Annotated in this window: 43 protein-coding genes; 31 read left to right on the top strand and 12 right to left on the bottom strand. The window is 71.6% G+C overall.

The genetic code is table 11. From position 1 onward, the window contains the following. Nucleotides 1-179 precede the first annotated feature (179 nt). Both ACZ4FV_RS39495 and ACZ4FV_RS39500 read left to right on the top strand, forming a co-directional pair. Nucleotides 180-1,073, top strand: coding sequence for a TIGR01777 family oxidoreductase (locus tag ACZ4FV_RS39495; protein WP_465325480.1), 894 nt, complete (start codon nt 180-182; stop codon nt 1,071-1,073). Between the two features lie 250 nt (nt 1,074-1,323). Next, nucleotides 1,324-2,568: an NAD(P)/FAD-dependent oxidoreductase gene (locus tag ACZ4FV_RS39500; protein ID WP_395862261.1), complete on the top strand. Its 1,245-nt coding sequence runs from the start codon at nt 1,324-1,326 to the stop codon at nt 2,566-2,568. A gap of 91 nt (nt 2,569-2,659) precedes the next feature. Here the strand turns inward: ACZ4FV_RS39500 and ACZ4FV_RS39505 are convergent, their stop codons facing one another. Then, nucleotides 2,660-4,030: a regulator gene (locus ACZ4FV_RS39505; RefSeq protein WP_395862260.1), complete on the bottom strand. Its 1,371-nt coding sequence runs from the start codon at nt 4,028-4,030 to the stop codon at nt 2,660-2,662. Nucleotides 4,031-4,457: 427 nt separating this feature from the next. Here ACZ4FV_RS39505 and ACZ4FV_RS39510 point away from each other — a divergent pair, with 427 nt between their 5' ends. From ACZ4FV_RS39510 to ACZ4FV_RS39530, 5 genes are all read left to right on the top strand, one after another. Continuing rightward, a complete protein-coding gene (locus ACZ4FV_RS39510; RefSeq protein WP_465325483.1) occupies nt 4,458-5,171 on the top strand; it encodes a hypothetical protein in 714 nt (237 codons plus the stop codon). A 28-nt stretch (nt 5,172-5,199) separates the two neighbouring features. Next, entirely contained in the window at nt 5,200-5,994 is a 795-nt protein-coding gene (gene lipB / locus ACZ4FV_RS39515) for a lipoyl(octanoyl) transferase LipB (RefSeq protein WP_395862257.1), read from the top strand. 289 nt (nt 5,995-6,283) lie between these two features. Continuing rightward, complete coding sequence (gene lipA, locus ACZ4FV_RS39520) at nt 6,284-7,255, top strand: lipoyl synthase (RefSeq protein ID WP_395862254.1); 972 nt, start codon at nt 6,284-6,286, stop codon at nt 7,253-7,255. Nucleotides 7,256-7,346: 91 nt separating this feature from the next. Continuing rightward, the gene (locus ACZ4FV_RS39525; protein ID WP_395862252.1) at nt 7,347-7,610 is read left to right on the top strand and encodes a hypothetical protein; all 264 of its coding nucleotides are present in this window, start codon (nt 7,347-7,349) and stop codon (nt 7,608-7,610) included. A 198-nt stretch (nt 7,611-7,808) separates the two neighbouring features. Next, nucleotides 7,809-8,495: a DUF4191 domain-containing protein gene (locus ACZ4FV_RS39530; protein WP_395862249.1), complete on the top strand. Its 687-nt coding sequence runs from the start codon at nt 7,809-7,811 to the stop codon at nt 8,493-8,495. A 219-nt stretch (nt 8,496-8,714) separates the two neighbouring features. On the opposite strand, the gene ACZ4FV_RS39535 is transcribed toward ACZ4FV_RS39530, so the two are convergent. Next, the gene (locus tag ACZ4FV_RS39535) at nt 8,715-9,173 is read right to left on the bottom strand and encodes an RDD family protein (RefSeq protein WP_465325486.1); all 459 of its coding nucleotides are present in this window, start codon (nt 9,171-9,173) and stop codon (nt 8,715-8,717) included. Between the two features lie 246 nt (nt 9,174-9,419). On the opposite strand from ACZ4FV_RS39535, the gene glnA (ACZ4FV_RS39540) reads away from it, so the two are divergent. From glnA (ACZ4FV_RS39540) to ACZ4FV_RS39550, 3 genes are all read left to right on the top strand, one after another. After that, nucleotides 9,420-10,829, top strand: coding sequence for a type I glutamate--ammonia ligase (glnA, locus tag ACZ4FV_RS39540; protein WP_395862245.1), 1,410 nt, complete (start codon nt 9,420-9,422; stop codon nt 10,827-10,829). Nucleotides 10,830-11,187: 358 nt separating this feature from the next. Continuing rightward, the gene (locus ACZ4FV_RS39545; protein ID WP_465325488.1) at nt 11,188-12,636 is read left to right on the top strand and encodes an MFS transporter; all 1,449 of its coding nucleotides are present in this window, start codon (nt 11,188-11,190) and stop codon (nt 12,634-12,636) included. A gap of 494 nt (nt 12,637-13,130) precedes the next feature. Continuing rightward, nucleotides 13,131-14,012: a phosphatase PAP2 family protein gene (locus ACZ4FV_RS39550; RefSeq protein ID WP_395862241.1), complete on the top strand. Its 882-nt coding sequence runs from the start codon at nt 13,131-13,133 to the stop codon at nt 14,010-14,012. On the opposite strand, the gene ACZ4FV_RS39555 is transcribed toward ACZ4FV_RS39550, so the two are convergent. Further along, nucleotides 13,976-16,993: a bifunctional [glutamine synthetase] adenylyltransferase/[glutamine synthetase]-adenylyl-L-tyrosine phosphorylase gene (locus ACZ4FV_RS39555; protein WP_465325490.1), complete on the bottom strand. Its 3,018-nt coding sequence runs from the start codon at nt 16,991-16,993 to the stop codon at nt 13,976-13,978. The genes ACZ4FV_RS39550 and ACZ4FV_RS39555 overlap by 37 nt on opposite strands. Nucleotides 16,994-17,235: 242 nt before the next feature. Here ACZ4FV_RS39555 and ACZ4FV_RS39560 point away from each other — a divergent pair, with 242 nt between their 5' ends. Then, on the top strand, nt 17,236-17,862 hold the full coding sequence (locus tag ACZ4FV_RS39560; protein WP_395862238.1) for a TetR/AcrR family transcriptional regulator: 627 nt from the start codon (nt 17,236-17,238) through the stop codon (nt 17,860-17,862). A 111-nt stretch (nt 17,863-17,973) separates the two neighbouring features. Here the strand turns inward: ACZ4FV_RS39560 and glnA (ACZ4FV_RS39565) are convergent, their stop codons facing one another. After that, on the bottom strand, nt 17,974-19,335 hold the full coding sequence (gene glnA / locus ACZ4FV_RS39565) for a type I glutamate--ammonia ligase (RefSeq protein WP_395862236.1): 1,362 nt from the start codon (nt 19,333-19,335) through the stop codon (nt 17,974-17,976). Between the two features lie 470 nt (nt 19,336-19,805). Here glnA (ACZ4FV_RS39565) and ACZ4FV_RS39570 point away from each other — a divergent pair, with 470 nt between their 5' ends. Beyond that, the gene (locus ACZ4FV_RS39570) at nt 19,806-21,572 is read left to right on the top strand and encodes an NAD+ synthase (protein WP_402231850.1); all 1,767 of its coding nucleotides are present in this window, start codon (nt 19,806-19,808) and stop codon (nt 21,570-21,572) included. Nucleotides 21,573-21,703: 131 nt separating this feature from the next. On the opposite strand, the gene ACZ4FV_RS39575 is transcribed toward ACZ4FV_RS39570, so the two are convergent. The 3 genes from ACZ4FV_RS39575 to ACZ4FV_RS39585 form a co-directional block, all read right to left on the bottom strand. Continuing rightward, complete coding sequence (locus tag ACZ4FV_RS39575) at nt 21,704-22,759, bottom strand: endonuclease/exonuclease/phosphatase family protein (RefSeq protein ID WP_395862232.1); 1,056 nt, start codon at nt 22,757-22,759, stop codon at nt 21,704-21,706. A gap of 115 nt (nt 22,760-22,874) precedes the next feature. After that, the gene (locus tag ACZ4FV_RS39580; RefSeq protein ID WP_395862230.1) at nt 22,875-23,531 is read right to left on the bottom strand and encodes a TetR/AcrR family transcriptional regulator; all 657 of its coding nucleotides are present in this window, start codon (nt 23,529-23,531) and stop codon (nt 22,875-22,877) included. 1 nt (nt 23,532) lies between these two features. Then, entirely contained in the window at nt 23,533-25,140 is a 1,608-nt protein-coding gene (locus ACZ4FV_RS39585) for an MFS transporter (protein WP_395862228.1), read from the bottom strand. Nucleotides 25,141-25,385: 245 nt separating this feature from the next. Here ACZ4FV_RS39585 and panB point away from each other — a divergent pair, with 245 nt between their 5' ends. Beyond that, nucleotides 25,386-26,267 (top strand): 3-methyl-2-oxobutanoate hydroxymethyltransferase, encoded by an 882-nt coding sequence (gene panB / locus ACZ4FV_RS39590; RefSeq protein ID WP_395862226.1) that lies wholly within the window; start codon nt 25,386-25,388, stop codon nt 26,265-26,267. Nucleotides 26,268-26,334: 67 nt separating this feature from the next. Continuing rightward, the gene (locus tag ACZ4FV_RS39595) at nt 26,335-27,141 is read left to right on the top strand and encodes a site-2 protease family protein (RefSeq protein WP_395862224.1); all 807 of its coding nucleotides are present in this window, start codon (nt 26,335-26,337) and stop codon (nt 27,139-27,141) included. Here the strand turns inward: ACZ4FV_RS39595 and ACZ4FV_RS39600 are convergent. Then, the gene (locus ACZ4FV_RS39600; RefSeq protein ID WP_395862222.1) at nt 27,114-28,319 is read right to left on the bottom strand and encodes an AI-2E family transporter; all 1,206 of its coding nucleotides are present in this window, start codon (nt 28,317-28,319) and stop codon (nt 27,114-27,116) included. The genes ACZ4FV_RS39595 and ACZ4FV_RS39600 overlap by 28 nt on opposite strands. Nucleotides 28,320-28,433: 114 nt before the next feature. Further along, nucleotides 28,434-28,631 carry a DUF3046 domain-containing protein gene (locus ACZ4FV_RS39605; RefSeq protein WP_360304842.1) on the bottom strand — a complete coding sequence of 66 codons (198 nt, stop codon included), beginning with the start codon at nt 28,629-28,631 and terminating at the stop codon, nt 28,434-28,436. An 89-nt stretch (nt 28,632-28,720) separates the two neighbouring features. On the opposite strand from ACZ4FV_RS39605, the gene ACZ4FV_RS39610 reads away from it, so the two are divergent. The 4 genes from ACZ4FV_RS39610 to ACZ4FV_RS39625 all read left to right on the top strand — a co-directional run bounded on the left by ACZ4FV_RS39610 (nt 28,721) and on the right by ACZ4FV_RS39625 (nt 35,875). After that, nucleotides 28,721-33,340, top strand: coding sequence for an ATP-dependent helicase (locus tag ACZ4FV_RS39610; protein WP_395862220.1), 4,620 nt, complete (start codon nt 28,721-28,723; stop codon nt 33,338-33,340). A gap of 334 nt (nt 33,341-33,674) precedes the next feature. Next, nucleotides 33,675-34,508 (top strand): Fpg/Nei family DNA glycosylase, encoded by an 834-nt coding sequence (locus ACZ4FV_RS39615; protein ID WP_395862218.1) that lies wholly within the window; start codon nt 33,675-33,677, stop codon nt 34,506-34,508. Then, nucleotides 34,505-34,984, top strand: coding sequence for a hypothetical protein (locus ACZ4FV_RS39620; RefSeq protein ID WP_465325496.1), 480 nt, complete (start codon nt 34,505-34,507; stop codon nt 34,982-34,984). The genes ACZ4FV_RS39615 and ACZ4FV_RS39620 overlap by 4 nt, the downstream gene beginning before the upstream one ends. Before the next feature lie 93 nt (nt 34,985-35,077). Beyond that, nucleotides 35,078-35,875: an SDR family NAD(P)-dependent oxidoreductase gene (locus ACZ4FV_RS39625; protein ID WP_465325498.1), complete on the top strand. Its 798-nt coding sequence runs from the start codon at nt 35,078-35,080 to the stop codon at nt 35,873-35,875. Between the two features lie 161 nt (nt 35,876-36,036). Here the strand turns inward: ACZ4FV_RS39625 and ACZ4FV_RS39630 are convergent, their stop codons facing one another. From ACZ4FV_RS39630 to ACZ4FV_RS39640, 3 genes are all read right to left on the bottom strand, one after another. Beyond that, nucleotides 36,037-37,203 carry a tyrosine-type recombinase/integrase gene (locus ACZ4FV_RS39630; RefSeq protein ID WP_465325499.1) on the bottom strand — a complete coding sequence of 389 codons (1,167 nt, stop codon included), beginning with the start codon at nt 37,201-37,203 and terminating at the stop codon, nt 36,037-36,039. Nucleotides 37,204-37,205: 2 nt separating this feature from the next. Continuing rightward, the gene (locus ACZ4FV_RS39635) at nt 37,206-37,679 is read right to left on the bottom strand and encodes an ImmA/IrrE family metallo-endopeptidase (protein WP_465325501.1); all 474 of its coding nucleotides are present in this window, start codon (nt 37,677-37,679) and stop codon (nt 37,206-37,208) included. Nucleotides 37,680-37,819: 140 nt separating this feature from the next. Continuing rightward, nucleotides 37,820-38,236 carry a helix-turn-helix domain-containing protein gene (locus tag ACZ4FV_RS39640; protein ID WP_465325503.1) on the bottom strand — a complete coding sequence of 139 codons (417 nt, stop codon included), beginning with the start codon at nt 38,234-38,236 and terminating at the stop codon, nt 37,820-37,822. A gap of 170 nt (nt 38,237-38,406) precedes the next feature. On the opposite strand from ACZ4FV_RS39640, the gene ACZ4FV_RS39645 reads away from it, so the two are divergent. The 13 genes from ACZ4FV_RS39645 (at nt 38,407) to ACZ4FV_RS39705 (ending at nt 45,049) form a co-directional block, all read left to right on the top strand. Next, nucleotides 38,407-38,655 carry a helix-turn-helix domain-containing protein gene (locus tag ACZ4FV_RS39645; protein WP_465325505.1) on the top strand — a complete coding sequence of 83 codons (249 nt, stop codon included), beginning with the start codon at nt 38,407-38,409 and terminating at the stop codon, nt 38,653-38,655. After that, complete coding sequence (locus tag ACZ4FV_RS39650; protein ID WP_465325507.1) at nt 38,652-38,870, top strand: helix-turn-helix transcriptional regulator; 219 nt, start codon at nt 38,652-38,654, stop codon at nt 38,868-38,870. Before ACZ4FV_RS39645 ends, ACZ4FV_RS39650 begins: the two co-directional genes overlap by 4 nt. A gap of 115 nt (nt 38,871-38,985) precedes the next feature. Continuing rightward, nucleotides 38,986-40,029, top strand: coding sequence for a hypothetical protein (locus tag ACZ4FV_RS39655; RefSeq protein ID WP_465325510.1), 1,044 nt, complete (start codon nt 38,986-38,988; stop codon nt 40,027-40,029). Further along, entirely contained in the window at nt 40,029-40,280 is a 252-nt protein-coding gene (locus ACZ4FV_RS39660; protein WP_465325513.1) for a hypothetical protein, read from the top strand. The genes ACZ4FV_RS39655 and ACZ4FV_RS39660 overlap by 1 nt, the downstream gene beginning before the upstream one ends. Continuing rightward, nucleotides 40,277-40,510 carry a hypothetical protein gene (locus ACZ4FV_RS39665; RefSeq protein ID WP_465325515.1) on the top strand — a complete coding sequence of 78 codons (234 nt, stop codon included), beginning with the start codon at nt 40,277-40,279 and terminating at the stop codon, nt 40,508-40,510. The genes ACZ4FV_RS39660 and ACZ4FV_RS39665 overlap by 4 nt, the downstream gene beginning before the upstream one ends. Further along, the gene (locus ACZ4FV_RS39670; protein WP_465325517.1) at nt 40,501-40,884 is read left to right on the top strand and encodes a hypothetical protein; all 384 of its coding nucleotides are present in this window, start codon (nt 40,501-40,503) and stop codon (nt 40,882-40,884) included. The genes ACZ4FV_RS39665 and ACZ4FV_RS39670 overlap by 10 nt, the downstream gene beginning before the upstream one ends. Before the next feature lie 6 nt (nt 40,885-40,890). Beyond that, entirely contained in the window at nt 40,891-41,097 is a 207-nt protein-coding gene (locus ACZ4FV_RS39675) for a hypothetical protein (protein WP_465325519.1), read from the top strand. 67 nt (nt 41,098-41,164) lie between these two features. Beyond that, nucleotides 41,165-42,232 carry a helix-turn-helix transcriptional regulator gene (locus ACZ4FV_RS39680; RefSeq protein WP_465325521.1) on the top strand — a complete coding sequence of 356 codons (1,068 nt, stop codon included), beginning with the start codon at nt 41,165-41,167 and terminating at the stop codon, nt 42,230-42,232. Further along, nucleotides 42,229-42,855, top strand: a complete 627-nt coding sequence (locus ACZ4FV_RS39685) for a zinc finger domain-containing protein (RefSeq protein WP_465325523.1) — start codon at nt 42,229-42,231, stop codon at nt 42,853-42,855. Before ACZ4FV_RS39680 ends, ACZ4FV_RS39685 begins: the two co-directional genes overlap by 4 nt. Nucleotides 42,856-42,893: 38 nt before the next feature. Further along, nucleotides 42,894-43,049 carry a zinc finger domain-containing protein gene (locus tag ACZ4FV_RS39690; RefSeq protein ID WP_465325525.1) on the top strand — a complete coding sequence of 52 codons (156 nt, stop codon included), beginning with the start codon at nt 42,894-42,896 and terminating at the stop codon, nt 43,047-43,049. Next, nucleotides 43,046-43,699, top strand: coding sequence for a hypothetical protein (locus tag ACZ4FV_RS39695; protein ID WP_465325526.1), 654 nt, complete (start codon nt 43,046-43,048; stop codon nt 43,697-43,699). Before ACZ4FV_RS39690 ends, ACZ4FV_RS39695 begins: the two co-directional genes overlap by 4 nt. A gap of 25 nt (nt 43,700-43,724) precedes the next feature. Beyond that, on the top strand, nt 43,725-44,531 hold the full coding sequence (locus ACZ4FV_RS39700; protein ID WP_465325527.1) for a hypothetical protein: 807 nt from the start codon (nt 43,725-43,727) through the stop codon (nt 44,529-44,531). Beyond that, nucleotides 44,531-45,049, top strand: coding sequence for a hypothetical protein (locus tag ACZ4FV_RS39705; RefSeq protein WP_465325528.1), 519 nt, complete (start codon nt 44,531-44,533; stop codon nt 45,047-45,049). Before ACZ4FV_RS39700 ends, ACZ4FV_RS39705 begins: the two co-directional genes overlap by 1 nt. Nucleotides 45,050-45,170: the final 121 nt, after the last annotated feature.

A 45,170-nucleotide genomic window follows, 5' to 3' on the forward strand; every position in this document is an offset into this window, starting at 1 on the left:
CCCTCCTCTCCCCCCCCCCCCCCCCCCCCCCCCCCCCCCCCCCCCCCCCCCCCCCCCCCCCCCCCCCCCCCCCCCCCCCCCCCCCCCCCCCCCCCGCCAGGCACGTCCCGAGGGCGGTCCGGACAGCGCGTCCGGGCCGCCTTCGGCATGTCCGGGGTCCGGTGGGCAAGGATGTTCCCATGCGCATCGCCGTCACCGGTTCGTCCGGCCTCGTGGGTTCCGCTCTCGTCCGCTCGCTGACCGCCGACGGCCACGACGTGGTCCGGCTGGTCCGCCGGCCTCCCGGCAGGCCGGACGAGGTGCGCTGGGACCCGCACGCGGGCACCGTGGACACCGCCTCGCTCGGTCCGGTGGACGCGGCAGTGCACCTGGCCGGCGCGGGCATCGGGGACAAGCGCTGGACGGCCGCGTACAAGCGCGAACTCCGCGACAGCCGGGTCCTGGGCACCGAGGCCGTCTCGCGCGCGCTGGCCGCCCTCGAGCCCGCCCCGCGCGTGCTCCTGGCCGGTTCCGCGATGGGCTATTACGGCGACACCGGCGATCGCGAGGTGGACGAATCGTCCCCGCCCGGCAGCGGCTTCCTCGCCGACCTGTGCACCGAGTGGGAGGCCGCCACCGCACCGGCCCTGGAGGCGGGCATCCGGGTCGCCCATCTGCGGACCGGCCTGGTGGTCTCCCGATCCGGCGGTGCGTGGGGCCGGATGTTCCCGCTGTTCAAGGCGGGTCTGGGCGGCCGGCTCGGCTCGGGCCGGCAGTACTGGAGCTTCATCTCACTGGTCGACGAGGTCGCCGCGATCCGCCACGTCCTGGACCGCGCCGACCTCGCCGGCCCGGTCAACCTGACCGCGCCGCACCCGGTCACCAACGCGGAGGCGACCAGGGCGATGGGCCGGGCCCTGCACCGCCCCACCGTCTTCGCGGTACCCCCCTTCGCCCTGCGCGCCGTCCTCGGCGACTTCGCCGACGAGATCCTCACCGGCCAACGTGTGCTCCCCAAGACCCTGCTCGACTCCGGCTTCACCTTCCGACACCCCACCATCGACACCGCGATCGCCGCGGCCCTGAACCGCTGACGAGACCGACGGCGACCCCCGCCCGGCCGCTGCCCCGGGCCGTAGGACGCGGCGTCGGCCGGGCGGATGCGATCGCCGGTCGGTAACGGGCACACCGGGTCGGCGGGTCGCACACCTGCCGAACCACACCAACTCCCGTGTACCGCAACGGTCTTTCGGCATTTCGCTGGGTATGACCAGTAGGCGATGAAACCGACTCCGCGGCGCCTGCGGCCGTGGGCAGGGGGACGGGAGGACGACCGTGGTCGACGTGCGTCGAACCGAGGTGATCGTGGTGGGAGCCGGCCTGGCCGGCTTGAGCGCGGCACGGACCATCGCCGCGGCGGGGGTTGCGGTGACGGTCCTGGAGGCCGCCGACCGACCCGGTGGGCGGGTGCGCACCGACCTCGTGGACGGCTTCCGGGTCGATCACGGCTTCCAGTCGCTGACCACCTCGTGGCCTCAGGTGGGCCGGCAACTGGACGTCCCCGCACTGGGGTTGCGCGCGTTCCAGCCCGGCGTGCTGCTCCACGAGGACGGCCGCACCCATCGGGTCGGCGACGTCCGCCGGGTCCGGGACGCGCTCGGCGGTCTGCGCAACGGCAACGGCACCGACCGCGCCCGACTCGCCGCGTTACTGGCCCGGACCGCGTCCTCTCCGGTCGCCCGGGTGATGAGCGCTCCCGAGACGGCCACCGTCGACGCCCAGACGATGCGCGCGCTGCCGCCGGACCTGACCCGCCGTACGCTGCGCCCGCTGCTGACCGCGCTGTTGCACGATCCCGCGCTGGGCACGTCGAGCCGGTTCGCCGAATTGACGCTGCGCTCGTTCCTGCGCGGCCGGGTGGCACTGCCCGCGCGCGGCATGGCCGCCGTACCCCGGCAACTCGCGGTCGGCCTGCCCGCCGGCGCGGTGCGCTACGGCGTGCGGGTGTTGTCCGTCTCGGCCGACCGCGTACTGACCGACGTGGCGGGCGAGATCCGCGCCGGCGCGGTGGTCGTGGCCACCGACCCGACCACGGCGGTGGCCCTGCTGCCGGGCCTGCGGATGCCCGAGTTCCACCCGGTGACCACGCTGTACCACGTGGCGCGCGCCGCTCCCCGGCCCGACGCGTCACTGCTCGTGGAGGCCGACCCCCGCAGCCCGTTCACGCACACCGCGGTGGTCAGCCAGGTCGCGCCCACGTACGCGCCCGACCGGCGCGCCCTGATCGCCACCACCGTGCTGGGCCACGACGGCTCGGAGCCGACCAAACTCGAACTACGGGTCCGCGAACGGCTGGCCGTCGTGTACGACACGCCCACCACCGAGTGGGCGCACCTGACCACCTGTCATATCCCGCGCGCCGTCCCGGTGGTCGAGCCCGGCCACAACTTCCGCCGCCCGGTCCGCATGATCGGCGGCCTGTACGTCTGCGGCGACCACCGCGACTCCAGCTCCATCCAGGGCGCCCTGGCCTCCGGCTGCCGAGCCGCCAGATCCGCCCTCGCCGACCTGGGGGTACCGGCGGCCTGAAGAAGGCCCACCGACCCGTCACGCCCACCCGAGGCCCGAAATCCACCACCCTCGGGCCATACGCAACGGGTGGGCGGATGGGCGGAAACCCTCAAGCCGTGCGCACGAAACACCCCGACCGCGCCTCGAACTCCCGTACCGCCGGCACGTCCCGGTACGGCGCCAGCCGATGCGTGAACTCGCGCACGTAGTCCACCGCCCGCGACGACCGCAGACCCTCCGCCTGCTCGGTCGCCTCCGCCTCCACCCGGCACGCCTGCTCCACCTCGCCCAGCTCCAACAACGCGGTGGCCAGGATGGTCTGGCAGAACAGCCGGCTGCGGGCGTACTCGCTCCCGCGCAGCCGCAACGACCGCTCCGCGTACTCGCGAGCCTTGTCGTAGTCCTCCAAGTCCCGGTAGCAGTGCGCGTGGTCGTCGGTGAGCTGCGCCTCGTTCATGAACGCGACCCACTCCGGCTCGTCGTCCCCCTCCGCGACGCACTCCAACGCCTGCTCCGCGCGCAGCAGCGCCGCCCCGCACGCCCGCGCGTCCCCCAACAGCCCGTGCCCGCGCGCCTCGACCGCGTGGAACAGCGCCCTGACCCGGGGCGTGGCCACCGCCGAGGCGCCCTGCTGGGCGACTCGCGCCAGTTGTACCGCCTCGCGCCCGTGCCCGAGGTAGACCGCCTGCCGGCTCATCGTCGACAACACGAATCCGCCCAGCGCCCGATCCCCCGACGCCTGGGCCAACCGCAGCGCCTGGACGAAGTAGCGCTGCGCCATCCCGTGCACGCCCACGTCGTACGCCATCCAGCCGACCAGCCGGGTGAGCGTGGCCGCCGCGCCGAACAACGCGCTGCCGGTGCGCGAGTCGTAGGTCCCGCGCAGTATCGCGGTCACCTCGGTGTCGAGGTAGCGCACCAGCGCCTGTCTGCCGTGACCCCCGCCGAACGAGTTGTCCAACCGCCGAAACGCCTCGCCGACGGCGCGCACCGCGGCCACGTCGCCGAGCCCGACCCGATCGCCGTCCTGCCGGGCGGGCCGCTCGTCGCCGGCGCCGATCAGCCAGTCCCGGCTGGGCACCACCAGCGCCCCGGGCGTGAACGCGGCCTCCACCAGCGCGGATCGCTGCGCCGAGTCGGCCTGCCACATGCCGGTGACGATCTCGACCGCCTCGGGCGGACCGGACGCGTATTCGAGCCCGGCATAGTCCGGTCGGCAACCGGCCATGCCCAGATCCTCGGCGCTGAGCTTGCGGCCGAGCCGCTGGGTGAAGACCTCGGCAAGCAGTATCGGCACGATCCCGCGCGGATGTTGGCCACGCAGCCAGCGCGCCACGGAGGTCTTGTCGTACCGGAGATCGATGCCTTGTTCCGCACCGAGTTGGTCAACGCGTCGGGCCAGACCGGCATGTGAGAAGCCGGCTTCCTCGACAAGCGCCGCCAGCCGGTGATTGGGGCGCCGCTCGACCCTGGCTGCCATGGAGATGAACGCCTCCCGCTGGTGCGGTGGTTCGGTGTGGGTGGGTGATCGCGCGAGAATCTAGCGATTTCTGGAGCGCTACAACCCGAACGCTCGCAACAATGACCCTTTCGAGTTACCGGGATCGGCCCGGCGATCGGGGCACGAATCGGGCCCGACGGCGCCTCGACGGCGGCCCGGCGCGGCCGAGTTCGGCAGAACCTGCCGAACCCCGCGGACGGATCCGATGTGCCGTCACCAGCCCTGGGCCGCTTGCGGTGCGCGGACCCGTGGTGGAACATGCGCGGGGCAGTTCACCCGATGGGATGATCGACACCCACGCGGAGACGAACCACGTAACCGCCCCCGACCGAAGCTCGCGACCGACCACCCCGGTGCCGACGGCCTCGCGCCGACCGCCCGACATCGATTCGAAGGAAGCGCACGCGTGACCCGGCAGCCCGACGACACCGCTCGCGGGATCGTGATCCCGCTGGCCGCGGTCGCGCTCGTGTGCCTGCTGCTCACCAGCGGGGTCTTCCTGTTCGCCGGCTCGGATCGGGACAAGGGCCGCGGCCGCCCGGTCTCGCGCGACGTGAACATGCCGCTGCCGGCGCCCGCTCCGGCGTTTCCCGACGCCGGTTCGCCGAGCCCGGGCGCGACCACCACGACGACCGCGAGCCCGACCGGATCGGCGACCCGGACCCCGTCCGCCTCGGCGAGCGCGAGCACGAGCCCGACCGCGAGCACGAGCCCGACCGCGACCCGCTCGAGCCCGCCGCCCATGTCGGCCGCCCCACCCGTCCCGCGCCCGCCCGCCACCACCGGCCCGAAGGACATCACCGTCGACGCCACGGTGAGCGACTCCGGTTGGGGCGCCGACGGCACGGTGGTCATCACCAACCGCACCGCCCACCCGCTCCCCGCGTGGGACCTCACCCTCACCGCGACGGGTCGGCAGAGCGGCTTCACCATGCTCTACGGCGAGGACATGCGCACCAGCACCGACCGCGGCACCGCGACCGCGCGCGGCCGGGGCCCGTTGGCCCCCGGAGCCAGCGCGGTGATCGAGTTCGGCCTGTACGGGCACGTCGAGTCGATCGGCTGCACGTTCACCGGTGTCACCTGCCACGTACGCGGGCTCGACGCCGGCCACGGGTGAGATCCGGCCCCGTCGTACGCTGGTGGACGTGACCAGCTTCTTGCGATTCGTGCACTTGGGCATCGGCGCCGACGCCGTTCCGTACGAGGCCGCGTGGGAGGAACAACGCCGCGTCCACGAGCAGGTGGTGAGCGGTGCCGCCGCCGACACGTGTCTGCTCCTCGAGCACCCCGCGGTGTACACGGCGGGCCGCCGTACCGACCCCTCCGAGCGCCCGATGGACGGCACGCCCGTGGTCGACGTGGACCGGGGCGGCAAGATCACCTGGCACGGCCCCGGCCAACTCGTCGGCTACCCGATCGTGCGACTGCCCGAGCCGGTGGACGTGGTCGCGCACGTGCGCCGGATGGAGGAGGCGCTGATCCGGGTCTGCGCCGACCTGGGCCTGGAGACCACCCGGATCGAGGGCCGCAGCGGCGTCTGGGTCCTGGGCGACGCGGTTCCCGAGCGGCCCGCCCCGACCGGCGGTCTCGACCTGCGGCTGGACAGCCGACTCGCGGCCGGGCCCGACCCGCGCCTGCACCCCGAGTTCGACCCGCGTCTGGCCGGCCCGGAGTACGCGCCCTCCAACGCGGGCCAGCGCGGCGACGACCGCAAGCTCGCCGCGATCGGCGTCCGGGTCTCGCGCAAGGTGACCATGCACGGCTTCGCGATCAACTGCGACGCCGACATGACGTACTACGACCGGATCGTGCCGTGCGGCATCAAGGACGCCGGCGTCACCTCGCTGAGCCGCGAACTGGGCCGCGAGGTCACCGTCACCGAGGTACTGCCACTGGCCGAGAAACACCTCGCCGACGTGTTCGCGCACGTGCCGGCGTGACGCCCGCCCGAACGCCCGCGCGAGGCACGCCCGGACGCTCGCGGCACGCGCGCCGGGTCACCCGCGTGACGCACGCCTCACGGTCCGCGTGACGCACGCCTCGTACCGAATCCGGCATCCGGGGAATCCACCCCGGTTCGTCCGGGTTGCCACCTGACGGGCCGTCCGAACGCCCGTTTCGCTCGGCGTACTCTGGACGTACCGCCCCACCACGGGCCCGGACCATCCTGTCGGGGCCCATCGCAGTCTGTCCCGCCCCGCAGGCTGCCCCGAGAAGAGGGAGTCGCGCGTGTCCGCTGTCGCACCCGACGGCCGCAAGCTGCTTCGCCTGGAAGTCCGCAACGCCGAGACTCCCATCGAGCGCAAGCCTTCGTGGATCAAGACCCGGGCGAAGATGGGCCCCGAGTACACCGAGCTCAAGCAACTCGTGAAGCGCGAGGGGCTGCACACGGTGTGCGAGGAGGCCGGCTGCCCCAACATCTACGAATGTTGGGAAGACCGCGAGGCGACCTTCCTGATCGGCGGCGACCAGTGCACCCGGCGCTGCGACTTCTGCCAGATCGACACCGGCAAGCCGGCCGAGCTGGACCGGGACGAACCGCGCCGCGTCGCGGAGTCGGTCCAGGCGATGGGCCTGAAGTACGCGACCATCACCGGCGTCGCCCGCGACGACCTGCCCGACGGCGGCGCGTGGCTGTACGCGGAGACCGTCCGCCAGATCAAGGAGCTGAACCCGGGGACCGGGGTGGAGCTGCTGATCCCGGACTTCACCGCCCAGCCGGACCAACTGGCCGAGGTGTTCTCCTCCCGTCCCGAGGTGCTCGCGCACAACATCGAGACGGTGCCGCGGATCTTCAAGCGCATCCGGCCGGGCTTCCGCTACGAGCGCTCGCTCGACGTGATCACCCAGGCCCGGGCCGACGGCCTGGTCACCAAGTCCAACCTGATCCTGGGCATGGGCGAGGAACGCGCCGAGATCAGCCAGGCCATGCAGGACCTGTACGACGCCGGCTGCGAGCTGCTGACCATCACGCAGTACCTGCGGCCGAGCGTGCGACACCACCCCGTGGAGCGCTGGGTGCGCCCGGAGGAGTTCGTCGAGCTGAACGAGGAGGCCGAGGAGATCGGCTTCGCGGGCGTGCTCTCCGGCCCCCTGGTCCGCTCGTCGTACCGCGCGGGCCGGCTCTACCGCCAGGCCCTCGAAGTACGCGAAACCCGCTCCGCTTCGGGCGAAGGTGTGCAGACCTTCACGTCGGTTTGACCCTGACGTCATCGTTTGGTAACACATTGTTGCGAGAGTCGACCGCAGTGCGGTGAGCCTTCGCACCGAGAACAGGTAGGGGGACGACGTTATGCAGGACACGCAGCAGGACAACGCCTCGGTTCTGTGGGGCGCGTTCGACCGCGGCGCCGCGGCCCGGCGGGCGACCGTCGGCCGGGTCTTCCGAGCGGTCGAGACCGTGCTGATGTTCGAGGGTGGCCAGCGCACCGCACGGCGCAACGCGTGGGCCGCGGTGTGCGCCGACCGCAACCGTGCCCGCGCCCGCGCCGAGGCCTCCGACATCCTGGCCCGGCTCGCCCCGGTCAACCCGACACCGGGCGCCGGCTCGCACTGACCCGCGACACGTGTGGCATCGCGTGACGCGGGTGTGGACACAGGTGTCCGCGCCCGGCCGCCCGCGACACCGTTCGGCCGTTCGCCGGGGGCTCGTCTCCCGTCGGACGGCCGCGGCGCTGCGCCGGTCGCATGAAGGTTCGGACAAGCTGTCGGCAGCCATTGTCCCGGGTGGATGGCACGCCAGTATCCTTTTCACATGGCGAGCAAGGAACCATCCGAGAAGAGCGGCCGGCTGAAGCAGATCCGGCTCGCCTACCAGCAGACGAAGAAGGCCGATCCGTGGGTCGGCTTGATTGTGGCGGCCTGGGGCCTGGGCGTATTCGCAGTACTCCTGGCCATCGGCTTCTGGTGGGGACATCCGATCTACCTGGGCATCTTCGGTGCCCTCGTGGGTCTGCTCGCGGCGGCCTTCATCTTCGGACGACGGGCCGAGAAGTCGGTGCTCGGCCAGATGGAGGGCCAGCCCGGCGCGGCGTTGGCGGTCATGCAGTCACTCAAGCGTGGCTGGGTCGTGACCCCCACCGTGGCCATCACCCGCCAGCAGGATGTCGTGCACCGCGCCGTGGGTCGCCCCGGCATCATCCTGGTGGGCGAGGGCCAGCCCGGTCGCGTGACGCGACTGCTGGCCGATGAGAAGAAGCGCATGTCCCGCCTGGCTGCGAGCACCGTGGTGCACACGATCATCGTCGGCAACGACGAGGGCCAGGTCCCGCTGCGCAAGCTGCAACGGCACATCATGAAGTTGAGCCCGACCATGGCCAAGCCCGAGGTCGCGGTGGTCAACGACCGCCTGCGCGCGGTCGGCGACCTGATGAAGAACATGCCGGTGCCCAAGGGCCCGATGCCGAAGGGCGCGCGCATGCCGCGCGGCCCGCGCGGCTGACCCCTCGACGGCCACCGCGCCACGCAGCAGCACCCCGTCCCCGCCCGATCGCGAGAGCGGCGGCGATCCGCATCGGATCGCCGCCGCTCTTTTGCCGTACCGGGTCCGGGTGGTCGTAACCCGAGTCCGTCGCGCCGGTTCGTACGCGTCGCGTCCGCGGGGTCGTGCCCGCACGCGTCGTGCCCGCGGGCGCCGTATCGGCACGCGTCGTGTTACGAACTACGCACGCACCACCGCGGTGCCGACCGCCTTGTCGTGGAACCCGCGCCCGTCCCGGTCGTAGATCGCCGGCGGGATCACCAGGCACAGCAGGAACGTACGTACCACGACCGCGAGCGGCAGCAGCGTGTCGCGGGTGACCGACACCACCCGGATGCCCATGATCCGCTTGCCGAAGGTCCAGCCGATCGTGCTCACCAGGAGCAGGTTCTCGGCGGCGAACACGGCCAGGGTGCCCCAGCTCGTCCCGGGATCGTTGAGGTCGCCGCCGCCTATGAAGGACAGCGCGATGATGTAGCAGATGCTCCAGTCGATGAGCAGGGCGATCAACCTGCGCCCGGTGGGCGCGAGCGAGTTGGGTCCGCCCTCGGGCAGCCCGAGACGCTTGCCGCGGTAGCCGAAGTCTTCGCCCGCCGCCCCGGGGGCCTGGTTCCGCGATGCGGTCGTGTTCTCGTCCACCCATCCAAAGTAGACGAGCCGGGCCGATTCACCCGCCCCGGGGTGTGTGTGCGCGAGATGATCATGGGCATGCATCCGGGCAAAGACGGGCCGCCCCGTACGGGTGGGTGCGTAACATCCCGGAAACACGAGGGACACCGACGGGAAACCGCTCGCGCCTACCTTCGAGGCCTAGTGGCCACCGGGGAGGAGGCCGCTCCCCGCGAACGCAATTACCCGCGCCTGGCGCCGGGTCGAGGAGGATTGATGTTCAACAACGCCGAAGAGGTGTCGCGATACATCGCCGACAACGACGTCAAGTTCGTCGACGTTCGTTTTTGCGACCTGCCTGGCGTGATGCAGCACTTCACGGTCCCGGCGAAGACGTTCGACCCGAGTGAGACGCTGGCGTTCGACGGATCCTCGATCCGCGGCTTCCAGGCGATCCACGAGTCGGACATGGCGCTTCGCCCCGACCTGTCCACGGCGCGGCTCGACCCGTTCCGCAAGGACAAGACGCTCAACATCAACTTCTTCATCCACGACCCGCTGACGGATGAGGAGTACAGCCGCGACCCGCGCAACGTCGCGAAGAAGGCCGAGCGCTACCTCGCCGGCACCGGCATCGCCGACACGGCGTACTTCGGCCCCGAGGCCGAGTTCTACGTGTTCGACAGCGTGCGCTTCGCGACCGGCGCGAACGAGTCCTTCTACCACATCGACTCCGAGGCGGGGGCCTGGAACACGGGCCAGGAGGAGAACAACCGCGGCTACAAGGTCCGGTACAAGGGCGGCTACTTCCCGACCCCGCCGGTCGACCACTTCGCCGACCTGCGCGCGGAGATCTCCCTCGAGCTCGAGGCCGCGGGCCTGGAGATCGAGCGCCAGCACCACGAGGTGGGCACCGCCGGCCAGGCCGAGATCAACTACAAGTTCAACACGCTGCTGGCCGCGGCCGACGACCTGATGCTGTTCAAGTACATCGTCAAGAACGTCGCGTGGCGCAACGGCAAGACCGCGACCTTCATGCCGAAGCCGATCTTCGGCGACAACGGCTCGGGCATGCACTGTCACATGTCGCTGTGGACCGACGGCTCGCCGCTGTTCTACGACGAGCAGGGCTACGCGGGTCTGTCCGACACGGCCCGCTACTTCATCGGCGGTCTGCTCAAGCACGCCCCGTCGCTGCTTGCCTTCACGAACCCGACGGTGAACTCCTACCACCGCCTGGTCCCGGGCTTCGAGGCGCCGGTCAACCTGGTCTACTCGCAGCGCAACCGCTCGGCCTGCATCCGCATCCCGATCACGGGCAGCAACCCCAAGGCCAAGCGCGTCGAGTTCCGCGTCCCGGACCCGTCGGCCAACCCGTACCTGGCCTTCGCCGCCCAGTTGATGGCCGGCCTCGACGGCATCAAGAACAAGATCGAGCCGCTCGAGCCCGTCGACAAGGACCTGTACGAGCTGGCTCCCGACGAGCACCAGGCCGTCCCCCAGGTCCCCGGCACCCTCGCCGAGGTCCTCGACGCCCTCGAAGCCGACCACGAGTACCTCCTCGAAGGCGGCGTGTTCACCCAGGACCTGATCGACACCTGGATCGAATACAAGCGCACCAAGGAAATCGACCCGGTCCGCCTGCGCCCGCACCCCCACGAGTTCGAGCTCTACTTCGACATCTAAGCCGAAGTAGCCGGGCGCTCCCGCCCCCGAAGACAAGGCCGTCGACCGCTGCCCATAGCGCGGTCGACGGCCTTCTTCGTGTGCGGCCGGCGGGCTCGGGGTGGGTGTCGCGCCCACGCGCCCACGCGCCCACGACGGAACGGCCCTGCCTCCGCGCTCATCCGCGGGCGCAGGGCCGTTTCGTCGTGCGGCCCGAGACGGCGGCGAGGGTGGCGGTCCCGGGGAATTCGAGGTGCCGAGGGCTGCTGTTCGCATACCCCCATGAGGTATTTCCACCCTACCCCTGGTCATTGATACCCCCCTAGGGTATGTTCCTGATCGCTCGATACCCCCCACGTGTATCTACGGAGTGATCACGATGTCTCAACCCCAGCCGAATCCGCGTCGCTGGGCGGCGCTTGCGCTGATTGCGCTGGCTCAGTTCATGGTCATCATGGACACGTCGATCATCGGTGTGGCTCTGCCCGAAATGCGCACCGATCTCGGGTTCTCGCAGGAGAATCTGTCCTGGGTGTTCAACGCCTACGTCGTCGCGTTCGGCGGGCTGCTCCTGCTCGGCGGGCGGCTGTCGGACCTCTTCGGGGCCAAGCGCATGTTCTCCACCGGGTGGGCGATCCTGGGGGTCGGCTCGCTCGGGGCGGGCCTCGCGAACGAGGTCTGGGTCGAGCTCGCCGGACGTGCCGTCCAGGGCGTCGGCGCCGCGCTGATCGCGCCCTCGGCACTGACCCTGCTGATGATGCTCTTCGGTGGCAACCCCAAGGAGCTCACCAAGGCGTTCGCGCTGTACGGCGCGGCGGCACCGGCCGGTGGCACGGCCGGCGTCTTCCTCGGCGGTCTGATCACCGAATACGCGAGCTGGCCCTGGGTCTTCTACGTCAACATCCCCGTCGCGATCCTCGCCCTCGTCGCGACCCCGGCGCTGATGCCCGATGCCCCCGCCCGCCGCGGCGGCATCGACCTCCTCGGCGCGGTCACCGTCACCGCCGGCCTCGGCGCCGCCGTGTACGCCGTCGTCCGCGCCCCGGAGACCGGCTGGGGCTCCGCCGAGACCCTGCTCGTCCTCGCCGCCGGCATCGCGCTGGTCGCGCTGTTCCTGCTCCTCCAGGCCAAGCGGGCCGAGCCGCTGATGCCACTGCGCATCCTGCGCACGCCGGGCCTGGCCGCCGCCAACCTCGCCCAGTTGTTGATGGCCGGCGCCTGGATCCCGATGTGGTTCTTCCTCAACCTCTACCTGCAGCAGGTGCTCGGTCTGGGCGCCTTCGCCTCCGGATCCGCGCTGCTGCCGATGACCGTGGCCATCATGGTGATGATGATCGTGCTCGCCCCACGCCTGATCGCCCGCTTCGGCCCCAACCCGCTCGTGGTCACCGGCCTCGCCGCGCTCGCCGGCGGCATGTTGTGGCTGTCCTTCGCCCGGTCCGACGGCTCGTACTGGGTCGACGTCCTGCCCGCCTCGCTGCTCGCCGCCGCGGGCATGGCCCTCGCCTTCATCCCCTCTCTCGGCACCGCGATCTCCAGCGCGCGGCCCGAGGAGGGCGGGCTCGCCTCCGGCATCGTCAACACCAGCTACCAGATCGGCTCGGCCCTCGGCCTGGCCGCGATGACCGCCGTCGCCGCCGCGCACGGCGCCCGGGAGGTCGGCAACGCCGACGCGCTCACCAACGGCTTCTCCGCCGCCTTCCTCGGCGCCGCCGCGATCGCCGCCGCCGGCGCCCTGATCGCCGCCGCCACCCTCCGCAAGCCGGCCACCACGACTGCGGGAAGCACCCCCGCCGACAATCCCCCCGAGTCCGTCCCGACCCACTGATCACATCCCGGCCCACCGTCCCGGCCGGGGCCGCCCATCCCACCCGGACCAAAGACCCCACGAGGACTCACGCCGACCGTTCGAAGAGCGCGCCAAGAGCGCATAAAGAGCACACAAATAACACACGAAGGGCACACGAAGAGCAATCAAACGACCACACAGCGACCGCACACCGCGTGCCGCCCTCCACGAACCGGAGGGCGGCACGCGCACGTGCGAACCTCCACCGCTCCGCCCCCGAAACCCCCGAAGCCGACCGCGGCCCTCGCCGCCGGGCGCCGAACACCCCCGGAGATCTCCCCCATTACGCCCCGATTCCTCCCACCCGAGAAGGAGAGGATCGCCCTCGGATGGCCCTACAGGGTGATCGGCGAAAGGATGGGCTCTGGCAGACTTGAGCCATGGGGGGCAATCCGAGCCGAGAGACCATGCCGCCGTCGGGGCGACGGGTGACCGACGAAGCCGGACGGACAATCATGCAGCCGATCCCCACGATGACCCGATTGCGTGTCTATCTGAGCACGCCGCGTCGTCCGCGATTCGTGGTCGAACTGGCGCTGATCGCGTTGAGTTACTGGGTCTATTCGCTGGTCCGCAACGCGGTACCGGAGCGCCAACACGTCGCCGTGGAGCGCGCCTGGCAACTGCTCGATTTCGAGAAGACGCTGCACATCGACATCGAACACAGCGTCAACCACGCCGTGAACGGCGTCACATGGTTGATCGTGTCGATGAACTACTACTACGCGACGCTGCACTTCGTGGTGACCATCGGTGTCCTGGTGTGGCTCTTCCACAGACACCCCGGCCGATACCGGGCCGTGCGCACGGTGTTGTTCCTGACCACCGGCCTGGCCCTGTTCGGATACTTCTTCTACGCCCTGGCCCCGCCCCGACTACTGCCGGGCGCCGGCTACATCGACACCGTCCTGGTCCACCACACGTGGGGCTCGATGGCGTCCGGCGACATGAAGAACGTCTCCAACCAGTACGCCGCGATGCCGTCGATGCACATCGGCTGGTCGACGTGGTGCGCGATGGCCATCGTGATGTTCGCCCGGCCGATGTGGGTCAAGGTGCTCGGTGTGTTGTACCCGATCACCACGCTGTTCGTGATCGTGGCCACCGGCAACCACTTCGTGCTGGACGCGGTCGGCGGCTGGATCACCCTCGCCGCCGCCTTCGGCCTGCAGTGCCTGCTCAACGGGCGCTCCGCGTACCGCTTCCCGCAGTACCCGCCGGACGACCCACGCTCCGCGCCCGAGCCCCACGGGCGGCCGGTACGCCCGCGCGCGGGCACGCGCGACGAGGGGCGCGGCGACGGAGCCGGCGAGCGGCCTCAACGCGAGCCGGTCGAAGTCTCGTCCTCACCGTAGAACACCCGGTCCACCACGGCCCGGGCGAGCCGCGTCATGCGTCGATAGTCCTCGATCAGGCTGCCGGTCTCCTCCGGCCGGTGGCCGAGCAGCCGGGCCACCCCGCCCAGCTCGCGCACATCGGACGGGAAGCTGTCCGAGGACCGGCCGCGCACGATCATCACCGCGTTGCGCACCCGGGTGGCCACGACCCAGGCGTCGTCCAGGATCCGGGCGTCGTGCGGGTCGAGCAGGCCCGCGTCCCGGGCCGCCGCGAGTCCCTGTCGGGTGCCGGTCACCCGCAACGCGGGCACCGCGTGCGCGTGCCGGAGTTGCAGGAGTTGCACCACCCATTCCACGTCGGCCAGCCCGCCGCGCCCGAGCTTGGTGTGCGTGGTCGGATCGGCGCCGCGGGGCAGCCGCTCGGACTCGATCCGGGCCTTCATCCGCCGGATCTCCCGCACCTGCGTGTCGTCGATCCCGCCCTCCGGATAACGCAGCGGATCGACCATCTCCAGGAACCGCCGGCCCAGGTCCGCGTCCCCCGAGGTGAAGTCGGCCCGCAGCAGCGCCTGGCTCTCCCACAGCTTGGACCAGCGCTCGTAGTAGGCGCGATACGACGCGAGCGTGCGCACCAGCGGCCCCTGCCGCCCCTCGGGCCGCAGGTCGGCGTCGATCAGCAGCGGCGGATCCGTGGACGGGATCTGCAGCAGCCGGCGCACCTCGTTGCACACGAACTGCGCGGCCCGGGACGCGGACTCCTCCTCGGCGCCCTCGATCGGCTCGTGTACGAACATCACGTCCGCGTCGCTGCCGTAGCCCTGCTCGTAGCCGCCGAACCGCCCCATCGCGATGATCGCGAGCCGGGTCGGGATCGGCCCCCGGGTGCGCTCGCACGCGTCTATGGCGGCCCGAAGCGCGCCGGTCAGCGTCGCCGCGTTGACATCGGTGAGCGCCTTGCCGGTGGCGTCCACGTCCAGCCGGCCCAGCACATCGGTGGCGACGATCCGGAACAGTTCGCGCCGACGCACGCTGCGCGCCGCCTGCACCGCGCTCTCCGGACCCGGCGCCCGCCCCACCGCGGCCAGGATCTCGGTCTCCAGGGCCGCCCGCGAGCGTGGCCGCAGCCCGTCCCCGTCGCCGAGCATCGCGACCGCCTCGGGCGCACGCAGCACCAGGTCCGGCGCGAGCCGCCCGGACGCGAGCACACGGGCCATGTTCTCCGCCGCCGCCCCCGACGAGCCCGCCCCGGAGTCGCGCAGCAGGCGCAGATACCAGTGCGTGTTGCCGAGCGCGTCGGAGACCTGCCGGAAGGCGAGCAGCCCGGCGTCCGGATCCGCCGAGTCGGCGAACCAGCTCAGCATCACCGGCAGCAGCGTGCGCTGGATCGAGGCACGCCGGCTGACTCCGGAGGCGAGCGCCTCCAGGTGGCGCATCGCGGCGGCCGGGTCGGCGTACCCCAGTGCCTCGAAGCGGGCCCGCGCGGCCTCGGGGGTGAGCCGCTGCTCGCCCGCCTTGAGCCGGGCGACCGCGTCCAGCAGCGGCCGGTAGAACAACTTCTCGTGCAGCCGGCGCACCTCCACCGTCTGCTGTCTCCAGGCCTTCTCCAGTTCGCCCACCGGGTTCGAGCGCATGCCCATCGAGCGGCCGATCCGGCGCAGTTCGCCGGGGTCGGTCGGCATCAGGTGGGTACGGCGCAGCCGGAAGAGTTGGATCCGGTGCTCGAGCGTGCGCAGGAAGCGGTACGCGGCGTCCAGCGCGGCGCCGTCGTCGCGGCCCACATAGCCCGCCGCGGACAGCGCGGCGAGCGCGTCCAGCGTCGAGCCGCTGCGCAGCGTCCGGTCGGACTTGCCGTGCACCAACTGCAGGAGCTGGACCGCGAATTCGATGTCGCGCAGGCCGCCGGGGCCGAGCTTGACCTCGCGCTCCACCTCGCGCGCCGGAATGCTGTCCACCACCCGGCGGCGCATCGCCTGCACGTCGGCGACGAAGTTCTCCCGGCGGGCGGCGGTCCACACCAACGGGGACACGCTGTCCAGGTACTTCTTGCCCAGTGCCGGGTCGCCGGCCACCGGGCGGGCCTTGAGCAGGGCCTGGAACTCCCAGGTCTTGGCCCAGCGTTCGTAGTAGGCGAGGTGGCTGGCCAGGGTGCGGGTGAGCGGGCCGTTGCGGCCCTCCGGGCGCAGGTTGGCGTCCACCTCCCAGATCGAGCCCTCGATGGTGGTCGCCGAGCAGGTCCGCATCAGCGCGCCGGCCAGCCGATTGGCGGCGGCGACCGCCACCCCCTCGGGCACGCCGGGTGGGGCCTCGGCGACGAAGACCACGTCCACGTCGCTGATGTAGTTGAGTTCGCGCCCGCCGCACTTGCCCATGCCGATCACCGCGAGCCGGCACTGCTCGGCCTCGACCGGGTGTTCGCGCCGGACCAGGTCGAGCGCGGCGTCCAGGGTGGCGCCGGCCAGGTCGGCGAGTTCGGTGGCCACGGTCGGCTCGTCGGCACTGCCGCACACGTCGCGGGCGGCGATCGAGAGCAGGCAGCGGCGATAGCCGATCCGCAGCGCGTCCAGTGCCGGGTCGCCGCGCAGGCCGGCGGTGGCGGTGGTGAGCACGGCGTGGAAGTAGGCGGGGGTGGGTCGGGCGTCCTGGACGTCGTAGGTGACCAGGGAGCGCCAGTCCTCGGGGTGCCGCGCGAGGTGGTCGCCCAGTGCCGCGCTCACTCCCAGAACGCCCAGTATGCGATCGCGGAAGGGCTTCGCGGACGCGAGGGTGGAGAGCAGAACGGGGGCGTCGTCGGCGGCTTCGGCGAGGCGCACCAGGCCGAGCAGCGCGAGGTCGGGGTCGGCGGTGGCGGCGAGGGCGTCCAGGAAGAGCGAGTCGTCCCCGGCGCCGAGCAGGGCCGGATCGCGCAGATTGCGTGCGGCGCCCGCGATGTCGGTGAAGCCGAGCCGGACCAGGCGCCCGTCGGTGGCCGCCGGTTCGCGAGGCTGATCCACAGAGGTCACCGGCCGAGCGTATCCGGTGAAACGGCTGATCGATCAAGAACGGAACTGGGAATGTGGACGCGCCGCACGGGGCTCGCCGAGCCCCCCGACCGCGGCGAACTTGAATGCGGCGCGTCCTCGCCCGGCGGCGGACGACAGTTCCACTCTGCGAGCCGTCCGTCCCACGGCCCGAAGAGGCCTCCGTAGCGACGAGCTGCCATACGCCACCGTACGGAACGTCACCCTACGTTAGCGTAGGTGCCATGCGCAACGGTGTTCCCTCGGAGAGGGTTCAATCAGACGACGATCCGGACCGGCCCGCTCGCCCCGGCCGCCGCACCCTCAGCCGAGAGGACTGGGCTCGGGCGGCCCTGGAGGCGATGCGAGAGGGCGGCTTGGGCGCCGTCGCGGTGGAACCCCTCGCGGAACGCCTCGGCACCACCAAGGGCAGCTTCTACTGGCACTTCAAGGACCGCGACTCGCTCATCCAGGCCGCGCTGGAACGCTGGGTGGCCGAGTCCGAGGAACTGATGGCCGCCGCCGAACGCATCGAGGATCCGGTGGAGCGCGGACGCCGACTCACCGAGTACGCGTTCACCGCGCCCAGCGGCGCGGACATCACCACCACGCTGCTGATCCACGCCCAGCACCCGGTGGTGGGCCCGATCCTGGAGCAGGTCACCCGTCGCCGCCTGGAGTTCGGCGCCCGGCTCACCGAGGAGCTCGGCCTGCCCGCCGACGCCGCCTACCGACACGCGCTGACCGCGCTGACGATGACCGTCGGCATCGCGCTGATCCGCCGGGGCGCGCCGCAGCTGTTGCCCCAGGGCGAGGACAAGGACGCCTACGTCCGCTACATCCTCGAACTCCTCGGCCCGCCGATGACCTGAGCACCCGCGCGCCGCTCCACGAGCAACGGCCCGACCCCCGACACATCGGGGGTCGGGCCGTTCGCGTCGCGCGCTCGGAGCACCGGAAACACCGGCACCACGGCACCGGCGTCAGAGCACCGGCAGGTACCGCTTCAGCTCGAAGGGCGTCACCTGCTGGCGGTACTCCTCCCACTCGTGCCGCTTGTTGCGCAGGAAGAACTCGAAGACGTGCTCGCCGAGGATCTCCGGCAGCAGGTCGCTGCGCTCCATCAGCGCGATCGCCTCGGCCAGGTTCTGCGGCAGCGGCGCGATGCCCAGCGCGCGGCGCTCGGCGTCGGTCAGCGCCCACACGTCGTCCTCGGCACCGGCGGGCAGTTCGTAGCCCTCCTCGACGCCCTTGAGCCCGGCGCCGAGTAGCACGGCATAGGCCAGGTACGGGTTGCACGCCGAGTCGATCTGGCGCACCTCGATCCGGGTGGACTGGCCCTTGGTCGGCTTGTACATCGGCACCCGCACCAGCGCGGAGCGGTTGTTGTGCCCCCAGCAGATGTACGAGGGGGCCTCGCCACCCATCCCCGCGGTGCGCGCCGACGCGCCCCACAGCCGCTTGTACGAGTTGACCCACTGGTTCGTGATCGCGGCCATCTCGCCGGCGTGCTTGAGCAGGCCCGCGATGAACGAGCGGCCGACCTTGGAGAGCTGGTACTCGGCGCCGGCCTCGTAGAACGCGTTGCGGTCGCCCTCGAACAGGGACAGGTGGGTGTGCATGCCCGAGCCCGGGTGCTCGGAGAACGGCTTGGGCATGAAGGACGCGTGCACGCCCTGCTCCAGCGCGACCTCCTTGACCACCAGGCGGAAGGTCATGATGTTGTCGGCCGTGCTCAGCGCGTCCGCGTAGCGCAGGTCGATCTCCTGCTGACCCGGCGCACCCTCGTGGTGGCTGAACTCGACCGAGATGCCCATGTTCTCGAGCATCGTGATCGCCTGGCGGCGGAAGTCCTGGCCGACCGGCTGCGGCGTGTGGTCGAAGTAGCCGCTGTGGTCCACCGGGGTCGGCGGCCGGCCGTCGACGGGCTTCTCCTTGAACAGGAAGAACTCGATCTCGGGGTGCGTGTAGAAGGTGAAACCCTTCTCCGAGGCCCGCTCCAGGGTGCGCTTGAGCACGTAGCGCGGGTCCGCGAAGGACGGCGAGCCGTCGGGCATCAGGATGTCGCAGAACATCCGCGCGGTGCCGGGTGCCTCGGCCCGCCACGGCAGGATCTGGAACGTGGCCGGATCCGGCTTCGCCAGCATGTCGGACTCGTGCACCCGGGCGAAGCCCTCGATCGCCGACCCGTCGAAGCCGATGCCCTCGGCGAACGCCTGCTCCAATTCGGCCGGAGCCACCGCGACCGACTTCAGGAACCCGAGCACGTCGGTGAACCACAGTCGCACGAACCGGATGTCGCGCTCCTCCAGGGTGCGAAGCACGAACTCCTGCTGCTTATCCATAATTCCCTATCCTTGCAGGTCGGACGGCCTGTGAGCGATCGGCAGGGCACTGCGGGGCACACGAGTATCCCGCTTCAGGGTTTCCAGCACATTACGTGCCCTTTGCGTTGTGCCCTTGCTCGCGCACAGGTACCGCCGTGCGCGCGTACGTCCCGTGGTCCTGTACCCCGAGAACCGCTCGTGGGCGACCTGCGGGATACCTTCTTCGCGCGGCATCGCACCCGCCGGGAATCCGGTCGGGCGAGCCGTCGGGGCCCGGTGCTGAACTGCGCCAAGGGTATCTCCCGGGTGCTCGGGCGCCGAGCCCCGGGTTCGCTCGGGCGTACGCCTTTCGCCCGCCGTTCGCCTGCGGTTTTCCGGCCGGCCGAGCGCCCGCCATCGACCCCGCGAGCGCGGTGCGCACGGCGCGTCGCCGCACCCGGGACCACTATTCGTCACTTTGACGCCAAGGGTCGGGTACATTGGATCGTGTGACCCGGATTCGCATCGCCCTCAGCCAGATCAACCCCACGGTCGGCGACCTCGACGGCAACGCCGAACTGGTCGTGGGGCGCACCCGGAAGGCCGCCGAGCGCGGCGCGTCGCTCGTGGCCTTCCCGGAGATGGCGCTCACCGGATATCCCGTCGAGGACCTGGCCCTGCGCTCGTCCTTCGTCGAGGCCTCCCGCCGCGCGCTGGAGGCGCTCGCCGCCCGGCTCGCCGCCGAGGGACTGGGCGAGGTCGCGGTCGTGGTCGGCTATCTGGACCGGTGCGGGGTGTCCACGCCGCGACTGGGCCGCCCGGCCGGCGCCCCGCAGAACGCGGTCGCGGTGCTGCACGGCGGCCGGGTCGCGGCCCGCTCGGCCAAGCACCACCTGCCCAACTACGGCGTGTTCGACGAGTACCGCTATTTCGTCCCGGGCGATCGGCTCCTGGTCACCCGGGTCGGCGGCGTCGACATCGCGATCGCCGTCTGCGAGGACCTGTGGCAGGAGGGCGGCCCGGTGGCCGCCGCGCGCGCCGCGCGGGTCGGCCTGTTGTTGTCGATCAACGCGTCGCCGTACGAGGTGAGCAAGGACGACTCGCGGCTGGAACTGGTCCGCCGCCGCGCCGGCGAGGCGAATTGCGCGCTCGCCTACGTCAACGCCTTCGGCGGCCAGGACGAGTTGGTCTTCGACGGCGACTCGCTGATCGTGGACGCCGAGGGGACGGTGCTCTCGCGCGCGGCGCAGTTCCGCGAGGAACTGTTGATCGCCGACCTGGACCTGCCCGAGCGCACCGTGGACGACAGCGTGTACAGCGCGGGCGACGTGGTGGCCGACGGCCTGACCATCCACCAGGTGATCCTCACCGAGGAGGCCGCGCCGGTGCCCGCGCCCGCCGCCGCGCACTCGATCGCGCCGGCCCTGTCCGACGACGCGGAGGTCTACCGCGCGCTGGTCACCGGGCTGCGCGACTACGTGGCCAAGAACGGGTTCAAGTCGGTGCTGCTGGGCCTGTCCGGCGGGATCGACTCGGCCCTGGTCGCGGCGATCGCGGCGGACGCGGTGGGCGGCGGCAACGTGTACGGCGTCTCGATGCCCAGCGGCTACTCCTCCGAACACTCCAAGGACGACGCGGCCGACACCGCCGTGCGGATCGGGCTCAACTACCGCCAGGTGCCGATCGCCCCGATGGTGGACGCCTACCTGGGCGCGCTCGGGCTGACCGGCCTGGCCGAGGAGAACCTCCAGGCCCGGGTGCGCGGCACCACCTTGATGGGGCTGTCCAACCAGGAGGGCCACCTGGTCCTGGCCACCGGCAACAAGAGCGAGCTGGCCTGCGGCTACTCCACGCTGTACGGCGACGCGGTCGGCGGCTTCGCGCCGATCAAGGACGTGCCCAAGACCGCGGTATGGCGGCTGGCGCGCTGGCGCAACGCGGAGGCCGAGCGACTCGGCGAGCCGGCCCCGATCCCGGAGAACTCGATCACCAAGCCGCCGAGCGCCGAGTTGCGGCCGGGGCAGGTCGACACCGACTCGCTGCCGCCGTACGAACTGCTCGACGCCATCCTGGACGACTACGTCGAGCGGGACATGGGCCGCGACGCGATCGTGGCGGCGGGTTTCGAGCCGGAGTTGGTGGACCGGATCCTCAAGCTGGTGGACACGGCCGAATACAAGCGCCGGCAGTACCCGCCGGGCACCAAGATCTCGCTCAAGGCGTTCGGCCGGGACCGGCGACTGCCGATCACCAGCCGGTGGCGCGAGAGCGGCTGAGCACGACCCGAGAGCACCCGAGCACGCCGCGAAGACAGACCCGAAGAGCACGACACGGACACGACGAAGGGCCCGACCGCTGCGGTCGGGCCCTTCGTGGTGGATTCGGCTCGGCTCGGCCGCGGATCCGTTCAGCTCAGCCGCAGGTCCGCCAGGATCGGCATGTGGTCGCTCGGCGTGCCGCCCAGCACCTTCGCGTCGGCGGCGGCCATGCCCCGGTACATGATGTGGTCGATCGCGGCCATCGGGAACGACTCGGGCCAGGTGAAGCCCATCCCGGTGCCGGCCGCGTCCTGCGCGTCCGCCAGGTAGCGGGTGACCGGGCGCAGCGCCCGGTCGTCGGTGGTGCCGTTGAGGTCACCGGCCAGCACCACGTGCGGCGCGGTCTCGACCGCGAGCGACCGGGACAGTCGATCGATCGTGTCGTTGCGGTCGCCGACCGTGAAGCCGCTCGGGCCGAAGCGCACCGACGCGAGGTGCACGGCGTAGAAGGCCACGTCGCCCTTGGGCGTCTTGATCACCGTGCGCAGCGCGCGGGTGAAGCCCATCCCGACGTCGACCGCCTCGGCCTTGCTCATCGAGAAGTCCGCCGTGGTCCAGACCGCGACCGTGCCCTCGTGCTGCACGTTCGGGTACCGGCTCTTGAGCACCGCGTCGTACAGCTTCCACGCGCCCTCCGGCAGTTCCTCCAGGGCGATCACGTCGGCGTTCGCGCCGAGCAGCGAGCGGGCGGTGCCGGCCGGGTCGGGATTGCTCGCGTTCACGTTGTGGCTGAGCACCCGCAGGTCGTGCGGGCCGCCGCCGCGGCCGGGCATGAAGAAGCCGCCGAACATGGTCACCCACACCAGGATCGGCAGCATGGTCGCGGCCACCGCGGTCCACGAGCGACGGATCGCCGCGCAGGTCAGCAGCACCGGAACGACCAGGCCCGCCCAGGGCAGGAAGGTCTCCACGAAGCTGCCCCAGTTGCCCGGGGTGTTGGGCACCATCCGGTGGAACGCGAGCGGGAGGGTGGCCAGCACCGCGAACACGGCGATCACTCGGCCGCGGCGCCACGGCGGGGTGCGCCATGTGGCGACCGCACCATCCCGTACGCCCTGCCACGACCACCGTGACCCTCGCCGAGGACCTCCGTCGCCGGCCGGCTGCGGCTCGGCTCCGGTGTCCGTCGTGGTGGGCCACGTCATGCTGCCTCCTGAAGTCCCAGACTCGAGTCCCGACTGTGTCCGCGTCAACGTACGAACAAAACGTCCCCTACGTCGAAACGGACGCCGGAAAGCGGTCGATAGGTTCCCTATGGGCTCAGGAGCGAGCGCGAATCCCGCCGAGCAGCGCGTCCGCGATCTGGCCCGGCAGCTCCGGTTCCAGACTTGCGTTCTCCCGTACCAGCTTGCGTACCAGTATGGGGCCCGTGACCAGGTCCATCAGGACCTCCATCGGCAGGTCGGCACGCAGCTCGCCGGAATCCACCCCGCGTTGCAACAGGCCGCGCAGGATCGCCCGGCGTTTCTCCACGACCACCTCGTGATAGCGCCGGTGCAGCTCGGGATGGCTGCGGATCTCGCCGGAGAGCATCCCCATCAGCCCGTCGCCGCGCTTGTCCACCGCCTGGAGGCGCATGTGCTCCAGGACCAGGATCAGATCCTCGCGCAGCGACCGGCCCTTGAGCACCGCCGGCATCGCCTCGGCGGCCTCGACCGCCGCCACGATCAACGCCTCCTTGCCGGGCCAGCGGCGGTAGATGGTGGCCTTGCCCACACCCGCCTCCTGGGCCACCGCCTCGACGGAGATCGCGGCGATGCTGCGGTGCGCGTCGAGCAGGCGCAAGGTGGCGCCCAGGATCGCCCGTTCGGCTTCCTCGCTGCGCGGCCGACCCCGGCGGGGCTTGTCCGCCCCGCCGGGCTCGGTCGTGGTGTCGGCCAGGGGTTCGGCCGCTGATGCGGATGTCGCAGGCTGCATGTCAGACCTTCGCGGAGCGCGGTTCCTCGGCGGACCGTTCGATTCGGTCCGCTTCGGGGGCAGTCTGCCCGGACTCGCGGCGCGGCATCCACAGGAACACCACGACCGCGCCGATCAGCGCGACCACGGCGGAGCCGACGGAGGCGGCGTGCATGGCGTCGATGAAGCCGTCCTTGGCCGGGTCCACGAGCGCCGCGCCCTTGTCGCCGAGTCGGCCGGCCACCGCGAGCGTCGCCTCGACCGAGTCGCCGGCCGCGCCCTTGGGCACGTCCGGCGGGAGCTTGTCCAGGTCGCCGGAGATCCGGTCCCGATAGACCGACGAAAGCACCGAGCCCAGGATCGCCACGCCCAGCGCGCCGCCGACCTGACGCACGGTGTTGCTGACCGCGGAGCCGGCCCCGGCCTTCTCCCGCGGCAGCGAGGACATGATCGAGTTGGTGGCCGGCGGCATCACGTGCGCCATGCCCGCGCCCTGGACGAAGAACACCACGCACAGGATCCAGATCGGCGAGGTGCGATCCATGCCCAGGAAGGCCAGGAAGCTCAGGCCGACCAGGAGCATGCCGCCGGTGGTGACGGCGCGTACGCCGAACCGCTTGACCATCACCGAGCTGCGGGCCGAGAACATCAGTTGCGCGATCGCCAGCGGGAGCAGCAGCAGGCCGGTCTGCAGCGGGGTGTAGCCGCGCACGCTCTGCAGGTAGAAGGCCATGAAGAAGGTCACGCCCATGAGCGCGAAGAACACCAGGCCGATCGCGCCGGCCGCGGCGGAGAAGGCCGGGTCGCGGAAGAACTTGACGTCCAGCGCGGGATGGTCGCTGCGCTTCTCGAACCACACGAAGAAGGCGAGGACGACCAGGCCGAGCACGATCGTGCCGATCACCTCGACGCTGCCCCAACCCGCGTCGCCGCCTCGGATGATGCCGTAGACCAGCGAGACCAGTCCCGCGATGGACAGCGCGACCCCGATCGGGTCGAGCCGGCCGGGCCGGGGGTCGCGCGAGTCGGGCACCAGGAGCAACATCGCGACGATGCCGACCAGCACGATCGGGACGTTGATCAGGAAGACCGAGCCCCACCAGAAGTGGTCGAGCAGCACGCCGCCGGTGATCGGGCCGATCGCGATCGCCAGACCGACCGCGCCGGACCAGATGCCGATCGCCTTGGGTCGCTCGTGCGGCTCGAAGACGTTGCTGATGATGGACAGTGTGGCCGGCATCACGAACGCGCCGCCGAAGCCCATCACCGCGCGCGCGGTGATCAGTTGCCCGGGGCTTTGCGAGTAGGCGGAGAGCAGCGACGCGAGGCCGAAGATCACCATGCCGAACAACAGGGTGCGCTTGCGACCGAAGCGGTCGCCCAGGATGCCCGCGGTGAACAGCAGGCCGGCGAAGACCAGGGTGTAGGAGTTGATCGCCCACTGGAGCTCGCTCTGGGTGGCGCCCAGGCCCTTCTCCGGGTCGGCGATGGTCTTGATCGCGACGTTGAGGATCGAGTTGTCCAGGACGACGACCAGCAGGCTGATCACCAGGACGCCGAGGATGGCCCAGCGGCGGCGATGGATGTGCTCGTCGACCGTGCGTATGGGAGGAACGTGCGCTGAAGTCACGGGGGAAGCTCGATTCGTCGAACATGTGGGACCGGTTCGGGTTGCCTCACAGGCTAGGGCACTTTACGAAACGAGAACGTCTCGTATTGCAAAGCCTCGGCAAATGCCGGGCCGATGACCACTCGGCGAGCACCCGGCGGTCACCCGGAATCCGGCGTCCGACTCCCCTGTTGTCCTGTTACGGCGCGTGTCACCATGGCGTTGTCCGGGGACGCCGTCCGAGCGCCTCGAGTCGGGAGAACACCATGTCCAGCAACACATCCGCGCAGCCGATAGCCGCTTCGGGCGAGGGTCCGGGACTGACCCTGTACGGCGGCGAGGGAACCGGGCGCCGGGTCACCGTGCGCGACCTCGCCCGCGCCAAGCGAGCCGGCGAGCGCTGGCCGATGCTCACCGCGTACGACGCGATGATCGCCTCCGTATTCGACGACGCGGGCATTCCGGTGCTCCTGGTCGGCGATTCGGCGGGCAACAACCACCTCGGCTACGAGAACACCGTGCCGGTCACCATGGACCAGTTGGTGATGCTCACCGGCGCGGTCGTGCGCGGCACCAAGCGCGCGCTGATCGTGGCCGACCTGCCGTTCGGCTCGTACCAGGAGTCGCCCGAGCAGGCCCTGCGCAACGGCGTGCGACTGCTCAAGGAGGCCGGTGCCGGCGCGGTCAAGCTCGAGGGCGGACAGCGCTCGGCCCGTCAGGTCGAGGCGCTGGTCGCGGCGGGCGTGCCGGTGATGGCCCACCTCGGGCTCACCCCGCAGTCGGTGCACGCCTTCGGCGGCTACCGCGTGCAGGGCCGGGACGCGGAGAGCGCCGAGCAGTTGCTCGCGGACGCCAAGACGATGCAGGCCGCAGGCGCGTTCGCGGTGGTCCTGGAGTGTGTGCCGGAGGACCTGGCCGCGCGCGTGACCGAACAGTTGGAGATCCCCACCATCGGCATCGGCGCGGGTGTGCGCTGTGACGCCCAGGTGCTGGTGTGGACCGACATGGCCGGCATGACCACCGGCCACACCGCCAAGTTCGTCAAGCAGTACGTCGACCTGCGCGCCGTGCTCGGCGACGCGGCCAAGGCGTTCGCGGGCGACGTGGTCGGCGGCGCCTACCCGGGTCCGGAGCACACCTTCCACTGAGTGTCGGGTGGGGCCGTACGATCGAATTCCCGGTCGTACGGCCCCTTTCCCGCACCTGGAGCAGTTCGTGACGCACCCCTACGGAGACTACGGCCGCCGCCCCGCGGCCGGCTCGCTGCGCCACGTGCGACCGAGCCCGATCTTCCTCGCGATAGTCGCGGTCTGCGCCGCCTCGACCTGGTACACCTGGCACGACGACGGCTCCTCCGAGGCGGCCACCCGCACCGGGGTGTTCCTGCTGGTGATGTCCGGCTGGCTGGTGTCGTTGTGCCTGCACGAGTTCGCGCACGCGTTCGCCGCGCTGCGCTCGGGCGACGACAGCGTGGTGGGCAAGGGCTATCTGACCCTGGACCCGCTCAAGTACAGCGATCCGCTGTTGTCCTTCATCCTGCCGACGATCTTCGTGCTGCTCGGCGGCATCCCGCTCAGCGGCGGCGCGGTCTACCTGGACCGCTCGGCGATCCGCGGCCGGGTGCGCAACAGCATGGTGTCGGCGGTCGGACCGCTGACCAACGCGGTGCTGGCGATCGTGCTCGCACTGGTGTTGTCCTCCGGCGCGGTGGACGGCGCGAGCCCGACCTTCGTCGCCGCGTTCTCGTTCCTGATCCAGCTCCAGGTGATCGCGGCGGTGCTCAACCTGCTGCCGGTGCCGGGCCTGGACGGCTACGGCGTGATCGAGCCCTGGCTGCCGTACGACTTCCGGCGGGCCATCGCGCCGTACGCGCCGTACGCGATCCTGTTCCTGTTCGCGCTGTTGTGGTCGCCGTCGGTCAACGGCTGGTTCTACGACGTGATCGACCACGTCACCGACGCGCTGGACGTGTCGCCGTACCTGGCGAGCGACGGCTATCGGTTGTTCCGCTTCTGGTCCTGAGGATCCCCCGGACCCTGCCGGTCCCGGGCGCGCCGCCACCATCGGGTGAGTGGACCCGGGCCCCGGCGGGGCCGGGTCTCGTCCGGCGTCAGGTGGTGCTCGGGGATCTCGTAGCGGTGCAGGTAGCCGCCGACGAAGGCCTGTCCGGTGGCCGCGATCGGGATCGCGATCAGCGCGCCCACCACGCCCAGCAGCGCGGCCCCGGCGATCACCGCGCCGAACGCGACCGCCGGGTGGATCTCCACCGTGCGCGCGGTGATCCTCGGGTGCAGCAGGTAGTTCTCGAGTTGCTGGTACGCGGTGGCGAACGCCACCACCCACACGGCGGTCAACGGGCTCACCGTCAGCGCGATCAGCGCGGGGAGCACGATCGCGATGTAGGTGCCCACGGTCGGCACGAACTGCGAGATCAAGCCGACCCACAGCGCGAGCGGCACCGCGTACGGCAGGTCGAGCAGGAAGAAGACGAGATAGTGCGCGAACGCCGAGATCAGCGCGAGCGCGGCCCGCGAGTACAGATAGCCGCCGGTCTTGTCGATCGCGATCTCCCACCCGCGCAGCACCTCGGCCTGCCTCTCCGGCGGCAGCAGCGAGCACACCGCGCGGCGCATCCGCGGGCCCTCGGCGGTGAAGTAGAAGGTGAACAGCGCGATGGTGAACAACTCGAACAGGCCGGCCACGATCTTGGCGGACAGACCGAGCGCGTTGTTCGCCACCCGCTCGGCATAGCCCTGGACGGTGTCGGAGTCCTTGAAGATGTCGCCCTGGATCTTTTCCACGGTCAGGTCGGTGCCGAAGGTGCGGTTCACCCACGCCACCAGGTCGTCGAGGTAGTCGGGCAGGTGCCGCGCGAACGCGACCACCTGGTCCACCAGCAGCGAGCCCACCACCGTCAGGAAGCCGGCGCAAGCCAGGAAAACCACCACGAACGCGATGCCGGTGGCCGCGCCGCGCCGCATCCCGCGCCGGGCCATCCGGTCCACCGCCGGCTCGAAGGCGAGCGCGAGGAAGAACGCGAGCAGCAGGTCGATCAGCAGCGAGCGCAGGTGGGCCAGCGTCCAGCCGAGCAGCCGGAAGCCCGCGATCATCGCCAGGATCATGAACACGGCCCGCGGCAACCACGGCGGCATGCGATCGCGCGACCCGACCCGTGTGGTGGGGGTGTCGGGTGTGCTCACATGGGCTCCCTGTGCTCTTCCGCACCACTGTGTCGCGATGCGTATCCGATGACAGGAAGAGACTAGAGCGTCACGTTATGTCCATTTGGGCATGTCGCGGAGCCGCCCGGCGGTTCAGGCCCGTTTGGTCGTCGGCAGGTCCATCGAGACGCACACGCCACGCCAGACGTCCTTGGCCTCGATGCCCGCGGCCAGCGCCTCGTGTACGGTCCGCCCACCCAGCTCGGACATCACGTGGTCGCGGGCGAAGGACTCGGCGTACGAGTCGCCGAAGTGGGCGCGCATGCGTCGCCAGAAGTCGGTGAGTCCCATGCGACCAGTATCGCGGTCGCGCCGCGTCCCCCTGTCGCCCGCTTGTCGTCCGCCGCGAATGTCGGAGCCACGCGGCACCATGGGGAGTTATGCCACACGACGATCCCGCCTCGGCCCTGGCCGGCTTCTCCCTCGCCACTCGGGAGTGGTTCACCGGCGCCTTCCACGCGCCGACCCGGGCCCAGGAGGGCGCCTGGCGCGCCATCGCCGAGGACAAGGACGCGTTGGTGGTCGCGCCCACCGGATCCGGCAAGACCCTCGCGGCGTTCCTGTCCGCGCTGGATCGGCTCGCCGCCGAGCCGGTGCCGGCCGACCCGCGCCGGCGCTGTCGGGTGTTGTACATCTCGCCGCTCAAGGCGCTCGCGGTCGACGTCGAGCGCAACCTGCGCAGCCCGCTCACCGGCATCCGCCAGGCGTGCGTACGCCTGGGCCTGCCCGAGCCCGAGGTCACCGTGGGAGTGCGCTCCGGCGACACCCCGGCAGCCGATCGACGCCGGTTCGCGACCAAGCCGCCGGACATCCTGATCACCACGCCCGAGTCGCTGTTCCTGATCCTCACCTCGCAGGCCCGCGAAGCGCTGCGCGGGGTGGACACGGTGATCGTGGACGAGGTGCACGCGGTCGCGGGCACCAAGCGCGGCGCGCACCTGGCGCTGAGCCTGGAGCGGCTGGACGAACTCCTGGAGCGGCCCGCGCGCCGGATCGGCCTGTCCGCGACCGTGCGCCCGGTCGACGAGGTGGCCCGCTGGCTGCGCTCGACCGGCGACGTGCGTGTGGTCCAACCACCGGCCGCCAAGACGTTCGAGCTCTCGGTCGTGGTCCCGGTCGAGGACATGAGCGAGCTCGGCGGCGGCACCGGCGAGTTCGACGAGGCCGGCAACGAGCGCAAGGCCTCGGTGTGGCCGCACGTCGAGGAACGCATCGTCGACCTGATCCAGGCGCACCGCTCGACCATCGTGTTCGCCAACTCGCGCCGGCTGGCCGAGCGACTGTGCGGCCGCCTGAACGAGATCGCCTACGAGCGCGCCACCGGCGAGAAGCTGCCCGAGGACGCGTCGCCGGCCGAGCTGATGGCGCAGGCGGGCAGCAACCGCGGCGCGCCCGCGCTGCTGGCGCGCGCCCACCACGGCTCGGTGTCCAAGGAGCAGCGGGCCCAGGTCGAGGAGGACCTCAAGGCCGGCAGGCTGCCCGCCGTGGTGGCCACCTCGAGCCTGGAGCTGGGCATCGACATGGGCGCGGTGGACCTGGTCGTCCAGGTCGAGTCGCCGCCCTCGGTGGCCTCCGGCCTGCAGCGGGTGGGGCGGGCCGGCCACCAGGTGGGCGCGATCTCCCGAGGCGTGATCTTTCCGAAATTCCGCGGCGACCTGGTGCAGACCGCGGTGGTCACCGAGCGCATGCGCGAGGGCGCGATCGAGTCGGTGCGCGGGCCGCGCAATCCGCTGGACGTGCTCGCGCAGCAGATCGTCTCGATGGTGTCGATCGAGGACCGGGACGTGGACGCGCTGCTCGCGCTGATTCGCCGGGCCGCCCCGTTCACCGCCCTGCCCGCGTCGGCCTACGAGGCGACGCTGGACATGCTCGCCGGCCGCTACCCCTCGGACGCGTTCGCCGAACTGCGCCCGCGCATCGTGTGGGACCGGGTGGGCGGGGTGCTGTCCGCCCGCCCGGGCGCGCAGCGGCTCGCCGTCACCTCGGGTGGCACCATCCCCGACCGGGGCCTGTTCGGCGTGTTCCTGGTCGCCGGCGACGCGAAGTCGCGGGTCGGCGAGCTGGACGAGGAAATGGTCTACGAGTCGCGCGTGGGCGACGTGTTCACGCTGGGCACGTCGTCGTGGCGGATCGAGGACATCACCCACGACAAGGTGCTGGTCTCGCCCGCCCCCGGGGTGCCGGGCAAACTGCCGTTCTGGCACGGCGACGCGCTCGGACGGCCGGTGGAACTGGGTCGGGCGCTGGGCGCGTTCGTCCGCGAGGTGGGCGCGCTGCCGGCGGACCGGGCCCGCGAACGGGTGGCCGCCGCGGGCCTGGACCCGTGGGCGGTGGACAACCTGCTCGGCTACCTGGGCGAGCAGCGCGAGGCGTGCGGCCACATCCCGGACGACCGCACCATCGTGGTCGAGCGCTTCCGCGACGAGTTGGGCGACTGGCGGGTGGTGGTGCACTCGCCGTTCGGCGCCCAGGTGCACGCGCCCTGGGCGCTGGCCATCTCGGCCCGGCTGCGCGAGCGCACCGGTCTGGACGTGCAGACCATGCACGGCGACGACGGGATCGTGCTGCGGCTGCCGGACACCGGCATGCCCTTCGGTGAGCAGTCCTTCGGCGAGGAGCCCGACGATCTCGCGGCGGGTGCCCTGCCGCCGGACTTCGCGCTCTTCGAGGAGGCCGAGGTGGAGCCGCTGGTGACCGCCGAGGTCGGCGGCTCGGCGCTGTTCGCGTCCCGCTTTCGCGAGTGCGCGGCCCGCGCGCTGCTGCTGCCGCGGCGCATGCCGGGCCGGCGCACCCCCCTGTGGCAGCAGCGCCAACGCTCGGCCCAACTGCTCGCGGTGGCCAGTGAGTACGGCTCGTTCCCGATCGTCCTGGAAACGATGCGCGAGTGCCTCCAGGACGTGTTCGACGTGCCCGGCCTGACCGGCCTGATGCGCGACATCGCCACCCGCGCCGTGCGCATTGTCGAGGTCACCACCACCGAGCCCTCGCCGTTCGCCCGCTCGCTGCTGTTCGGCTACGTCGCGCAGTTCATGTACGAGGGCGACTCGCCGCTCGCCGAACGGCGGGCGGCGGCGCTCGCGCTCGACTCGCGGCTGTTGGCCGAGCTGCTCGGCCAGGCCGAGTTGCGCGAACTGCTCGACCCACAGGTGCTGGCCCGCACCGAGGCCGAGTTGCAACGACTGGCCGAGGATCGCCGGGTGCGCGACGCCGAGGGCGTCGCCGATCTGCTGCGGCTGCTCGGGCCGCTGACCACCGCCGAGGTCGCGGCGCGCGCCACGGGCGCCTTCGAGAGCGACTGGCTGACCGGCCTGGAGGATGCGCGTCGGGTGATCCGGGTGCGGATCGCGGGCGAGGAGCGCTGGGCCGGCATCGAGGACGCGGGCCGACTGCGGGACGCGCTGGGCACTCCCCTGCCGGTCGGCGTCCCCGAGGCGTTCACCGAGCCGGTCAAGGATCCGCTGGGCGACCTGCTGGCCCGGCACGCGCGCACGCACGGCCCGTTCCGGGCGGGCGAGGCCGCCGCCCGCTTCGGTCTGGGCGTCGCGGTGACCACGGGCACGCTGGAGCGGCTGGCCGCGGGCGGGCAGGTGGTCTCCGGCGAGTTCCGCCCCGGTGGATCCGGCCTGGAGTGGTGCGGCGCGGAGGTGCTGCGGATGTTGCGCCGGCGCTCGCTGGCGGCGCTGCGGCACGAGGTCGAACCGGTGCCGCCGGTCGCACTGGCCCGGTTCCTGACCGCGTGGCAGGGCGTCGGCGCGAGCGGGGTGCGCGGCCCGGACGGCCTGGTCCGGGTGATCGAGCAGCTCCAGGGCGCGAGCGTGCCGGCTTCGGCGCTGGAGAAGCTGGTGCTGCCCTCGCGCGTGGTCGACTACCACCCGGCGATGCTGGACGAGTTGTGCGCGGCCGGCGAGGTGGTGTGGGCCGGACACGGCGCGCTGCCCGGCAAGGACGGTTGGCTCTCGCTCTGCCTCGCGGACGCCGCGCCATACCTGTTCCCGCCGCCGGTGCCGCTGGAGACGACATCACTGCACACCGCGATCCTGGCCGCGCTGTCCGGCGGCTACGCGCTGTTCTTCCGGCAGTTGACCGAGCGGCTGGAACTGCCGGCTCCGGCGTCCGAGGCGGCGATCGCCGACGCGCTGTGGGACCTGGTGTGGTCCGGGCGGGTCACCGGTGACACGCTCACCCCGCTGCGCGCGCTGCTCGGCTCCGGGCGCACGTCCGGCTCCACCGCGCATCGCGCCCGGCGGGCGACCCCGCGCGGGCGGTACGCGGGACTGAGTCGGGGTCGTCCGGTCGCGTCCGGGCGCACCGGCCCGCCCACCGTGGCCGGCCGCTGGTCGCTGGCCCCCGCACCCGAGCCCGACCCGACCCGGCGCGCCCACGCGCTGGCCGAGACGCTGCTCGACCGGCACGGCGTGGTCACCCGCGGCGCGGTGGTCGCCGAGGGCAGCCCCGGCGGGTTCGCCGCCGCCTACAAGGTGCTGAGCGTGTTCGAGGACGGCGGCCGGGTCCGCCGGGGCTACTTCGTGGAGGGGCTGGGCGCCGCCCAGTTCGCCGCCGACGGCGCGGTGGACCGGCTGCGCGCGCTCCAGGGCGCGAGCGAGCGCCGCGAGCCGCACGAGGTGCCCGGCGCGGTGGTGCTGGCCGCCGCCGACCCGGCCAATCCGTACGGTGCCGCGCTGGCGTGGCCGGACCGTCCCGGCGAGACCGGCGGCGGCCACCGCCCGGGCCGCAAGGCGGGCGCGCTGGTGGTCCTGCTCGACGGCGAACCGATCCTGTACATCGAGCGCGGCGGGCGCACGTTGTTGTCCTGGACCGACGACCCGGACCGGGTCGGCCCCGCCGCCGAGGCGCTGGCCCACGCGGTGCGCGCGGGCGCGCTGGGCAAGCTGACGGTGGAGCGGGCCGACGGCGCCGAGGTGCTCACCTCCTCGCTGGGCAAGGCACTGGAGGCGGCCGGGTTCCATGCCACCCCCAGGGGGCTGCGCCTGCGAGGGTGACACCGTTTCGTTACACGAGCGCCCGGTCCGCGAAACACCCCGGTCATGTATGTCCAGCAGGATCGTGGTCACGGAAGGCGACGCGGGGAGCGATCCCGGTGACGCCGACCGGCACCATCCGCCCGTGGCGACCCTGCACGCGTCACGGTCGGAAGCACATGGATCCGGCGTCGCGAACGTGTTCCTGGCCGCGCGCTCGCGACGTCGGTCCCTGTGCGGCATCGCCTGCGGCGCCGCGACCCCCGGGGTTCGGCCGCACCGACGGGTCCGGGGGGACTCGGAAGGCCGGCCCCGGGCTCGGCTCCGGCCGCCGCCCGTCCGGGACAATGGTGGGGTGCCCGAAGGCGACAGCGTGTATCAGGTGGCGCGGCGGCTGCGCGCGGCCCTCGTGGACCGCCCACTGACCGTGACCGACTTCCGCGTGCCCGCCCTGGCGACCGTGGACCTGACCGGGCGCTCGGTCCTGGCGGTGGTCCCGCGCGGCAAGCACCTGCTGACCCGGATCGAGGGCGACCTCACGCTGCACACCCATCTGCGGATGGATGGCAGGTGGGAGATTCAACCCACCGGCCCGCGCCCGCTCCCCCGGCCCTGGCACGCGATCCGCCTGGTGCTGGCCAACGCGACACAGACCGCCGTCGGAATGCGGATGCCCGTGGTCGAACTGCTGCGCACCGCCGACGAGGCGACCGCGGTCGGCCGGCTGGGTCCGGATCTGCTCGGTCCGGACTGGGATCCGGTCGAGGCCGCACGCCGACTGGCCGAGCGCCCGGACCGGCCGATCGGCGAGGCGCTCCTGGACCAGCGCAACCTGGCCGGGATCGGCAACGTGTACCGGGCGGAACTGTGCTTCCTGCGCGGCATCACCCCCTGGACCCCGGTCGCGGCGGCCGGCGACCCGCACGCGTGGGCCGCCCTGGCGCACCGCCTGCTGTACGCCAATCGCGACCGGATCGGGCACGTCACCACCGGCGACACCCGACCGGGCCGGCGGCACTGGGTCTACGGGCGCGGCGGTCGCCCGTGCGCGCGCTGCGGCACCCCGATCCGACGAGCGGACCTGGGCGACCCGCCGCGGGTCGCGTTCTGGTGCCCGCGCTGCCAAGTGTCACCCGATGGGAGTACACCCGGTGACCGACGCCCGGGCGGTTCGTCGTACAGGGCATGAGCCCGCCCCGGATCGTGCCCACCCTGGTGTTGCCCGTCCTGCTCGTGGCCGCGGCCGGCTGCACCTCGGTGTCCGCGCCGAGCCCGTCGCCGCGCCCGGCGCCCCCGGCAGCGACCGCCGCCGCACCGTTCGCGCCCGTGCCGGAACCGACTCCCGCCGCCGAGGTCTCCGCGTTCGCGGCGGAGCCGGAGCCGGCGATCACTGCGATGGCGGGCGGGTCGGCCGAGTCCGAGGTGCCCGAGCCGGCCGGCCCGACCGCGACCGGGCAGGACCCGGATTCGCCGCCCCCGCCCCGGACCACCCGCCCGCGCCCGCGGGCCGAGAAGGGTGAGGCCCGGCCGGCCCGCACGAGGGCGCCGACCGGGCGGTCGAACCGGGTCGAGAGCGACCCGTGCGACGCCCTCGCGGCGGCCGGCGTGTTCCCCCGCGGCGGCGCCACGCACCGCTGGTGCCACTGGCAGGAGGGCCGGCGGTGACACCGATCTCGTTGCCCCACGCCTTTATTGACTGTTCGTCAGATGGCTCGTACGGTCGGCGCGCTGTGCACGCCTAGCGCCGGGAGGCCAACCGTGTTTCGTGAAGCCCTCGATCTGACCGGCCGAGTCGCCGTCGTCACCGGCGCGGCCTCGGGCATCGGCCGCTCCAGCGCCGAGGTGCTGGCCGACCTGGGCGCGACCGTGGTCTGCGCGGACATCCACGAGGCCGGGGCACAGGAGACCGCGAAGGCGATCGTGGCCGCCGGCGGCGCCGCGACCGCCGCCGGCGTGGACACCTCCAAGGCCGCCCAGGTGGACGCGCTGATCGGCGACGCGGTGGCCGCGCACGGCCGGCTCGACGTGCTCGCCAACATCGCCGGGGTGATGCATTCGAGCACGGTGATCGAGACCGAGGAAGCCGACCTCGACCGGGTCCTCGCGATCAACTTCAAGGGTGTCTTCTTCGGCTGTCGGGCCGCGGCGCGCGTGATGACCGCGCAGGGCTTCGGCAGCATCGTCAACATGGCCTCCGGCGCGGTGGACACCGCGACCTCGGGCCTGCTGTGCTACGGCGCGGCCAAGGCCGCGGTCGTGCAGTTGACCAAGACCCTGGCCACCGAGGTCGGTCCCAGCGGCGTGCGGGTCAACGCGGTCGCGCCGGGCTGGATCGTCACCGGGATGACCGGCCGGCACTGGACCGACGCGGACGGCAACGAGGACGAGGAGCGCAAGGCCGCCGTGGCCGCGCCGATGGCCCGGATGGCCCCGCTGCGCACAGTCGGCGAGCCCACCGACATCTCCTACGCGGTGGCCTATCTCGCCTCGGACGCCGCCAGGTTCGTCACCGGCCAGATCCTGCGCCCCAACGGCGGCATCGCGATGCCCTGGTAGACCACAGTCCGAACCCTCGCCCGTCCGACCCGCCATCCCGCGCCCGCACCGCCCGCGCTCATGCCGAAGCCCCGCCTCCCACAATCGGGAGGCGGGGCCGAGGCCGCGCGTCGCTCAGGCCTGGTTCTCGGCCTGGAACATCCAGCTCAGCTTTTCCAGGATCACACGCCCTCAAAAACGAGTGCCCTGGTCATGACGTGTTTTCCGTCTACTCGGCGCACACGGATCACGGGCCTGTGCGCCACTGGTGCGCCACGAGAAACGATCTTGGTCCAGGCGTCGACCACCACATCGTGCGCGTTCGGCGCCAGGTGCGCGTACCGCTGCGTTGTCTTAAAACTCTCGTGACCGAGCAGCGCCTGCACCCGATAGAGATCCACGCCCTCCATCACCAGCCAGCTGGCCGCCGTGTGCCGCAGGATGTGCTGCTTCTCGTACTCCATCACGTTGCCCTGGTCATCGGGCTCGGCCAACTTGCGCCAGGCCGGCTGCCACACTCCCACCCAGAACGTTCCGTACTTCACGTACTCCTGCTTGCGATTCACGAACAGCAGTCCACGCTTCGGGCGACGGGACATGCGTGCGCGAAGGCGTTCCACCAGGTGCGGCGGGATCGGTGCGGTGCGGCGGCTCTTGCTGGTCTTCGGGTACTCACGGATGCCATCCACCGTGGCGACGTGCCGGATGTGCACGAGGCTGTTGTCCAAGTCGATGTTGTGACAGTGGAGTCCGGCGAGTTCCTCCCACCGCAGGCCTACGTAGGCGCCGAACTCAACGAGGTCGGCCCACTGGTCGTCGATCTCGCCGACGGTCTCGATGAGACGCTCGGCCTGGCGGTGCGAGAGGAAGTGATGCGGAGGCTCCGCCACCGTCGGGAGGGTGATGCCGACCGCGGGGGACGCCGGGATGTACTCGTTCACCACGGCCGACGAGAGCATCCCCGCGAGGAGGTTGTAGAGCTTGCCGACTGTCGGAGCGCCCACCTTGTCGGCGATGCTCGCGATCCAGACCTGGATGTCGATCTGCTTGATTGCGCCCACCGACCAGCCGCCCCAGTAGGGCTGGATGTGGTTCTTCCACTGCCCCTCGTAGTTGCGTCGGGTACCCGGTTCGATGAGGCGGGACGCCAGGTAGAGCGGTCCCCACGTGGACATCAGCGTCTTGCCGAGGGACGGGTCTCGCCACCGCATCGCGTCCTTTGACGCCTCCTGCTTCGTGCCCCACGCCTTCGCCTGGGTCTTCAATGGAAATGTCTCGGTGTGCTTTTTCCCGTTCGGTCCGCGCACCGTGCACTGCCATTTACCGGAAGGTAGCAATCGGAGATACATGATCAAATCCCTAGCTGGATTGCGTCGCCGCCGCCCCAGCTGTCGGAAATCCGCCGGTGCTCGGCGAGGCTCAGATTCTTGATTCGGACATGAAGCATCTGTTCAGTTACCGCCAGCTGTTCGGCAGCGTCGAACGGCGGTAGGCGTTCGGCGAGAACGCTCATCAATGAACCGAGCGGAATGAGTCGCGCCGCGGCGAGCTGAGTGGTCCAACGCTCCAGCCGTCGAGCAATACGCGCCGTGCCCAGGCCCCCACCTGCACACTGTGCGTGGTCGTACTCAGCGTGCACCAGCTCGTGAGCCAGTGCACACCGGCGTTCAACACACGTGAGTTCACTGTTAATTGCGATCCCGCGAATGTCCGGGAACCACATGCCTGCCATTCCGCCGGGCAGCGGGATTTCACCGTATGTAATGTCGGGCCGCTGGCTGAGTTCAGCCCATGGATTATACGGCCGAGCGGTTGTCAGTTCCATCGAGGTCGCTCCCCCTCGCGCTCCAACAGCGCGCCGCACGGAGCGGACTCCCACGCTCCGGTCGGCCGAACCGTCACGGTAACGCAAAAGCGGGAAACATTCAGGAACGTTCGAAACTATAACTGCATGTATCTGGATCGTTACGCTCGCTTGCGGCCAGGGTCGCCGTACTTGATGCCGAGCAGGAAATCTTTGACCCTCTGGATCTGCTCGGGCGTAGCCGTTGCCAGTTCAACTAGCACATCGGGGTCGATGCCGTAACCCACCGGCATCGCCCCGGCGGCCTGCCCCCCGCCCCCGCCAGGCGCCTCCAGGAGCACTCTGGGGCTCTCACCTGCAAGGACATTCTCGTAGGACCCCGGCGCCCATCCCACTGCCCGCTCGACTCGATGCAGAGTGCTCGCCCGGTAGCTCTCTCTACGCCCCGCCTCGATGTCGCCCAGGATGCGGCTCGACAGATCCACCGCGCGCGCGAGATCTTCCAGGGTCTTGTAGCCAGCGGCGATCCGCGCGGCTTGGAGTTCACGCCCGAGATGCTTCCAGTCACGTGTCGACATAGCTCCTCCTCTCTCCATGTTCCGGAACGTACAGGAACGATGCCCACCGTAGGGCGCCTTGTTCGTCATTGGCAGGCACAGATCCAGCCGTTTCGGTGGCATGCGCCACCAGAGAAGGAACGTTCCGAACGTTCTTGACGAACGTTCCTGAATGTTCCTACAGTTGCGGCATGCCCCAACTCCACGACACAGGGCTCCGGATCAACGGGCCTGCCCTGAAGGTCATCCGTGCACGCTCCGGCTGGACACCGACCCAGTTCGCTGAGGCCGTCGGTGTGAGCCGGGAGTACCTCTCCAACATCGAGGCCGGTCGCCGGCGGGTTGTCGCCGCCGACAAGGTGCGCGCATTCACCACCGTTCTCGACGTGCCGCTCGCCGCAATCCTCGCCGTGGGCCACCAGGTCGAGGGCGCCGCATGAAACCGCAGCCGAAGACGTCAACGCCGACCGTGCTGCTGCCTATCCCCGAGGTGGCGCGTCGGCTCGGCATCTCGCGCCCGTCGGTCTACGACCACATCGCTCGCGGCAACCTCGGCGAGATCGTCCCCGTCGGCACCGGCATGCGGCCCCGAGTCCGCGTGACCGAAGCGGCGGTGACCGCCTTCATCGAGCGGCGCACTTCGCACGCGGCCTGATCAACCCACCCCACCCATGGGTGAGGCCGTCCGCCGACGACCGGATGCGACCCGGTCTCGCCAGCGGCACGGCCTCTGCCCGCCACACGCAGCACTACAGAGGAGTGGCAGACACGTGAACCACAGTATCGAGATCCCGATCGGGCGGCCGATGTCGAGCCAGGCCATTGCCGCCGCGCTCGTCGCCGGCACCATCGCGCTGAACCCCGGCTTGCCCGCCCTGGAGTGGTCGGTCGCCGCGGACGGCAGCGTGCGCGGAACGCACAACAAGGCGCCCGATGCCGAGGTTCACGCGGCTTTGACCGTGTGGGCCGCGTTGTTCGGCGAGCCGCTGCGGACGCTCGGGTCCTGCCGAGCAGACCGCAAGACCTACGGCGTCGAGATTGCGCACGGCTCCGTCGCCGTGTTCCTGTCCGGCGTCGGCCTCATCGACGCTGTCGAGCCGTCAGCCCCGGTTCTGCCCGCCGAGCTCGCGCACATCGAGCAGCCGGTGAGGCTGCCGATCCTCACCCGGCAGGGCGGCGCGGCACACATGACCCAGGCCCAGCTCGATGGCACCGTGTGCGTGCGCTGCGGCCTGGCAGACCCGGTCTGCTCGACGCCGGTCGCCGTCATGTCCGGCTACGGCCAGGCGCTTGCCTGCTCGCCGGCCTGCCCCGCCCCGCAGCCGGATCCGACCGACCCGGTCGAGGACGAGGCGCGGCCGCACCCCGCCTGGCACCAGGCCGGTGCCCCGGGCCGGTGGGAGCGCGCCGTGATCGGTGTGCTGTGGGCGGTCGAGATGCTCGACGCCAGCGAGATCAGCCCCGCCGACCCCGGTCCGGGTGCCTACCTGTTCGCGCCGCGGTCGTGGCCGGGCGACGGCGTGAGCCGGGTCGGCCTCGACCTGACTGCCGGGCTCCTCGCCGCGGATGCCGCGATTGCCGAGTGGGCCGTGGCCCAGGCCGTCGAGATCGACGAGCAACGCCGGCTGCGCGAAACCGCCGGCGACGCCGACCCGGTCGATTCCGCGCCCGAGCAGTGCCAGAACTGCGGCCGGGCGGCAGCGACGCATCGGTACGTGACCGGCTTGTGGGTCTGTGACCAGTGCGGCCCGTCCTCGGGCGTCCTGGTCCCCCAGCAGCGCGACCGCCGCGCAGAACCCGGAGGAAGCTACTGATGCCCCGCAAGAGTGCCAAGGAATGGAACGCCGGCCAGACCGGCGAGTCAAAGACGCCGATTCGGTCGTCGGTGATCGAGCAGTGCACGGTCGAGCGGTGCGGCGACCTCGCCTCCTCGCGCCGGCTGCCGCGCGGGTGGGTCCGCGCGTCGGTGTCGGGGTCGAGCGAGCCGGCCCGCGAGTGGTGCTCGGGCTGGTGCTCGGCGGTGGGCATCGCGCTCGCCGAGCTGCGCATGCAGGACGCCGGATGAGCGCGTCCACCGCGCTGGTCGCCGCCCCCGTGTCGGGGGCGGCGGTCCCGGCGACCGTGCCGCGCCTGCCCGCGCCGATCACGCCCGACGGCGGCGCGGCCCTGGTCGCCGCGCCGGTCGTCGAGTCGATCGGGACCTGCCCGACGTGTGTGGGCACGCCTCGTCTGGGCGTGCACACCCGATGCGGGTGGCTGTGCTGGACGTGTCGGGTGGTGCACCCATGGGCGTGATCGTGCTGGTCGTGGTGTGCACGACCGCGGTGGGGGCGCTCTGGTGGGTCGGAGACCTGGTCGCCTGCCGGCGCGCCGCCCGGCTGCTCGCGGCCATGGTGCTCGACCCGGAGGTCGACCACCGGGCCGGCCGCACCGTGCCGGTCCTGGTCCCCGCGCCACCGCGCTCGTCCTGCTGGGTCTGCAACCCCTACACCGAGCATCGCGACGGGCACCTGTGCCCGGACTGCCGCTTGGCCCTGGTCCTCGATCCCGACCGCCCCCTGCCGTTGTGGGACGGCACGGAAGAGGACGACGACCCGCAAGGTCCGGTGCCGGACGCCTGTCCGCACTGCGCGGCGCGGTCGTGCCCTCGGCACGACACCTCGAGGTAGCCGGCCATGACCAGCGAGGCCAGGCCAGCGGCGTGCACCTGGGGAGTGCCCGGCGGGCCGTGCGGGGCGACCGACGGCGTCCACCGCTACCAGCACGGCCACCGCTGCCCCGCACACCTGCACGGCGCCCGACCGCCCGAGCAGCCGCCGCCCGGCCCGCCGGTACCCGTCGTCCCGCTCGAACAACTCGACCTGCTGGCACACCCCGATTGATCCGGTGGCCGGCGTACCCACCGCCGGCCACCACCGCCCGCGCCCTGCACGAAAGCGAGACCAGACCTTGAGCGTCGAGGCAGTGAAGTGGGCCATGGTCGATGCGCCCATGCTGCGAACCAAGGCGGGCAACCGGGATGCGCCTGCGCGCCAAGTCCTTCAGGTCTTGGGGGAGTTCGCGAACTCGGACGGCACCGAGGCCCGGCCGTCGGTCAGGAGCATCGCGTACCGCACCGGTCTCGCGCGGCCCACGGTCCACCGGATTCTGCGCCGGCTGGAGGACGGAGGGTTGATCAAGGCGGTCGGCACAGTGAACGACTGCGTGAACTACACCCTGCAACTCCACCTCAAGCGGCCGGCATCCGACTGGACCGACCTGGAGAGGGAGGAGGAGCGCGAGCGCGCCGCAGTCGCCGCCCGCGTACGAAAGCACCGTGAGGCCACGCGCGTAACGAACGCAGGGTCCGTTACTGAAACGGCGTCAGAGTCCGTTACGGCCACCGATGTAACGCACGCAGAGTCCGTACGTAACGGCGCCGAACACCGTTACCTCAACGATGTAACGCACTCTGCGTCCGTATGTAACGCACCCAAAGCTGCCCTACCCATCAATGACCCACCCATCGAAGAAGACCCACCCGTAGACCCGCTGGCGGTTGCGTATCGCTTCGGGGCCTCCGGCGGGGCGGCCGAGCCGCCCGAGGCTGGCAACGACGACGAGGCGGTCGACGGCGAGTTCGTCGAACCCGATCCGCCGGTCACCACCCAGACACTCATCCGCGAGTGGCTCGCGTACGTGCCGCACCGACCGCCCGGCCAGGTCATCGGTCACGCGTCGCGGTTGCTCAAGGAAATGCTCGACGAGGGCATCGACCCGCAGTTCGTTCGCCACGGCCTGGCGAACTGGGTCCGCGCCGGCAAGCACGCCTCGACCCTGCCCAGCTTCGTCAACGAGCTGATGAACGCCGGCACCACCCTTCCGAGCGCCGCCCTTGGCGGCGACGGTCGGCGCCTGTCCGCAGCCGATCAACGCTGGGCTGCCGGTACCGCCCTCGCCGACAAGTACCGGGCCGAGGAAGCCGCCGAGGAAGCCGCCTACGCCGCCCTCACATCCCAGGAAGCAGGCACCCCGTGAAGAAGTCCGAGATCGCACAACTCCTCACCCTGGCCGCCTCGTTCGATCTGCGGATCGTCGGTGACGCCGACGTCGCCGCATGGCACCTGATCCTGGGCAAGGTCGACTACACCGACGCCCAGGCCGCCGTCCTCCTGCACTACCGGGACGAGACCCGTCGGATCATGCCCGCCGACGTCCGCCGCCACGTGCGCCAGATCCGCAACGACCGCGCCGAGCACAACGGGGGCCCGGTCATGGGCGGCACGTCCCGCCGCGTCCCCCAAGTCGACCCCGACGACCACGTCGCCTACCGCGCGGCCCTGCGCGAGGAACGCCGAGTCCTCGCTTCCGACCTCGCGGCCATGCCCGAGCTCGCCGCGCTCCTGGACGGCGCCGGCGAACGCCTGTCGATCGCACGCGTCACGGTCGAGCGGGTCACCATGCAGCGGCCGAGCGTGCGGGCGTACTCCGTCCCCTGCCGCCACTGCCACGCCGACCCCGGCGACCGGTGCGTCACCCGCGTCCACGGCGCCCCCCTGACCGACCCGCACGACAGCCGCGTCGACGACGCCCACGCCGCGGCCGCCGCCCGGGACGCCGCACCCGCCGACCAGGGCGACGACCAGGGCGACGACCGGTGAAACGACACAAGCGCATCCAGGGGCAGCAACGAATCCCCATGCGCCCGGAACGCGCCGTGCCCTGCACGCACTGCGGCGCGCAGGCCCACCAGCCCTGCACCAACGCCCGCGGCCGCGCCTTGCACAACTCGCACGCCAGCAGGTTCGCCGACGCCGAGCAGCCCATCGAACTCACCCGCAGGGAGCCCGAATGAATCACCCGACCAGCCCCTACGCCACCGCCGACCCCGCGCTGCGCCACGCGATCCCCAGCCTGTTCGGGCGGCAGCCGCTGCCCGGCCGCCTGACTCTCACCGCGTGCGGCGAACTCGCCGTCGTGCCCGACGTCCCGCCGGTGCACCTCGACCGGGACCATGCCGTGCCCGACGACCTGTGCCCGCGCTGCGCCGCCGCCTGCCAGGACGCCGACGCCGAACCGGACACCCGCCCGTACAGCGTGTGCCGGGTGTGCGAGGGCCTGACGCAGCACGACGGGTTGTGCGCGCTCTGCCGCACCGACGCCCACGAACTCTCCCGCACCGGCGGGCAACCGGCCCTGTCGTTCGCCGACAACCTCACCGCAGCCGCCGCGGCCGCCGGCCTGCCGCTGCCCACCCTGCGCCCCGACCTGCTCGACCCCACGACGGTGCACGTCCACGTACACCTCACCGCCCTCGACCAGTGGACCGCGTGGCGCGAGCTGGTCGCGGTCGAACACGGCACCGAGACCAACCGAAGCCGCTACACCCACGCGCCCGGCACGTACGACGGCCGACGCGTCGTGCTGATCGGCCACGGCCTGCCCGGACTGCGCGCCGCCACCCGCACCACACCGCTTCCGCCCTTCGGCGCTCCCCGCACCTGATCCACCCGACCCAGCAGGAGGAACCGTGCCCGACACCACGCCCGCCGACTACTACTTCCTGGCCCTCGAATCCGGCGACGGCCTCACGATCCGCCCCGTGGTCGACGGCGGCTGCGGGATCACCCTCCACACCACCGAGGAGGGCGTGCACCTGGCCCCCGACGTCGCAGAGGAGGTCATCGCGATGATCCGGCGCGGCTGCGGCTGCGGCACCGGCGACGCCGAACCCGTCGACGGAGTCGACCTCGACCTGGTCGAGGAGGACCAGGCCGCCGTCGCCCGCATTCAGGACGACGAGGCCACCACAGAGGAACTCGCGTTGGTCGACCCGGCGATGCGACGGCTCCTCGACGAGCACATGCCCGCCCTGGTCGCCGCCGTGCGCCGGCTGCGTGCCGACCTGGGCATGCACGACACCGCCACGATCGAGGCCGCCCGCGACCAGGACGCCGCCGACGAGGACGCCACCCGGTACCGGCGCGCCCTCGCCAACCTGCGCACCGAGGCCGACACCGCCGTCGGATACCTGGCCGGCTACGCCACCCGCGTCCTCGGCCGCGCCCAGGCCGCCGAGACACGCGTCACCGCACTCACCGACGCCGAATGCCTCGACCGCGAGACGGCCCGGATGCGGATGCTCGGCACGCTGCACCGCTCCGCAGAGGAAGACCTGAGCACGGCCTGGGCCACCGCACTCACCTACGCCGCGCAACAGATCGAGGCCCTGGGCAGCAGTCCCGAGGACTACGAGCTGGTGCCCGGCTGGGGAGACGCCGTCAAGCGGTTGCGCGCCCTGGCCGTCGAGCACGGGCCGACGGGCGGCCGGTCCTGATGTTCGACCCCGCCTCCCACCTGCCGATCCTGCGGGGCGGCCTGCGCTGGCTGTACGAGACCCGACAGCCGCGCCGCGCCCTGGTCGAGCAGCACGGCGTCACCCTGCGCGGCCCGGCCGGCTCGAACCGACTCATCACGTGGGTGCCCGCCGGCGCCGACGGAACGCCGGTCGTCATCCTCGGTGTCGCCCGCGTCGACCACGACCCCGAACGGGGACCGACCGTCCTCGCGCCCGGCGAACTCGACGCACTGGTCGGCGCGTTGCGGGACTTGGGCGCCGACCCGGTCGAGCGGTGGCACGGACACACCGGGGCCGGCACCACCGGCAGCGTGCGCCTGGCCCGCCGGGCACACCGCACCCTGCTCGCCGCGGTCGACCGCTACCGGGCCGGCTGCCCACGGCACCCCGCCCGCGACGACTGGGATTGCGACTGGTTCGCACGCGGCCGTGCCCGCCTCAAAGACCCACGTCCGGTCGTCACCGACCTCGCCGACTTCATCGCGGACGGGTGGTGACCACAACACCCCGACCGACACACGCAGGCCCGGGGGGGGGGGGGGGGGGGGGGGGGGGGGGGGGGGGGGGGGGGGGGGGGGGGGGGGGGGGGGGGGGGGGGGGGGGGGGGGGGGGGGGGGG

This window comes from Embleya sp. NPDC025285 (assembly GCF_055558835.1).

Excerpts from the sequence above, each read along its gene's own strand:
- ACZ4FV_RS39640 (WP_465325503.1), bottom strand. The coding sequence starts at position 38,236 with ATGTCGACACGTGACTGGAAGCATCTCGGGCGTGAACTCCAAGCCGCG.
- ACZ4FV_RS39505 (WP_395862260.1), bottom strand. The coding sequence starts at position 4,030 with ATGGCAGCCAGGGTCGAGCGGCGCCCCAATCACCGGCTGGCGGCGCTT.
- ACZ4FV_RS39635 (WP_465325501.1), bottom strand. The coding sequence starts at position 37,679 with ATGGAACTGACAACCGCTCGGCCGTATAATCCATGGGCTGAACTCAGC.
- ACZ4FV_RS39525 (WP_395862252.1), top strand. The coding sequence starts at position 7,347 with ATGCAGGACACGCAGCAGGACAACGCCTCGGTTCTGTGGGGCGCGTTC.
- ACZ4FV_RS39575 (WP_395862232.1), bottom strand. The coding sequence starts at position 22,759 with ATGACGTGGCCCACCACGACGGACACCGGAGCCGAGCCGCAGCCGGCC.
- ACZ4FV_RS39550 (WP_395862241.1), top strand. The coding sequence starts at position 13,131 with ATGACCCGATTGCGTGTCTATCTGAGCACGCCGCGTCGTCCGCGATTC.
- ACZ4FV_RS39530 (WP_395862249.1), top strand. The coding sequence starts at position 7,809 with ATGGCGAGCAAGGAACCATCCGAGAAGAGCGGCCGGCTGAAGCAGATC.
- ACZ4FV_RS39665 (WP_465325515.1), top strand. The coding sequence starts at position 40,277 with ATGAGCGCGTCCACCGCGCTGGTCGCCGCCCCCGTGTCGGGGGCGGCG.
- ACZ4FV_RS39610 (WP_395862220.1), top strand. The coding sequence starts at position 28,721 with ATGCCACACGACGATCCCGCCTCGGCCCTGGCCGGCTTCTCCCTCGCC.
- ACZ4FV_RS39545 (WP_465325488.1), top strand. The coding sequence starts at position 11,188 with ATGTCTCAACCCCAGCCGAATCCGCGTCGCTGGGCGGCGCTTGCGCTG.
- ACZ4FV_RS39630 (WP_465325499.1), bottom strand. The coding sequence starts at position 37,203 with ATGTATCTCCGATTGCTACCTTCCGGTAAATGGCAGTGCACGGTGCGC.
- glnA (WP_395862245.1), top strand. The coding sequence starts at position 9,420 with ATGTTCAACAACGCCGAAGAGGTGTCGCGATACATCGCCGACAACGAC.
- ACZ4FV_RS39675 (WP_465325519.1), top strand. The coding sequence starts at position 40,891 with ATGACCAGCGAGGCCAGGCCAGCGGCGTGCACCTGGGGAGTGCCCGGC.
- ACZ4FV_RS39650 (WP_465325507.1), top strand. The coding sequence starts at position 38,652 with ATGAAACCGCAGCCGAAGACGTCAACGCCGACCGTGCTGCTGCCTATC.
- ACZ4FV_RS39645 (WP_465325505.1), top strand. The coding sequence starts at position 38,407 with ATGCCCCAACTCCACGACACAGGGCTCCGGATCAACGGGCCTGCCCTG.
- ACZ4FV_RS39580 (WP_395862230.1), bottom strand. The coding sequence starts at position 23,531 with ATGCAGCCTGCGACATCCGCATCAGCGGCCGAACCCCTGGCCGACACC.
- ACZ4FV_RS39495 (WP_465325480.1), top strand. The coding sequence starts at position 180 with ATGCGCATCGCCGTCACCGGTTCGTCCGGCCTCGTGGGTTCCGCTCTC.
- ACZ4FV_RS39560 (WP_395862238.1), top strand. The coding sequence starts at position 17,236 with ATGCGCAACGGTGTTCCCTCGGAGAGGGTTCAATCAGACGACGATCCG.
- glnA (WP_395862236.1), bottom strand. The coding sequence starts at position 19,335 with ATGGATAAGCAGCAGGAGTTCGTGCTTCGCACCCTGGAGGAGCGCGAC.
- ACZ4FV_RS39620 (WP_465325496.1), top strand. The coding sequence starts at position 34,505 with ATGAGCCCGCCCCGGATCGTGCCCACCCTGGTGTTGCCCGTCCTGCTC.
- ACZ4FV_RS39670 (WP_465325517.1), top strand. The coding sequence starts at position 40,501 with ATGGGCGTGATCGTGCTGGTCGTGGTGTGCACGACCGCGGTGGGGGCG.
- ACZ4FV_RS39690 (WP_465325525.1), top strand. The coding sequence starts at position 42,894 with ATGCGCCCGGAACGCGCCGTGCCCTGCACGCACTGCGGCGCGCAGGCC.
- ACZ4FV_RS39695 (WP_465325526.1), top strand. The coding sequence starts at position 43,046 with ATGAATCACCCGACCAGCCCCTACGCCACCGCCGACCCCGCGCTGCGC.
- ACZ4FV_RS39605 (WP_360304842.1), bottom strand. The coding sequence starts at position 28,631 with ATGGGACTCACCGACTTCTGGCGACGCATGCGCGCCCACTTCGGCGAC.
- ACZ4FV_RS39660 (WP_465325513.1), top strand. The coding sequence starts at position 40,029 with ATGCCCCGCAAGAGTGCCAAGGAATGGAACGCCGGCCAGACCGGCGAG.
- ACZ4FV_RS39705 (WP_465325528.1), top strand. The coding sequence starts at position 44,531 with ATGTTCGACCCCGCCTCCCACCTGCCGATCCTGCGGGGCGGCCTGCGC.
- panB (WP_395862226.1), top strand. The coding sequence starts at position 25,386 with ATGTCCAGCAACACATCCGCGCAGCCGATAGCCGCTTCGGGCGAGGGT.